The following is a 45,083-nucleotide window of genomic DNA, read 5'->3' on the forward strand; positions in this document are numbered from 1 at the left end:
GAATCAAGAAACGTCCTTTAAGAAAAGTACCCGTCAAAAACTAAAACGGGCGAGCATGGATGAAGCGTATATGCTCAAGGTTCTGGGCGCTTCTATTCCATTACAGTCTAGCCTTTCAGAGACGTAATTTTCTTGCGTTTACCCTGGGCAGACCTTCGAGGGGCAAAACTTGAAGGAGCCATCGGTTTGAAATTAGCAAATAATTAGATTTATAAGTTTCCGACAAATAGTTTGCCAGACAGTCCGTTCCACTACTTCCGCTTTCTAAAGGCCCAAGGTGTCTGGTGATTTCCTAGCCAAACACCAACTTTTTTCTGTTTGGCCTGCTGCTCTGCCAGCCGAACGATATCAGCGCTGGGGCAATCTGAAAGATACTTGTGATAGACGTAGGCCATACCATTAGAGACTTGCTGAGATTGCACCAACTGACCATTAACAAATACCTCAGCGACCTGGCGACCGTACCGATCGGTAGAAATAAGATTTAAGGCTACTCGGTTTCCACTGTTAGCGATGAGCTGTTTCAGATGGTCGCCACTGTCCCGGCCTAGCGGCTGCTTAAGTTCTGGTGCATCAATGCAAGCAAATCGAATGCGCTCAGTTCGATTACCCTGACGGACACGAATGGTATCGCCATCATGAACGCTAATCACCGACCAGTCGGCGTCAAATCCGCCAGACTGTTTGGCGGACGATTGGGCAGACGTATTTCGATCCAGATCGATGGCCAAGGATATCTCAGCGTTGAGTTTGTTATCGGTTTGTCCCACCCATCGGATCGATTTGATGGTGCCGCTATAGGGTGCCCGGACAATACCAGCATCGGCGAGTTGACTATCGATATCTTCAAACTTGGACTGATCGGCGTAGGCTTCAGCTGGAAATCCTTTTTGTTGCCCAGCCTGCCGTAGTTCTACATAGGCACACGCTTCTTAATTCTCTCGCTGAACCGTATTGCTAAAGCTCAACTACTGTTTCTGAGCAATCACGCCTACCGTCGCATAGTAAATGGCCCAAGAATTTGAATCTTCTGCAAATCGGCCATAATGATCGATATCCGCCTGGGTGACAGCACCCGTTGCAAGATATTTCTCCGCTAATTGTCTGGTAGACATGTTCATCATGGTCGCAATGCCTGAACCACCCTGAGAAAGGTGAGTATCCACCTCTACAGCGAATGACTGTAAACCATAGGATTGCAATAGAGCAGGCAACTTCGCACCGAGGCCATAATCCATTCCCCGTGCCGTAAACATCTGCTCAATCGCCCGATTCACATTATTCACAGCCTGACAAGCAAAATCCTCGCCTGCAAGCGCCCGAGCAGCCGCAAAATCAGGTTCTTCTAGGACGATCCATCCCCCCGGTTTCACCAACTCCAACAGCTTCGAGAGGACTTTATGCACATCGGGATTATGGATCAAAACATAGCGGGCGTGAACCAAATCAAAGGATTGTTTATCCAAAGGGAGGTGCTGGATATCGCCTTCCACAACCTCAACATTACTGGCCTCAAGGTTAGCCACAAATCGCGTATCTAAATCAACGGCAACGACCTGGCCCTTCTCTCCAACAATGTCTGCCATCCATTGCGTGATTGATCCTGCTCCCGCCCCAACTTCTAAGCATCTCCAGTTTGTGTTTATCCCTGTCGATTTCAGCCGTTGATGACTGGTTGGATCAAAGATCTTTTCAATGACCTGAAGGCGTTCCAGTTCCTGAACATATTGAGTTTCGGTGAAGATGTATTGTGCAGTAGACATTGATACCTCCGTCTTTTCCCATCGTCACCCATCACGCAGATCTTGCGCGCGGCTGCCAATATTGACTCATGTAGCTAGTTGGAAATAGCTGCGATCGCTTTGGGTACTGCTGCGGTTAAAACTTCATGCCCCGTTTCCGTCAGCAGCACATCATCTTCAATCCGAATGCCAATTCCTCGCCATTGCTCGGGGACTTCCGGCTGATCTTCGTCTAGCTGAATGTCTGGACCGATGTAGATTCCGGGTTCTACCGTGACCACATGCCCTGCCTGAAGCGGCTGCCAGGTTTCCTTATCCTTTTTGTAGACCCCGACATCATGGACATCCAGCCCTAGCCAATGGCCTGTGCGGTGCATATAAAAGGGCTTATATTTTTCTTCTTCAATCAGCGTATCGACTTCGCCTTTCAGCAAGCCCAGATCGACTAAGCCTTGCGTCAGTACCTGAACGGCTGTGTCATGGAAGGCATTGTAGGGGTTGCCGGGTTGCACTTGTGCGATCGCAGCTTCCTGGGCAGCCAAGACCAGCTCATATAAGGTCTTTTGCTCAGCCGTAAACGTCCCGCTCACGGGAAACGTGCGGGTAATATCAGCGTTGTAATACTCATAGCTACAGCCCGCATCAATCAGCAGCAAGTCCTGTTCCCGGAGCTGACAGGTATTTTCGGTGTAATGCAAAATGCAGGCATTCACCCCCGCTGCCACAATCGAAGGATAGGCCGGACCCACACCGCCTCGTAGTCTAAAGAGCCGTTCCATCTCAGCCTGGATTTCGTACTCATAGCGACCGGGCTGGGCCATCTCGCGGGCGATATTATGGGCCTCTACCGAAATATCTACGGCCTTCCGCATCAGCTCTAACTCGGCTTCGCTTTTGACCAACCGTTGGGGATGTAAGACCGTAATCGGATCTTCTAAAGCAATGGGGCCAATTCCCTCCTTGGGAATTTTCCTCAGGAGCCGTTGCCAGTGGTCCAGAATCGTTTGATTAAAGGTGCGATCGTGCCCCAAACGATAGTAAATTCGGTCAGCCCCGGCTAAATATTGGGGCAAATGCTCATCGAGTTCCGTAATAGGATAGACTTCATCCGCGCCATAGGTTTCTTTAGCCAAATCCACCCCAACTCGGTACCCTGTCCAGGTTTCCATTAGGGGATCTTTGGGTTGGACAAACAGCACAAACTGATGCTCCTCATGGTGAGGCGCAATCACGGCGACCGCATTGGGTTCGTTAAAGCCCGTCAGGTAGAAAAAGTCACTTTCTTGCCGGAAGTTATATTCCACATCACTATGCATCACCGCCATCGGGGCACTGCGGAAAATTCCGGTCCCCGAGCCAATGGTTTCCATTAGTTTTTGGCGGCGTTGGCGATATTCTGCTTGCATAGGACGTTCAATCAGGGTGACGATCTTCTCTACTTATTGTGCAGCAAATTGCCTGAGAGATCGCTGAGTTCCTGATTGTGGGTGGCCTAGTTTGTGTGATTTAGCGTTAGCGAGTAGTGCAAACCCAACGCGTAATTCTACAGTTAGGACCAAATTGGCTACAAGATTGCAAGGCAAAAGATTCAGCGGTGGATCGATCAACCCCCCAACCTGAACCCGCAGAATTATCTGGGGTCTGTGCTAGCGCTCCACAAGCATTCTTGAACACCACTAAAGACTCACAATCCCCTGTGCCGGAATAATTTTCACAGTACCTTAAGGCCGCATTCTTCGCGGCTTGAGGGGTGGCATAGTCATAGGAATAACCATGGCTTCCTGTTGCTGTAGAGTATGCGATCGCACCGTAGTTATTGCTATTGGCTGAGGCTTGTTGAACAGCGACAAAACTCACTGCAGGCATACTAAAGGCCGTTGCAATGAACAACTGAGTCAGCTTAGAACGAATCATCGATCCCCCAATATTAATCTAAACGAATAAAAACATAAATAAATCGCGCGCCGATTCAATCAACTTCTGACCAACCCGCGATTTTAGCCCATGATTAAATTGGGCTATACCTTCTAGGGTGCCCACTCCAGCGCCATGATCCAAAGTGCAAAGCAGTCCGTCTGCATTTGGGGATGGGCGAGTTGGCGTTTTATAGTGGGCAGGAGAGAATTGATGAGGGCAGAGAGTATAGAGGCACTCTTACCGATGCAGATATTCTCCAGTTTCCAGGGTCGTCAATGGTCAGCAAGAAATGAATCCACTCAGCTTAGGGTTATTTGCAATCTTGGGCATCGCTGCGGGAACCTTAGCCGGACTATTGGGAATCGGGGGCGGCATGTTGATTGTGCCCGGGTTGTTTTACCTCTTTGATTTGATTCAACTCCCTCAAGACACGCTGATGCATATGGCGGCAGGTAGCTCCATGTGCATTATGATTTGTACCGCCGCGTCTTCCACCTGGGCACATCACCGCCAAGATCATATTCAGTGGTCCATATTTCGCACCATTATTGCGGGGATTGCGGTGGGCGTGGTGAGCGGCAATTTGCTCGCCAATCGAATGCCAACCCAAATTCTAGAATTGATTTTTGGCATTTTTCTGCTGGTGGTTTCCACCAAAATATTTTTTGGGAAAAAGTCTGAGGAAGAAGAGCAAACAGTGGGGGCTCCTGGCATCGTGGCGACGAGCGCGGTAGGCATGGTGATTGGCTTCAAGTCAGGAGTTTTGGGGATTGGGGGCGGAGCCCTGAGTGTTCCGTTCTTACTCTATTGCGGCCTCCCCATGAAAAAAGCAAGCGGGACCTCTGCGTCCTTTACCTTACCGATCGCCATTGTGGGGACGCTGTCATTTTTGCTCTTAAGCGGGAATCAAACTTCGATTCCTTGGTCAACGGGATATGTCTATTGGCCTGCTGTGCTGTTGGTCGCCCCATTTACGATGCTAGGGGCACCCTTGGGCGCTAAATTTGCCGGTATCGTTGCTCCTGAAAAGCTGCGAACGATTTTTGCCGGATTATTGCTGGTGATTAGTATGCGGATGTTATCGGGGACAGGCTTGATTACCTGGGATTTTCCGCTGGTTTAGCCTGAAGGCTGAAGCGTTTTTGCACCTAATAAATTCATTGGAACTGACTTAAATTGAAATTTTAGGTAGAAAAAAAAGAGTGAATCGCAGCGATCGCATCGTTCAGCATGTAACCTGCAATTGATACGCTTGTGGATCTTCGCGAGCGCTGCGTAACACCCTTTAAAAGCAATTGGCTGAATAAGACGACTAGATTTAGGACAAACCTAGAACAGCATCAAAGGCAGACACAACCGCGTCATACTCTTTAGCAGCAGTCGTGGAATTACGCTTGGCAGCAGCAGCATCCAGCTTGTTGAGGTGATCGCTTAATAGTTTGATGGTGCGACGGCCACTCTTTTGAGTAGCAGCAGGCAATGAATCACCTAAACGACGAGAGAGGGGGCCAAGCTCACCGAGCGGACCTCGGATAAAGGTGCGAACGTTGTTCCAGTCGCCTTCAGAAACGTAGCCTTCTAACTCAGACAAACGTCCATACAAAGGCTGTAGTCCTTCTGTATATTTAGAGGCTTGAGCAATAACAATACCAGTATCAGACCCAGCTAAAGCAGTAGGGGCAATCGTGCTAAAACTTGTCAAAACAAGGGCGGTGGCGAAAGCAACGGCCAATAGGGATTTACAAAAACGTTTAAAATTTAAGATCATTGATTCACAGTCCTCTGCGCATCAGAAATGGGTTTGCCAAGATTTATTGTCGAATTTTCAGGGGCCTTTGTAAAGCTAATCACCTGTAAAGCCCTGCTTTAGGACTGTTGTTTGTAAAGGTTTGTATTTTTTGGCCCGTCTGCTCTTCTAAATGTCACTCTTCGTAAATTTGTCCATTTCAGCCCCAACCTTAGGGGGTTGACGGCTTGGATTTAGCTTCTAGATCGGCCAGCCGACTTTTCAGCTCTTGGTTCGCTTGTTGGAGTTGCTGCACTTCTTCCTGTAAGGAGGTTAGGGCTTGATTCGATTTCACCTGGGCCTGCACTTTTTTAATCGATTCTTCCGCCATTCGGCGCACCCGACCATCGGGGGTTTGGTTGGCTAAGGTTTTGAGCAGCGCGATCGCTTTGGGCGTTTCCATCTGTCCCAAGGCGGTCGATACAGACACCTGCGTTAAAAAGAAACTTTCGCCTACCAGTACCGATAATCGATCCAAAATACGCTGTAGTTGTTCAGGAGATTGACCCGTGGAAATACTGCCTAAAGCTCGAATGGCAGCGAGCCGCAACGGTTGCGGTGTTCCTGCTTCCGTGTAGGCCAAAATCAAATCGAGGGCGGCGGTGGAGGTTTTCATTTGGCTGAGGGCACCAATCGCACCAGAGCGCACCACTTCATTCCAACCGGCCCGGTCTTTGAGGACAGATTTGAAGAGTTTAATGACTTTGGTCTCTTTGGGCTTGGTGGTGAGGGTAGAGGCTGCGATCGCACCCACGGCTCGTAGCGCACTCGCTTCCACGTAATAACTAGGGTCACCCTTTTCGGCCAGGGGTTTGATGGCTTTGTAGCTCTCATCAGTTTTAAAGGTCGCCATCGCTTCCACCACCGCTCGGCGGACTCTAGCCTCTTTATCCTTAAGGCCAAGCTTAAGGGCGACCAGCACCTGATCAAGCTTGATTTGAGCAAGCTGCTTCGCCACTTCGACCCGTACGCCCCAAAAGCCATCGGTGGTCAATGCTTCGCCTAAACTCTTGACGGCTTCTAACCCGCCTTTTTTTGCCAACGCCTGAGCGGCGTATATCCGAGACAGAGGATCGGGGTCTTGCTTCAGCTGAGCCTTGAGTTCTGGCACTGGATATTCGAGAGTGACCTGCTTGAGATAGTGATTGCCCTGATCAAAGCTGATAAATAAGGGCTTTTCCGGTAGGCCAAAGTAAAAGCTCTGTTCCTGCTCATGGACTCGGACCGTAAAGGTTTGAAACTCTACGGGCTGCTTGCCCCGGTCATAGCCAAAGGCAATGGGCAGGTTCAAGTCAAATAGTCCCTTGGCGCTGTCCTTATCCTTCGGATCGGCCTGGGTCTGGGTCACCGTGACCTTGGCCATCTGATGATCGGTGTCCCAGCTATAAGCCAACTTATATTCGGGATGACCGCCGCGATAGACATACTGATCAAATAAGAAAAGCAGATTGCGACCTGTCGCTTTTTCGATTGCCCGCAGTAAATCGATGGTTTCTACGGTTTGATGGGCATTGTCTTGAACAAAGGTATGGATGGCCCGCCAAAACAACTCATCCCCCAATTCGGCCCGAATCATATGGTAGATACAGGCCCCTTTTTCATAGAGATGACGGTCATATAGCTCAATCGCTTCTCGATAGACGTGGGTGACCACGGGCCGACGATAGCGGGTACTGTCCTCGTTGAAATAGTTGCGTGCTTCTCGCAGCCGATAATAGGCGGCGTCCTCAGCGCCATACTCATGATTGGTCCACATCACCTCGGAGTAAGAAGCCATGCCTTCCTTAATCCAGGCATGGGACCAATGTTTGATCACGACTAAATCACCAAACCATTGGTGGGCCAACTCATGGGCCACCAGCATTTCTGAAAACCGATTATCAATCGCAGCTCGCTCATCTATTAGGCAGCGATCCGTTAATAAGGTGGTGGAAGTATTTTCCATACCCCCAAAGATAAAATCATCGATGCAGACCTGCGCATACTTGGGGTAAGCGTAGGGGTAGCCATAATATTCGCTAAAAAACTCGATCATGCGGGGCGTTTTGCCCATGGTGAGTTGGGCCTGATCTTCCCGCCCTTTCTCCACATAGTAGGTAACGGGTTTGCCTTGCCACTGATCGATAATTTCTGCAAACTGACCCACCGCTAGGGTCATCAGATAAGTAGGATGGACTTCCCGCTGCAGCCAATGATAGATCTTTTGCTTGCCATCGACTTCAGTTTCGATCAGTTCTCCATTGGAGACAGCCATATAGGCTTTGGGCACCCGCACCCGAATTTCTGAGGTGGCGAGCTGGCCGGGGTAATCAAAGCAGGGAAACCAAAACCGGGAGTCTTCATCTTCCCCTTGGGTCCACACCTGGGTGGGTTTATCGGGGTAATGTTCATCGGGCTGGACAAAATAGAGACCGCGTTGGGGTTGGTGAACGGCGTATGCGATCGCAACCGTAAATACTTTCCCAGCCTTCGTCGGTTGCTTCAAGTGGATCTGTAACTGCTCACCGTCATAGTCAAAGAGCTGTTTGGCACGACCCACCTTCACCCCTTCAATCTGTAGATCGACAGCATCCAACACTAGAGTCTCAATCCCGCTGCGGACTGGGTTTAACCGAATCTGGCAGGTCCCATTAAAGGACTGAGCGGCAAGATCCAGAGCTAAGTCCAAAAAGATATGCTCGACTTGACCAGGGCGATCGGGATTGTAGTGAGGCCGTGCCCCTGCCATTTCAAAAGATTTATGCTTCTTGGTTTCAGAATCAAAGAAAAAATGGGACATTACATTACCTTGCTGAAGATAGTGCTAGCTGAAGAGAGTGGTCAGCAATGATGGGCTCTCGATCCAGCGTAGCGCTTTATCCAGAACTTAAGGGTTGAAGGCCTCATAAAAAACGCCTGCAGTGCTACTCATCGGCTGTGGATGATCGACCTTCGGAGGACAAACTAGGGAAAATGGTTCAGCTAGTATCTCTCTGTATCGATTGCCAAAGTCGCATCAGTCCTAAATACTTCCGCATCGAACCCTTCACAACTGGGCATCCTGGGATTAGTGCGTCATTGATTTAAATTGAACTCATTAAATAACCGTTTTCAGTTCCAGACTCTCAATTACTGTCTGGCTTTAGGGGTAGCAACCATACTGGTCAGTTGTCACTCTACTTCACCAACCTTAACGAACTTCATCGAGAGTCCTGCTTTTTCCAAGCCCTCTGTTGCAGCCTCCACTCCTCAAGACCCAGAGTTGGTCCCGGAGCAGTATTTGCAACGGTACCAACATATTGCTGATGCCGATGCATGGCGGCATGAACTTTACGAACAAAAGAATTTCGCCAAAATTGAAACACGAGTCAATGAATATCTACGAGCAGAAAAACAAGATGAGCATAAGTCGAACTTTGTGACACGCCTGTATGGGACTCTTGGCACATTTCCCAATCCCAAAAATGAATATACGCCCCAGGACAAACAAGACTATCTGGCTCAAATAGCCATTTTGCAGGAATGGATGGACGCATACCCTCAATCCCATATTCCTTATGTCATCCGAGGGAAATTGAAGGTCAACTACGCCTGGAAATTCCGAACCGGGCAGGTCGCCCGTAAGGTCACTGAAGAAGGATGGCAGTTATTTCATTACTATCTGCAAGAAGCTGCAGGTGATTTCAGTACTGCTAGTCAGCTCAATCCAAATGATCCTAATATTTGGGATGAACTCCTTCACCTGGCTGCTAGAACCAACCTAGACCCTTATACTCCAGAATATTTCTTTGAACAGGGACTTAGCGTGAATCCTTACCATTCAGCGCTTCACACAACCTATCTGCAAACCCTATATCCTCAATGGGGAGGTAGCCAGAAGGAGATGCTGGCATTTGCTAGAGCGGTGCGAAAGAAGGGAAAGGCCGCCCAAAAGCCAATGCTAGGGAATGTTCTGCTCCTAGCAGCCCGAGAGATAGATCGGGATGATGCGGTTCATCCAATCGCCTGGCCAGAAATACAAACGGTCTATCAAGATATCTTTTCTCAATATCCTGATGCTTTACGCATGCGGTACTACTATGCCCACGATGCAGTCGGGAGAAGAAAATTTGATGAGGCCATCCAACAATTTGAAATCATTGGTGATCGCTGGACCACTAACACCTTGTGGGACGATCTCAATGAATTTCATCGTTCTCGCACTTTTGTTTATCTTGCAAAAGCTGCCCAACTGTATGATCAAGCTGCTCAGCAACATTATCAGGGCAATGAAATTAAAGAGCGCGAGCTAGGGGCTGCATCTGAGGAAATGGTGCTTAAATCTCAAGAGTTATGGCCTCACATCCAAGGCTATCTATTGCTTTGTGTCATTTATGGCAATATCTACAAGGATATCCCTCAAGCTATCAATTTCGCCCATCAAGCTTTGGAGCTAAACCCTACCCCAGCTACACGTGAGTATGCTGAGGGGTTTATCAAGAAAGCCCGAGATGTATTAGCAAGTCAGCGTCAATAAGGTTTGCACTTGATTTTTTCCGGTAAGTCTTCAATAGCTTATTCAGTAAGGACTATAGAATAAACAGAATATCGGGTTGCTGGCTACTTTTATCCCTGCCACACAACAAGCCGAATGGGGTCCGAATAGCAAATACAACGTGGGCAAGATTTCCGCTAAGACTCAGCGGTTGCCAAAAGGGCTTGCAAAATATCGGGGTCGACGGTAATTGGATCGTCTCCCTCCGTCAAGGGCTCATCGCATTCCTCAAACGCCGCTTCATTAATAAGCTCTAATGCGCCATCAAGCAACAGGCCTAACTCTGCAACGATCGAGTCTAAATCCTGTCGTGGCCATGTCAACTGTTGGCCGAGGTGTTGTAATAACCGCGAGTGAGGCTGATCAAGGCCCGCAATTCCTTGTATTACTTCCGGTTCCTCATTCGGAGGATCTTCAATAAACACGTCTGCAAGCAATGCAGAGACGGTTGCAGACTCAGATACTTTGGCATTAATTAAAGCTCGATCTAACTGGAGGGAGCTTGTGGAAGAGGGCACCGGGTTAGCCGCTGTAGGAATCGGTGTTTGAGGAGTTCCCTCTACCGTCATAGCATGGACATGGCTGAAGACCGCTTGGGTTTCCAGTCCCAAAAGCGGATAGAGTTTACTCAGAATAGAAATTTCCTTGGCGTTGATGTCACCATCTACGGCGGCTAAATGGATCAGGAACTTTGCGATCGCAAGTTTTCGTTCTGAAGTCAGTGTCTGTAATTTAGCTTTTAGCCCTCGCAACGACAGCTTATCCGCCAGCAAACCTTGCAAATGAGCATTTAGCCTAACTCGTTCACCATTGTGGAGGTGGGGCGTTGAGGCTAAATAGTTTTGCAAGCGCTGGGACTCTGCCACCGTCACTTCATCATCGGCAACCACCACCATCACCGCCAGATGGAGTAACAGCGTCGCTAATTGATATTTTTCAGACAGTTCTGAGAGGGGTATGTCCGGTAGGCGGAATAAAACACAGGGTTGGTTGGCCGTAGGGGGCTTACCGCCCAATTGAACATCGGGTTCAATCCCAATTCCTAGACGGGTTAAATAGTCTGATAAAACCGTTGCTTCTGATTTTGTCAGCTTGCCTGTGGGTGAGTCTTGCCACTGCTGCAACAGGTCTTGCCCCATAATAACGGCCATATCTTTTTCAGAGAGCCTGGTTTCCGTCCAGACTTGAAACGTTTGAACCTGTGCAGAGGCAAAGTCTGCCATTAATTCCTGCGGGAGCAATAAGAGCGCACTGTAACTACCTCGCCCCTCTGGATTACGGCCTAGCCAACGACTATAGGGATCAAGGGTTTGCATCCCTGCTTCTAGCAACGGCAGGATACGTCCTAGGATCTCCTCAGAATGGGTAATTTTGGGAAGTTCAGGAATGTCTAGCTTGATTGCTCCTCCAAAAGATACGCTCGTCGGCTGATAGGTAATTGTCTGGGCGGCTAACGTTTGTTCCTGATCCGGCTCTAGCAATAACCCTTCACCAAAAGTCTGATGATACTTGCGATTAAACCAAGCACATAATTCTGGAAAACAGCGTGATGCAGGCGTTCGCAACCTAGTAGGAAAAGCATGCATTGCCCAAGATAAAGCCCAATCTGCTGGCAACGGTGTTTGAGTAGCGGCTAAGGTTCCTAGACCAACCTCTAAACTCAGGGGCATCTCTACAGATTCAAAGGTCCAGGGTGGGTATAAATCCGTGATTTGTTTGGGTCCAAGAAAACGACATATCTCTAAAAATTGCCGGGTCTCTTCCCCAAACGCCGCTTGATCGCCATACAGATTTTGGAGACGTTCTGTCTCTACCATGATGGTATGTAATTCTGCAAGGATAGGCCGTTTCGCCCTTCGTAAATCTCTGAGGACTCGGCGTTCTAGACCATAGAAGAAAAGATACACATACCCAATCGGAATGTGGGGGTCACACCGCCCATCTGCTAGCCATTCTAAGTAGGCGGCTCGGCTGGCAGAAGGAATTTCACTATAGGACGGCCACTCGCTAATCCAATGGCCCTTGCGATCGGGTTTTGCTTCATCGAGTTTGAGTTGCGGTCGAATTAAAGCTGGCTCAGTGCTGACATGGGTGCTAATCCCTTTGAGATGGTCACCGACATAAACGAAGCCAGGTAGGGAGTAACTTCCCACTTGAACCGTTTCACCTCCGGGGACCCAGGTGGCTCGGGATGGAGCAGTAATCTGAATATCGGGTTGTGGAACTTCTCGAACTAAGGGGGCAGGTTCCGCCAATACTGCCGTCGGCCCCGTCGTTGACTGGGCGTCCAGAATGGGTTCAACGGGACTAGCTTGAGGCGATTTAGCAAAATTCTCTGGGGACGCGGATGTTGCTTCTGGGACTGGCGTTAAAGTCTGAGAAGACGAAGAAGGACTCGAACGAGGACGCTTTGGCTCTAGTACTCGCTTTAACCAGTTAACAATCCCCATAATGATCGTGTGTGAACTTCAGCTGGGGTGGATTCCAGCTCCGCTTTAATTTAGCGCCTTCAGGTATAAACTGCCTATATCCGCAACAGAACGGGAACATCCTGGGTATACTGCGGGTAAAGCATACGACGGATCCAGCAATAGGTAAGGGAAAATATTTTGGCTTGGCTCTGGTTAGCACTTGGATTAGCGTTTTGTGTGTTTGAGGTCATTACACCAACCGCTTTGGTTGAACTGATGATGGGTATTAGTGCCTTCATCGTCGCGGCTATTTCTTTGGTGGTGCCTCAGTTTTATCTTCAGGCTTTAATTTGGCTAATCTTGTCAGTTCTGTTAATCGGATTTGTACGCCGATTTGTACCGAAAAGAACCGCTAGAATTTTGCAAGCTGAAGTGGAAGCAGAGACGTTAACCCAAATTCCGGCAGGCCAAACGGGTCGAGTGATCTATGAAGGGAGTTCGTGGCAAGCCCGCTGCGAAGATGAAAACCTCACGATTGAAAGCAAGACCAAAGTGTACGTTGTGGGCCGGAAAGGAACGACCTTATTTGTCATTCCTACCGAATTTGGGGAAGGTCTGACCTTTCATCCAAAATCGTAAAACAATTGAAAACCAATAAAACAACTCATTGGGGGTATGGCTATGGAGCAATTTCTATTTTTCGTTTTTGTCGCATTGGGCGGTTCGGGCGTTGCCAGCTCTGTGCGTATTGTTAATCAGGGGAATGCGGCGCTCGTAGAAAACTTAGGGAGCTATAAGAAAAGGTTGGATCCTGGGCTGAACTTTATTGTGCCCCTACTCGACAAAGTCGTCTATAAAGACACCTTAAGGCTGAAAGTATTAGATATTGACCCTCAATCTTGTATTACGTGTGATAATGTCGCCATTACGGTAGATGCCGTGGTTTATTGGCAAATTATCGATATGGAGAAGGCCTATTACAAGGTTGAGAATCTTTCTTCTGCCATGGTTAATCTTGTCCAAACTCAAATTCGCGCGGAGATGGGGAAACTAGAGCTGGATGAAACCTTTACGGCTCGCACCCAAATCAGCGAAATCTTACTGCAAGAGCTGGATAGTGCAACCGATCCTTGGGGCGTTAAAGTCACACGGGTTGAGTTACGGGATATCACCCCTTCTCAAGCCGTTCAAGATTCGATGGAACTGCAAATGGCTGCCGAACGGAAGAAAAGGGCAGCGATCCTAACGTCTGAAGGGGAACGAGAAGCCGCTGTTAACTCCGCCCGAGGTTCTGCCGAAGCGCAAGTCTTAGCAGCTGAAGCCCGCAAAAAATCGGCTATTTTAGAAGCAGAAGCAGAGCAACAATCCATTGTCTTGCGGGCCCAAGGCGATCGCCAAGATCGTGTCCTCAGAGCCCATGCCACGTCCGAAGCCTTGCAGATTGTCACTCAAGCCCTGAAGCAAGATCCTAAAGCCCAGCAAGCGCTGCAATTTCTGTTGGCCCAGAACTATATGGATATGGGAGCCACGATCGGTGAAAGTGATAGCAGCAAGGTGATGTTTATGGATCCGCGTTCAGTTCCGGCCTCCATCGAAGGAATTCGTTCGATCATTGATGACTCAAGCCATGCTTAAAGTTAGGGTTGGCATTCTCGTCCAAATTGCCTAGGCTGAGGGCAATGCCAACTCCGACTAAATCAACCGATGAAACTGGATCAATTTTTGAAATACCAGGGAATAACCCTGACTGGAGGCCAAGCCAAGTCCCTGATTCAGTCGGGATTGGTTGCGGTCAATGGCGACACTGAAACTCGCCGGGGTCGGCAACTCAAAGTGGGTGATATTGTCACCGTTGAAGACGAGTCTTTTGAAGTGCAGCTAGCGCCAGATGCTACGCCTTAATTCCCTAAATCCGAGGTTGCTGGGTCACTGTAACCGTCTCCGTAAACTGAGAAGGAAGCGGCAATTGACGCATTGAGGAATAATAGGTCGTCACATAAAGCGGCATAGCCAAGGTCAGACATGCGATCGCAGTTCCAGCAATTTTTGATAAAACATCGAAGCTACGTTCAGGGGGTTCGTCAGCCTGATCATGCAATTCCATAGGATTTCTGAAAGAATAAACGAGAATATCTAAACTAGCATTACTAGCCTAGCATTCCCAGCTTAATTCGGTTGTCCGTCAAGAACTGTATTTGACAAAACATAATCATGACTACACCTACTCTCGCCCATAAAAAGATCCTAGTCACTGGTGGTGCAGGTTTCCTGGGCCGCCAAGTCATTGCCCAACTGCAAAAAGCTGGGGCTCAACTCGACAATATTTCCATCCCGCGCTCGTCCACCTGCGATCTGCGTATCTTAAGTGCTTGTCAAGACGTCGTCAAAGACCAAGATATCGTTATTCATTTAGCCGCCCATGTGGGCGGAATTGGATTGAATCAAATCAAGCCAGCAGAGCTGTTCTATGACAACTTAATGATGGGGGCTCAGCTGATTCATGCAGCCTATGAAGTCAAGGTCGAAAAGTTCGTTTGCGTTGGCACAATCTGCGCCTATCCCAAATTTACGCCCGTCCCCTTTCTAGAAGAAGCCTTATGGGACGGCTATCCCGAAGAGACGAATGCCCCCTACGGCGTCGCCAAGAAAGCCTTACTCGTTCAATTACAAGCTTACCGCCAACAGTATGGCTTTAATGGGGTTTATTTGTTGCCTGTAAACTTGTACGGTCCCGAGGACAATTTCAACCCCCAAAGTTCCCATGTCATCCCAGCTCTCATTCGTAAGGTGCACGAAGCCCAACAATCTGGGGCGACCCAAATAGAAGTATGGGGAGATGGGAAGCCCACTCGTGAATTTCTGTACTCTGAAGACGCTGCGCGGGGAATAATAATGGCAATGGAGCATTACAACGAATCTGACCCCATCAACTTGGGGACTGGATCCGAAGTTTCCATTCGCGATCTCGTCACTATCATTTGCCAGTTGATGGACTTTCAAGGTGAAGTGATCTGGTTAACCGATAAGCCAAATGGCCAGCCTCGGCGTTGTTTAGATACAACTAAAGCCAAGGAAAAGTTTGGCTTTACTGCCAACTTTAGTCTAAAGCAGGGATTACAGAACACCATTGATTGGTACCGACAACACCCCGAGTAACGCTAAGCAGAGACACCCTGCCAAGATTGGCAGGGAGGTTTCTGCACGTGAGACGATATCACTTCCCGATATTGGTGAGATATCGCCATCTTTTAATGCTCAAACTCTGACCGAATTCACTCGCGAGCAGCTCATTACGCTTATTCTTCAGCAGCAACAAGAGATAGCGCAGCTCCGAGATGGATTAGGCCATTCTTACTCCCAACTTGAGGGTTCGACGGAAGCATTATCCCGCCCCCTACTCTCCCCAACAAAGCGTGAAACCCACCATCCGTACCTAGAGGTTCAATGCGAATCAGGACGTTATCAAGTAGACCTGGTCGGGAATTTGTATTGGACCATTGGTCGAGGATCAGACAATGCCATTGTTCTGCCAGACCAATGGATGTCTCGTAACCATGCCATGCTGCAGTCCATGGGAACGGGGGAGCTATATCTCATTGATTTAGGCAGTCACAATGGTTCTTTTGTCAATGGTCGCCGAGTCAGTGTCCCCATTTCTTTGAAACATGGAGATAAGCTCACCTTCGGCCAAACAAACGTTGACTTTTACAACCCTGGTGCAGTTCGTCTATCTACGGCGACTCAAGGCTTGCCAGACGCCCCAGTTACAGCTTTGCTGCATGTCCGGCGGTTGATTTCAGTCTTGGTGGTTGATATTCGAAATTTTACGGGCCTGACCCGTAAGTTAGATGAACGTCTGCTCTCCGAAGTGGTGGGAACTTGGTTTCGTAAAGCCGGGGATATTATCCGAGCCCATGGCAGTTGGGTCGATAAGTATATTGGTGATGCCGTTATGGCGGTGTGGATGCATGGCACCCAAGAGGTGAGTCGTCAGGAACTTCAGCAACCCTTCCACGCCTTACATCAGCTCAATGAAATGACCCAAAAGCTCCACTTGGTCTATCCATTACCCTTCCCCTTAAAAATTGGGGCTGGAGTTAATACAGGATATGGCATGGTCGGCAATACGGGTAGTGGGGATCGCCCCGACTATACTGTCTTGGGAGATACCGTTAATGCCGCGTTTCGCTTGGAAACCAGTACCAAACAAATTGGTCTCGATATCGCGGTCGGAGCGACCACCTTTCAACATATGCAAGCGTGGCAGAGCGAGGATTTGCCCTTACGCCAATTTACAGTGCAATTAAAGGGATATGAAAACCCCAAGCCAGCATATGCTTGCTCTTTTCCTGAACTCAAAACATTTTTAGAGACCAACCAGTAGTAATATTGGTGTATTGAAAAGACAAATTTCAGAAAACGATACCCTAACAAAAAATTTTTGTGGGTTGGAGTCTGTAGTTGATGATAGGCTCTACTAAGAGCTGTGTTGAAATCTCTGAGACAGGGAGGTACTTAAGGAAATGCGTTCGTTTGTCCGTCGATTCGGTTTGATTGGTCTAGCTGTGGCCATTGGTCTCAGCTTCTTGGGTTGGTCTCAACCTGTAAATGCGTTGGGTTTACAAACTGGACCGACAGTTGTGCTTGCAGGTGCTTACCGCAACCCGATTGATGCAAAGCTAGAAACTGACTTTGGTCAGAAAATTGATGTCAACAACACCAATGTTCTGGCTTTCATGAAGTATAAGGGTTTATACCCCACTGTTGCTGGTAAAGTAGTCCAAAATGCCCCTTACAGCAGCGTAGAAGAAGTTCTACAAATCGATGGTTTAACTGACCAGCAGAAGAAAGCTTTGCAAGATAACCTTGGCAACTTTACCATTACCGATCCCGATCCTTCTCTGGTGGGTGGTCAGGATCGTTATAATCCTGGAGTTTACAAGCCTTTTCGTTAATTGTTTATTTTCGGTTGCTGATCGGTTGATGCAGGGTCAAACTGCTATCACTATCAGCGCTTAACATTCAGCTCTCTGCCTGAGCCGTTGTTGGATCAACGACTGTTGGGCAGAGAGCATTTTTTCAGAAACGATATTTGTTCTACTCACAACGAGTTATTTTGAACGTTGCCACAAGAGTTGCCTTCCCCTTTCTCGCAAAGATTTGATGTTTTGGTCGTGGGTGGCGGTGCTGCGGGCCTCTACACAGCCTTATCCTTACCCTCCCATTTTCGGGTGGGTTTAATCACCAAAGACACCTTGTCACGCTCCGCGAGTGATTGGGCACAAGGCGGCATTGCCGCTGCTTTTGATGATAACGATTCACCGGAACTCCATGCGCAGGATACCTTGCAGGCAGGGGTAGGCCTCTGTGAGCGCAGTGCAGTCAATTTTCTCGTTCATCAGGCCCCGGCTCAAGTCCAAGCCCTACTTAAGATGGGCATTGCTTTTGACCGTCGCCAAGATCAGCAGCTGGCAATGACCTTAGAGGCCGCCCATTCTCGTCCTCGCGTCCTCCATGCTGCAGATACAACGGGAAGAGCGTTAATTAAGACCTTGACCGCACAGGTGTGGCAGCGGTCAAATATTGAAGTCTTAGCAGATACATTTACGCTAGACCTCTGGCTGCATCCCCAAGCTGATCGCTGTCAAGGGGTCTGCTTGCTGTCTGCCGGTCGAATTTTTTGGGTCGCGGCCCCAGTCGTTATCTTAGCGACGGGCGGAGGGGGGCAGGTTTTCGCTCAAACGACCAATCCTGCCCTCAGCACTGGGGACGGCGTTGCCATGGGCTGGCGGGCTGGGGTCCAACTTCGAGATCTAGAGTTTTTCCAATTTCATCCGACTGCTTTGAAACTATCGGGTGCCCCTAGATTTTTAATTAGTGAAGCGGTCAGGGGGGAAGGGGCACATTTACTCGATAGCACAGGCTATCGGTTTATGTTTGACTATCACCCTCAGGGAGAGTTGGCACCTAGAGATGTCGTCAGTCGCTCAATTTTTACCCATTTACAATCTCAACCAGACGCAGGTGTGGAGCATGTGTTGTTAGATTTGCGCCCGATTCCGCCTGAGCAGATTCAAAGACGATTTCCCAAAATTATTCAAGTCTGCCGGAAGTGGAGAGTGGATGTTTTTCAAGACCCTATTCCTGTATCCCCGGCGGCTCACTACTGGATGGGCGGGATTACAACGGATTTACACAGCCAAACCTCTGTCCCTGGTTTGTATGCAGTGGGTGAGGTCGCCAGTACGGGCGTACATGGCGCCAACCGACTAGCCAGCAATTCCTTACTGGAATGTCTCGTTTTCGCCGCCCAATTTGCGGATCTGCAACTGCCTAATCCCTCGGTAGAACCCCCACCATCGCTGCAGGACATCAATCGCGACTCACGGGACTGGCAGCAGCAAGAATTGGCTTGTGATCAACTGCGGCATCAACTACCGGAGTTACTTTGGAAATGTGCAGGCATCTCTCGCACTGGAGACCAGATGCAAATGGCACTGAATCAAGTCGTCAGTTGGCGACAGGACTTTCTGGAGCTGCCGTTGTCGCAGCATCTGGTGAACCTAAAACCTGGCCAGGGAATGGACTTGGCGAAGGTTGATGTTTCTGATGTTATGGTTCGCAAGTGGGCTGAGACCCAAAATCTACTTGATATTGGTTATTTAATCTTAAAAAGCTCCGAATTCCGTACGGAAAGTCGGGGAGGACACTACCGAGCCGACTTTCCTGACGCTGATCCTGCATGGCAAACCCATACGGTGATAGAAGGGGAAAACTGTATTCAGCGCCCCCTTGACTCATCCGTTAGCTAAACCGCTTGAGCTGAATCCGATACCGTTCTTTTTTGGTGATCTGCACCTCACCTAGTTCTAGACGGCCTTTGCCTCGGATCGTGACGAGGTCGCCGGTTTTGAGGGCATAACTGGCTTGGGAAATTTCTTTCCAATTGACCCGGACGTCTCCGGTGTTGATCAGATTCACCATTTTGTTGCGAGAGAGCCCGAAACCCGCCGATGAGATCGCATCCAGCCTCATAGAGGCCTCTACCGTTGTCATCTCCTTACAGCGGGGTTCTCGTACCTTAAGCTGTTCAAAGGGAATGGGTTCTACTTGCACAGGGACAGTGCGCACTTGGGTGAGGTGGGTTTCTAAAAATGGCACGAGTTGCGGGGCTGCGATCGCTTGGGCTCCTCGTTCCCCCAGCACCAAAATATCACCCACCTGATCTCGGACAATCCCCGTTCCTAAAATCGCGCCCAAGAAATCTCGATGGGTCGCTGGATCGAACAGAAAATTACCTGAAATACTGAGGGCCGCAAGCTCAACCTGAGGGCGATCCAGCGGGAGATCAGAGCGTGCGATCGCTAGTCGTTTTCGCTCCGCTTGCGGATATCCCCCCCAAGCCAGGACAGATAATTCCGTCAAGGAACCCAGAAGGTGTTCAGCTTCCGCTAATTCTGGCGGTGAGAGGAAACTAGAAATCACAACCTCCCATGTTTTTAGGGCCTGGGTTGCCTGATCCAGAAGACGAGACATGCAGTCTGTATATTCCGTTCCTTGTAATAATTTTGCTTTGGGTAGCATTCGTAAAAAATTGACTTAGAAATGGAAATGTCAAGAAAAGAACACGGTATTGTTATCCTAACAAGCCTGAACTTTAAGATTCCTCTAAAGGAAACTGCCGAAATCTCGCCAGACCTGCTAAGCTTTGAAAAAATATTTCAAACGTTTAGTTTACAAATAGACCTCATCTCTACCTTGTTGACGGGAGAGAATCGCTAGAATTGCAGAATTACGACACTTTGGGAGTTAGCAAATGCGGCAGGTCAACTTTACTCTGATCTTTGTGATTTGTCTGGCAGTGGTCTTATTTGCCATCGAAAATACTCAGCTAGTCAGTATCAAAGTCGTCAAGGGGGTCCAACTGACAGCTCCTTTATCAATTGAGCTGATCATTACCTTAGGTATTGGCGCTGTCTTGGCTTGGGTGTTTAGTGTGTGGACAACAGTGCAAGAACTTTTTGTCACCCGCCAAGCTTTACAGGCGAGAGAGGTAGAAATTGAATCCTTACAAACAGACCTCGAGCGCTATAAAGCTGAACTGGAAGAACAACGTTTACTCCTGCCAAGCCAGTCAACCAGAGTTCCCTCGACCGATTCCGTAGCAGTCCTATCTGAACCACAAATCGCCTCTGTGGTCACCCCTTCAGCCCCTCAGACTGCTGTGATTACCCCCCCGCCATCCGATCTCGTTACAGACTAAATCACCGATGAGCCATTCCTTCGCCCATAACGCCATTTCCATGTTGATCGATCTCGCCCAACGGGGTGAAATTGATCCGTGGGATGTGCAGGTGATCGATGTCTTTGATCGATTCTTGAGTCAGCTGTCCTACCAAGACTCGCAGGAACTGTCAGATTCAGGGCAAGCCTTTCTCTATGCCTCGATGTTGGTGTTGCTCAAGGCTGAAACCCTAGGTGACTTGATTGAAGAGCCCGAAGAACCCGACGAGATGGAGCTGTTTTTGTTTGACAATTCACAAGCTGAGGGAAATGGACTGCCCTCTCCTTTGGAGGGATGCTTGCTGCGTCGTCCAGTCGCTCGCCCACCCCAGCGACGGCGGGTAACCCTGACGGAGCTGATTAACCAACTAGAACTTATGGCGGTGGCGGTTGAGCGCCAAGCCCAGCGGCCTCGGGTACGCAAGGTGCGGCGAGTGTCTAAGGCGAAGTCCATGAAAGCCATTTCCCAACTTGCGCACCAAGAAAATTTATCTGAAGTTGCAGAACAGCTAGAAGAAATTTTTGCTCGCTTAGATCCCCATCAAGATTGGCTAGATTTTGAAGAGCTACTGTCCTTTATGAATGATCGGGTTGGCGTATTCTGGGCATTGCTCTTGCTTTGCGCTCAATCCAAAGTAGAGTTAGAACAAAATGAATTCTATGTGGATCTGAGGCTCAAACCCTTAAAGTCTTCGCCTGCTCCGGTAGAACTCTTGCCTAATCTCAAGTCTGCTGCTTCTTGAAGTACAAACCCATTGGCAAGCACTCTTGTCATAAGCCATAAACCGCTTATGGATGTTAAAGATTTAGCAATTTGGCTCATCGCTTTCGCCATCATTATCCATACCTTTGAAGAAGGTTGGCTACCCGAATACCAAAAGGCAACCTCGAAGCTACAAGTAGTGCAATCGACTCGCTTTTTTATTCTGGAAAATTTCATTATCTTTGTCTTCGTTGTGGGCTTAGCCATTGTCGGCTGGCGATGGCCAATTCTGAGCGGTATCTTGCCTGCCATAGGGTTGACCCATCCATTCCTAGATCATGTGGGATTGAGTTGGAAAAACCATAAGCTGCGACCTGGGATTTGGACAGGACTGTTCCTGATGGTACCTTTTAGCATCTGGGCCTACAGTCTAGCCAACACCCATCACCTCTTCAAGTTATATGAGTTAGTCATTAGCGGGGCAATCGGATTATTGATCTCGATAGGGTTGTATTGGATGGTTGTGCAAGAGATGAACCGTCTATCAAAGTGATCCATCTCTATTCATCGGCGGTACCCAATAACGGCAAATACATCAAGCTTCCACCTCCTGCTCCTGCCAAGCACATCTGAGTAGAACGGTAGAGCGTTCAGCAGTGCCTATCTTTAGCTGATCAATAGCCTCTATTTCTTGAGGGCTTGTAAATCTAGCGCCAAAAAGCGGTCTAGGGGACGGTACATCCAATACATTGAGCTGGTGGCATCTAGGCTTGTTTTTTGAAAGCCCAACATCGCCCCCATTTTCTCGTAGATGGGGTGAATAACTAAAGTGTGTAAATCACAGAGATTGGGAAAATCCTGCTGCATCCGCCGCAACGTTTCCTGCGTATCCAGTAGCAACGGAACTTGATATACGTCCCAGTAGAGGGGATCAATCATCCAACTCCGCACGTAAACCGACACACAGTTTGGATCACCTGGTGTTGCCATTTGAAATGGATCCACCTCCGTCAAGGTACTCAAATGCAGACCCTTACTCGGTGCCGAGAAGAAATTTACGTCGGAGCCACTGTCCGTCGGATAGAGCAAATAAAAGCCTACAGGATTCAGGGTAGTGACCTGTCGCAACACTCTCATCCCTGAGCCATACTGCCTAGCCCACTGCCGGAGTTTTAACGTAATGCAGTGCGGAGCCGTCTCAGAATTTTGGTTCATCCAGTTATAGTTGCGGGCTAACAAGTTAGCCACTGGAATAGCGTCGCAGCGAGGGTCAAAGTCATCGGTTTTTAACTCTACCATCTCCTCAGAGGCGTCCCACCCTTCCGGCATCGGCTGAATTTCGATCCAGGTGGTATTGCCGTCAAACTGCTTCTGGATCAGACCCAGGGCGGCTAGCTTATCTAGCATCATCCCGGCGGCGCGATCGCTGCCTTGATCCTTATCAAAGTAGAACAGATCTGCCGCTTGCCGATGGGTACAGATGACTGTTTGGGTGGGCAAGACCAGGGCCTCAAGGGGAGGCCGCAAACGAGGATTATTGGCTAGCTGCTCTGTTACAAGAGCGTAAATCCATAGACGCACAAAGCTCTCCGCTCGAATCCGAGTTAGCCCGACCCGCTGAATCAATTTCCCCACGGTTTGCTGCTGCCATTCAGGAGGCCACCATTGATCCAGCTCTTCAGTATTCAATTACTTCACCTCACTTCACCCTCTTTCAGTATAGTTCTTGGCCCTGATATTGCTTCAAAGCCTTACGGTGAAATCATTGTGGCCTCACCCGGACAGAAGCCAGAATGCAATTAATCTAATCAAGCCCTTCGGAGGCCATTATGAGCGACAAACAAATCACTACCCCCACGGTTCATACCAGCGCTTGGATTGCCCAAACCTGGATTTCCTTCACTGTTTCCATTGCCGCCACCGCTATTGGCATCGTCTATCTGCCCGTCAACCCTTGGATGAAGGGTTACTTGGGCATGGGAACCTTATTTTCCATCGGCTCCACGATCAGCTTGTCCAAGACCATCCGCGACGTTGAAGAGTCGAAGCGGGTGCTCAGCCGCCTGGATGAAGCCAAGTTAGAAAAACTGCTAGCCGAACATGACCCTTTCAACTCATGACCCTTTCAACTGAGGACAAAATTATGCATCTGCAAACTAAACAGCTATCACCTCCTAAATTTTGGCTATATATGACAGCGTATATGCTGATCAGTTGTCTAGCTTTTGGGTTCTCTTCCGGTGGCTATTCAGCTCTATTGATCCTTTTTGTAGTAACTCATTTTTATCTCGTCGTCTGGATAATATTAACGATTATCTGCATCAAGGCACAACGGATGAAGTATTCTGCCAGATTGATGTATCCCGTCTTCAGTATTCAAACGCTTGCCATTCTTTTAAGCCCTGAAGATTCTGGATATTACGGCATCACTCAGTGCAGCAAGAACTTTATTCAAAGATTTCTCCAGCCTGAGAATTGCAATGGCTTGTGGTTACATTGGGATACTTATCCATTCATTCTCGGCTTATACGGCTTACTGGTAACCCTTTTTCTGATTGATGTTCTCCGACTGCAATTCCAATCAGCAGCACAATAATGTCCCTAAAGACTTCTTCTGAAGCCACCCAACTCTATCTAGCTCAACGATTTATCAGATCTGTTTTCGTTGAATAGCGGTATATCTACCCACTCAGTGCCAAAAATAATCTCAATCACAAAGTGATGATCCGCCAGCTTTCGAAATATATATCACCCAAACGCTTACAAGGTTTGTGATTGAGTTCGACTGAGATGACAGAGCTGCCAACACCAAAATGAGGGATCACTGGCCCAAAAAACAGGCTTTTCGAGTGTCCCTCGCGACTGAACCTTCTATACAAACCAGGACTTAGATCATGCTTCTGACTCACCCTCTTACGACTTCCCGCAATGCCCTCAGCATTGGTAAAGGTGTTATTTCACTCCTCCGCAATCCCAGCAATACCGAATCGGTCTATGACATTGAAGATGGGCTCTACGGAACCCAAGCTATGCAACTCGCGGTGGACTTTATTAATACCGATGTTGATACTGCTCAGCTGGTGCAAGATCGCTATATTGCCCCTTCACCCAATCTTGAAGCACTGCTGCAGTATCCCCAAGACTCATTGGGCTATTGCTACGCCGCCTCATTGACGGAGGCGGGGTTTGACCCAGAGTTTTACCGTGCGATCTCAGTTCAAGACGATGCCAGCTACATCCTCCTCCGACTCCGCCAAACCCACGATATTTGGCATCTGATTACCGGATTTAGCACCGATGTGGCTGGAGAATTGGGCCTCAAAGCCTTTGAACTTGCCCAAACCCGCCGCCCAATGGCCTTGGTTTTGCTCACCTTTGGCTTACTCAAGGCCCTGTTAAAAACACCTGATACCCTTGCCACTCTGCTGCCAACGATTTCCCAGGGGTACCAGTTGGGACTGCGAACCCAGCCTTTACTGTCCCAAAAGTGGGAAGAGCAATGGGAAAAGCCATTGCAGCAATGGCAGCAAGAGCTGGGTTTCACAAGTTGAGATCTGAGGCAGTCCACCCCCGATCCTGGACTGCCCTTTTCATTCAATCAAGACATAAGGAGCACAAGACGATGAGATATATCGCCCTTGGATTATTAGCCTTTCTAGCATTGATCGTTCTAGCCAGTTATGGCGTGGTGAGCTGGGCTGATATTGCCACCATTCAGTTTGTGGATTGGATAATGGGTCTCGCCATCTTTGGATGGTTAGTCACCATTACCACGGTTCCCTGGAACGTCCATTTCCAAGCCCGAGAAGTGGTGGCAGAGATTAACCTGTCCCTAGAAAAAGGGATTCAAGTTGATTCAGAGCAACGGCAGTATGCCGTGATGGTAGGCCGAAGAAGTTTATGGGTCGCATTAGCATTACATGGCACGTCCGCAGCAGGTCTTTTTGGTCTTGCTTGGTGGCATATTAGCGCTATTGGCTATTTTGGTTCCCTCGCTGCACTCCTGTTAACTGTATTGCGCCCTAGTATTCGCGCCTACTATTTTCTGGCCAAGCGCCTATCAATGATTCAACGCCAATGTAAGTATCCTCGTGAGGATATGCTGGAGTTAAGAGGCCGAGTAGCCATGCAGGAAAAGCTAACGGAGAGCCTGATCCAGCGCTTAAATCTAGAGGATCCAACCTCCTGGATAAGTGGACAACAGCGACAATGGGCGTCTGTTCGTCAAGATCTTAATCGCGTGATGACGGCTCTCGAAACCCTCACAGTAAATAACCAGGTCGAGCATGATCAGATAGTGAAGGATGCGGAGAATGCGATCTCACAGCTTAGCGAAGATGCTCAATTCTTAAATCAAGTGCGTGAGTTGCTCCGCTTTGTTAAAGCCGCTTAGTCCAAACCAACACGCTATCCTAAACACCAATCCCCTAACAATCACAATTTGTTCTTTAGTGTCATCATCCCCACCTACAATCGGCTGCCGATTTTGCAAAAATGCTTGGCAGCACTCTTTTCTCAGGACCTAATATCCCCACATATCTACGAAGTCATCGTGGTGGATGATGGCTCTACGGACGATACGATGCCCTGGTTACGAACTCAGTCAGTTCCTTATCTACGCCATAGCAACCAAGCCCACCAAGGTCCGGCGACAGCCCGCAATCTCGGTCTCCAAATGGCTCAAGGCGATACCATCGTCTTTATCGATAGCGATTTAGTCGTCACAGCCCAATTCCTCCAAGCCCATGCCCAAGCACTCCAACAAGCCCAGCAGCGGTTAAAGCATGATCGCTTATTTACCTATGGCCGCGTGATTCAAACCCATAACTTTGCCGATCCAACCTCTGAACCCTATAAACTTTCAGACTATTCAGCCGCCTATTTCGCCACTGGAAATGTCGCCATTTCCCGTCGTTGGCTAGAGAAGGCTGGCGGATTTGACCCCAGTTTTCAGCAATATGGCTGGGAAGATTTAGAGTTAGGCGTAAGACTTCAACAGCTCGGCCTCAAGCTGATCAAGGCGCCGAACGCCATCGGCTATCACTGGCATCCCCCCTTTAGCCTGGATCAACTGCCCCACTTGATTCAACAGGAACAGCAACGAGGGCGAACGGGCGCTCAATTTTATCTCAAGCACCCTACGGTTAAAGTCAAAATGATGGTTCAACTGACGATTTGGCATTGGAGCCTCTGGGGACTGCTCACCCTCAATGGCAGGTTAAACGAACGGTCACTATTGCCTTTGCTGCGTTTTTGGGTGGACCATAATCGTCCACCCGTTGCCTTGGCAATTTCTCGCATCTTCCTCAACTGGTATCAGGTGCAAAGCACGCGCAGCGCCTTTACCCAGCTTATGCAAACAGGGGCTAGCCCCCATGACTGATTTCAACTGTAGGACTAAACAAGAGCGAGCACCAAGGAGTGGCTTGCCGTGATCAGAACAATTTGCGAGAGACAGATTTACGAGAAGCGGACCTTACCGGGGCTGACTTAATCAGACGCACAAGTCAAAATCCAGGCCCTAGAAGAGGCCATTTTAAACAAAACGGTCTTCCCCGGTGGACGCATCGTCAGTCAGGAACAAGCCTAGGGGGTGTGGGTTAGGACGCTGGCAAAAGGTGCATTCGCTGCTCCCTTAGCAAAAAACCAGGAAGCTTCTACCGCAGAAAGCTATCCACCAGCCACAGCATCACAAAGATCACACAACTCAAAATGGCTTGCGGCTGAACCGGATCGGTTTGTAAGCCTGTTTGCAAGAGGGCAGAGCCGATCAGGGCACCTAAGCCAATCGCAACTAAGGTTAACAGTAATGCGCGTCCTAATTTTTGTTCTTTTCGGTTGAGCCAGTAAAGACTAAATCCAACACCCAGTGCTAACAGAAAGGCTAATGTATCTACAGTTTGAGACAGGAGGGCAAACCCAGCCAAAGCCGTATAGCAGGCCCCGACAATGACCACTTCCTGCCTCTCTGGCTGATCGATGGATTGCTGGAGCCAGCTGGGAGATGGGTTGATTTGCGGCATACTGAGCTTGGGAGGCTTCTTCTCAGCCAATCGCTCGGCAAAGCGAATACCTTCGGGAACCTTGATTTTTCCTTCTTGCCGCTTCCGCAAGCGGTCCATCAAGACAGAGTCATAGGCCGCTTCCACCATTTGTCGGCATTTCTCATCTTCTTGATTCTTAGCAATGATGCGGTCTCGAGCATTTTGGATATCTTCGAAAGATGCGTTTTCAGCAACTTCCAGGATTTCATAAGGATTTTGCTCGCTCATGCGTTTTTCTTCCATTGCCCTAAACTCTTCTGCCAACTCACATTCTGGGTTAGATTCGGAACGTTCAATGACGCTCTCCCTTTAGAATCTAACAATAAAGATTCACCTTTACACCCTAATATGCATAATTTACTCTTGCACATAACTTTCAGAATCTTTTCTAACTCCAGGGGTGAAAGCTGGCAATTTCATGTTAAAACTTAACATTTTAGGTTAGAACGGGGCTTCATCGATATTGGCTTGTGATTGCAAAAAATCGAGAAATTCCTGCAATTCTTGATCCGTGAGATGCTGGCGGGAACGCTTGTTATAGGTTTGTTGCAAATGCCGCCGTCCCTCGGTGCTTGTCCATCCCAAACGCTTCAATTCAACATCGGTTTGGGCAATAATATCCGACAGATCCAGGGGCGAGTCTAGGGCTGTAACCTCAGGTGAGGAGGCCCGAGAAGACTTACGTTTTGACGTAGCAGGTTTGGTTTTCGGTCGACGGCCCCCATTGCTAGAGCGCCGGGGTGGCGCAGCTTCTTCCACGAAATCAGATACGGGCATTTCTGACATTGGCAAGCTGGGATCATCCCACTCTGCCGCATCAAGGGCCCGATTAGCGATAGTCTGTAGGTCTTCGGATAAGGATGCGGGCTGTAAACGAGCGGGATTCTGATCACCCATCAAGTGAGCTTGAGTTTCAAAGGGAGCAGCATCTATTCCCAAAACCACTAGGGCTCGAGCACGGGCATGGTCTTCTGCTTCCTCCACCGTGGGAGCAGCGGAGAGCCCAGTTGCTAGGATGGTTCCCCCCACCTGAATAAGTGCCCGCACAACATAGTGGTCTGGCTCCGCTTTTAGTAATTCAGAGATAAGACTCCCGGTGGGATATTGAGACCGAAACTGCGAATACATAAACTGCCTTCCAGCAACTCTCTCGATCGAATCGATTGCACGTCAGTCAGCATAGTCCTCCAACGGGCTTATCTAGATGGCTCAGACAAACTGCTAAAGGCGGAATTTCTGTTCAGAGTGTGTTTTGAACTACTAACCAATACTCTGATTTTGCTTAGACTCGTGAGGAAGATGATCCGTTTACAATCCATTGATTATATCTTTCTTGTGGTTAATCGCGAGGGTTCTTTATTGGCCGGTTTCTTCCTACTTTTTGATGAAAAAATCACCCGAATGCTGACCGTCTGAGGGCCATTCCAATCCGCTAAGATTTTCCCCAATTGGGGGTCGATTATTTCCAAGCATCGGATGTTGGTTTAGATAGAATGAGTCGTCTAAATCCATAAAATATAAAGCACAAGATTCCTGAAGAAGTTTTAAACTAGAAGTAATTAAAGAAATGTTAATCCAATCCACTTTACCCCGCGTGACCAAACCCATTAGAAGTCAGTTTGAGCGACAGGTACAAGCTATTCAAGGGGATGTCCTCCGTATGGGAGCTTTGGTTGAACAGTCCTGCCGTTATGCGCATGCAGCGTTGTTCAATCGTGATTTGTCGGTTGTTGATACCCTCTCGCGCCAAGATAAGCAAATCGATCAATTTTATAAGCAAATTGAGGTGCAATGCCTGCAATTGATTGCCCTACAATCCCCAGTTGCAGGTGATTTGAGATTGATTGGTACATTGATGCAGCTGATTCGCGATTTAGAGCGAATCGGAGATTATGCCGAGGACATTGGTGAAGTAGCCGTCAAGCTGTTTCCATATCCGGTTGCATCCTATATGCCTAAAATCGAGCATATGTCGGAACTCTGTCAGAGTATGTTGGCTTTGAGTTTGTCCGCCTTAACTCAACTGGATGCAAAGGTGGGTCTACAGGTCAAAGTGGAGGATGATGCGGTCGATGATTGCTACGAAAACCTATATGGGGTGCTAGCCAGTCAGTCTGCTACTGGTTCTACTGAGCCTTTATTGTTGTCAATGTTAGTGATTCGTTCTTTAGAACGAATGGCGGATCATGCCACTAATATTGGTCAACGGGTCGCGTTTATTGTAACGGGACAACGTTAGTGGCACTCCAAGGTTTTGCTGATGGGATGGGCCCCAGGAAAAAGATTGGCAATCAGCTATTTTGGTTAGAATCAGTTTTAGTTTGACAGTATGACCACTGTGAGAAACGATTAAGAGGTCATACAATACTTATAGGGTGTCCCAGGTTCCCACACTCAAGCATTTGATGCTAACACTGTACTTTCTTTCAGTACCCCTTATCCTTTGGTCTTAGTGCTGCGATCGCAAACCTCTTCTCGAGGTCCATTGAAACCCTCGGCACTTTGCGAACCAGTATCGCCCACCCGCATAAGCTTGATAGTTTATATGCTTATGGGACTGAGCAGCTAAGATCTTGTAGATGGATATGAGTGTGAGTAACCATGACGGTTTGTTTCATGCTTAATCTCAAAGCGCAGGTCATACCAGACATACTGATGTCTCTAACGTTATGACCAGACCCCTGTCGCGAGATGAGCATCGTTACAGAATCGAGCCCTAGCCATCATGAAGGACAAAAAATTGCATGGAATTCTCGATTAGTGCTCTGTTGAACAACTTTGCAGATGATAAATTACTTGCTCCCAAGGCCTTAGAAAAAAAATTAGATTGTCAAGCCTCTGACAATAGTAGACAACTCCAGATTACATTGGATGCTCTGGAGAAAGTCGGTATCCTGACCAAAGAGCGGGGAAAATACAAGCGCCTTTCGGAAGATGGGGTTATAGAAGGAAAGCTGCGATGTTCAAGCAAGGGGTTTTGCTTCGCCATCCAAGATGAAGACGATACCGAAGATATCTACATTCGAGAAAGTCAACTCAATACCGCCTGGAATGGTGACCGGGTGTTAGTCAAGGTGACGAAAGAGGGCCGTCGTCGTCGGAGTCCAGAAGGAGAAGTTCGACTGATCCTCGAGCGTTCAAATCCCTCCGTTATCGCTCGAGTCAAAAAGACAGACGAGAGCGAATTCCGGGCCGTTCCCCTTGATGATCGACTCCTCTTTGAATTGGTTTTGCATCAAGAAGAAGATGGACCTGAACTGGAAGCAGCCATCGATCAGCTCGTTCACGTTGAAATAGTTCGCTACCCCTTAGGTCAACGGTCACCTTTAGGGCGGGTCACACAAGTCCTTGGCAGTGATGCCCAATCGGCAGCAGATACTGAACTGGTCTTTTGCAAATATGATTTGCCTCGCCGCTTCCCCGATCCTGTGATAGAAGCAGCTGAAGCCCTTCCCAAAAAACTACGCAAGACCGATCAAAAGAAACGATTAGCCCTTCAGAAAGTGCCCACCCATACCATTGGCGATGCGGATTCCCATCCCACCCAACTGGACCATGCGTTTTCTGTAGAAAAACTAAAAGGCAATCAGTGGCGGCTGGGAGTGCATGTGACCGACTTAGTATACTATTTCGACACCGATTCCCCCATCGACCGCCAGGCCAGACAGCGCAGCGCCGCCATGTTCTTGGGAGATACTGTCCTGCCTCTATTTCCAGAGATTTGTGTCGATCGCATAGGTGCCCTCACCCCTGGGAAAGAACATCTGACATTTTCAATCTTAATCACCCTGAGTGATGAAGGAGAGGTGTTAGAGTTTGAAATTCAACCATCCGTTATCCATGTCGATGGGCATATCTCCTATCAGCAAGTGCAGGAGATTCTGGAGGGTGATAATGCGCCTGGGAAGGACGTGATAACAGCTATCAGCCATCTCCAAACGGTTAGCGATAAAGTTCGTCACCACCGCTTTAGTCGTGGCAGTTTCGATTTGTGCTTACCGACCAAACCGGCTCAAATGATTGGCGATGAAGGCGATTTAGGCACGGTTATCTTATCTCCCCCTGCTCAAGCTCACAGCATTGCGACCGAGTGTTTAGTCCTGGCGAATCAGCTGGTTATCTCGCATCTGCAAGCCCTGGCCATCCCCGCAATTTACCAAATTCAAGCGCCTCCTGATGCCCAGGATTTGCAAGATTTAATCAAGCTAGCCGATAATATTCAACTCTCCCTGAGCCTACAACAGGAAGAAACGGTCCAACCTCAAGATTTCCAGACTTTTAGCCAGACGATCCAATCGTCAGAAATGGCTCCGATTCTGTTCGAACTCCTACAGACAACCCTCAAACCGGTCCAATACAGTGCGGTCTCCGGGCCTCATTTTGGGCTGGCGCTGGTCAATAATTATGGGCACTTTACTGCCCCGCTGAATCGCTACAGTGATTTACTGAATCAGCGTATTCTCCAGGCTGTTTTAACTGAAGGTCGAGATCGGCGGACCTCACGAGCCAAGGAAAAAGTAAACCTGCGACATAGTTCTTGCCATGGCCAAATTAGCTGGAATGTTCTCCCACCTGAAACACAGCGTCATCTTGAAGCGTTAATCACAGATGCCATCTCCTACCTAAATGAGCAAGCAAACTTGGCACGGCAGGCCTCTCAAGATTTAGCAGGCTTGCAGAAAACGAAGCAGATGCAAACCCATACTGGGGAAGTCTTACAGGGCATTATTACGGGTATCCAGTCCTATGGTTTCTTTGTTCGTATCGAAACGCTGATGGTGGAAGGACTCGTCCACGTTAGCTCCCTTAAAGATGATTGGTACGAATATCGCTCCCGCCAGCAAACCTTAGTGGGTCGCAAGAATCGATGCCAGTATCGTCTTGGCGATCGCGTAGATGTTGAAGTCAAGAGCGTAGATTATTATCGACAGCAAATTGACTTAATTGTTGTGGGAGGAGGCAGTGAAGCCTCAGAAGAGGATACAATTGAGCCCCCAGTAAAGATTGGGGACGAGGTTGAAGCTGAGATTGCCGAGGGGGCAGCAGAAGAATAGCCTATCCTGCCTCTCTCAAAAGCAAAAGGAGTCACTCATGGATGTTTTAGAATTTTTTCAAATGAGTGCAGGGATTTGGCACTCCCATCGAATTACCCACCATCTATTACTCAGACGGTCTGAGTCGGGCAACACCCAGATCGAAGTCAAGGTGTTAGGCCCAGCGGATCCTCAAGTCATTGAGATTTGCCAATTACACCAAGTTCCTGCTGATCAGGCCATCGGCGGCTGTTTTGTGCAATGGCAAGGAGCCATGGCCTGGGATCGAGACGAAGAGGGGGATCACCGTGGATCGACCGTATTTGTCTTAGTCCCCCATCCTGACCATCCAGATTCAGGACAACTCTTAAGAGAACGGGGTTATGCAGAAAATGTGCCAGTGGTGGGGCACTATCAAGTCGATCCCCAAAAGGGTTTAGTCTTAACCACTGAATACAACACCATCAGTTCTCAAGAATGCTTTAGGTTCGTGACCCCTAACCTGCGACTGCGGACCACTACCGTTAAGCGCTTTGGCGGATTCAATACAACATCCCTGTGCGCAGAAACCAAACTCATGGGCGATGCCTTGCCCCTGAATCCCAAATCCGTTGTCAACTCAACTCCTTCTGAGCCCAGATCTGCACGCGCCCCATCTTGGTTAGGGTGGTAACCCTCCCTAGGAAGCAGGTATTTCTTGTGATTCTTCGATGCTCAGATCGGTGGCACTCGAGACTAAATCTTCACGGTAAATATTGAGATCGAACCAAAATGTTGTCCCGACCCCTGATTCGCTGACCAGGTTCACACTGGAATGGTGCTTATCCAAAATGTTTCTAACGATGGATAACCCTAAACCTGTTCCTTCTAAGGTATGGACTCGATTTTCGACGCGGTAGAAGCGATCAAAAATCGCGGCTTGATCGTCCGGTTCAATCCCGATTCCTGTATCAGCAACCTCTATACGAATCCGATGAAGCTGTTCATCTGCTAGTGGGTAAGCGCGAATCACAACTTTACCCCCCTTTAAGGTAAATTTCAGGGCATTTCCGATCAAATTGGTCAGAACTTGCAGCAGTAAATCATAATTCCCCCAAATGGGCGGTAGATTCGCCTGAATTTTATGACTGAGCTCAATCCCTTGATCACGAGCCGTAAGCTGATAAGTTCGGAGGGTTTGTTCAACGGGCTGAAGCAAATCGACCGCCTCAAAGCGATATTGCTTGCCAGATTCAAGCCTTGAAAGATCGAGGACGTCATTCACAAGCCGGGTCAGCCGATCCGTTTCCCGATTGGCAGTATCTAAGAATTCTTGGCGATCCTCTATGCTGAGATCCTCTCCATAGTCGTGCAAGGTTTCAATAAACGATTTGATATTGAAAAGGGGGGTCCTGAGTTCATGGGAAATATTGCTAATAAACTGACTCTTAGCTTCATTCAACTCCACTTCACGGGTAATATCTTGCACCGTCATCGCAATTCCCTTGACCTTATCTCGCTGTTGGTCCAAAACGGTGGTCAACAAAATTCTGACCGTGCGAGGTGTGGGGCCAGTTAAGGTAATTCGAAACTCGCTCCCTTCCTGACCTGCAGCACTTTGGTAGAGGGGGCGGGTTAACTCGATTTGAACCGGTTCAGGCAGATGACCCAAGACCTTTTGACCCACCACTTCACTATCCCAATTAAATAGGCGTCGTGCGGTCGGATTAGCCAGGATCACCGCTAAGTCCGTATCCAGTAACACGGCTCCATCCGCAATGGTGGAGACTAAGGTTTCTAACTTAGCTTTTTGGGCGGTCAGCTCTTCAATGTTTTGCTCTTGATAGCGTTCCAAACGCTTGGCCATGTCATTGAAGCTGAAAATGAGTTCACCCAATTCCCCGCCAAAGGGTAAATCGACGCGTTTCTTGAAATTCCCCGAAGCAATGGTTTTTACACCAACCACCAGCTCCTTAATCGGATTGGTGATGATCAGAGCGTTAAAGACTGCGCCTAAAATAACCATGACCCAGATGGTGATAAAGACAGCAATGGTGACATCTCGCGTTAAGTGAGAGGAGGTGACAACAGCGGGATTGGGATTAATACCAATTGCTAGGACGCCAAGATACTGATCTTCTTGCAAAAGGGGGATAAAGACATCGGTTACCTCTCCATCCGGTGTTGAATGCTCCCGCACCGTCACCGAGCCTGAAGTCGGCAAGAAATTATCAGGGAGTTGCATGAGCCGCCTCAGGGTTAAGGAGCTATTCACTTGAGTCTCGGAATAGGGAATCCCATAATAGATACTGCCCTCTTCATCTGCATAGATCATGTAGCGAATACTAGAGGTGCGGCTATAGAATTCACGGGAGAGTTTTGCTAAATCTCCATAGTTATGATCGGCCACTAAAGGGGCAACATTGGCGGACAACAGCAATCCTAAATCTCGTCCAAATCGGTTGTCTTGTAGGCGAGCATCTTGTTGAATACTGTTAACTGCCCAGAAGGTCAAGCCACTCATCAGTAGGGACACCACCAATGTGGCTGCCACCATTAGCCGAGTTTGAATATTGGAATCGGCCCACCAACTGATAATAATTTTTCTGAATTTTTCAAACAAGAGCTGAATCAAAACAGAACCTAAATGGACTTAAACTCTTAAAGCAAGGGGCATAAAAAATCAATTCATTTTTGGAGACATTGATTCTTGGGGACATTAATCATAATCAAGTGAATTAAGCTGGCACTGATCCCACTCATTATTTTGGCATGATCTGTGTTGGCAGATCATGAGCTGGTAGCGTCAACACCCGTTATTGAGAGAATGGAGGCTTTTTACCAGGTGAGTCTTTCTCTATTCAATCCATTCTATTTCTGTCTAACGGCGATTACAGGGCATCATTACCATTGAGATGAAGTTTTCACCCTCTCGGCAACAGCTCTATCATTTACTCCGGCACTCAACAGAGCCCGATTTGGCGCTGGCAGCACTGTATATTGCCCAAGAAGAATATCCAACCTTGGATATTTCCGCTTATCTCAATAAGCTGAATACCATGGCAATGGCAGTGGAGGAGCAGCTCGCCGCTGAGGCCTATCCACTCAAGGTTTTACAAACGATTAACCGATATCTTTACGAGGATCTGGGCTTTACAGGAAATACTCAATGTTATTACGATCCCCGCAATAGTTTTCTCAATGATGTAATGGATCGAAGGCTGGGTATACCGATTACCTTATCTCTGGTGTACATGGAGGTTGCCCGTCGGGTCGGTTTCCCAATGGTCGGGATTAACTTTCCAGGACATTTCCTCATTCGACCGGATCGGGGCGACATGAGCATTCATGTCGATCCTTTCTTTCAGGGGGAACTGCTATTTGAGCAAGACTGTTGCGATCGCATCACCCAAGTCTTCGGTCAACCCATGGACCTCAGACCTGAATTCTTTGCTGTTGTGAGTCCCCAACAGTTTTTGATTCGGCTGCTGACCAATCTTAAGCAGATATATCTCAATGAGAACCAATTGGAAAAATGTCTGGGGGCTTCTGAGCAAATCCTTCTCGTTGATCCGAAGTATTATCGCGAGCTGCGAGATCGGGGTATCTTGTACTATCATGTAGGCCGTTGGTCCGAAGCCCAACAAGATTTACAAGAATATTTAGCCCAACACCCTTCCCCTGAGCACATTCCATTGGTTCGAAAGTTACTTAATCAAATGAATGATTTTTCCTAACATGGCGAAGTGTATTTTACAATAGGTATTGTTTCTTACTTTATGAATCGGTTCCCCTTCCTTTGGTTTTCAACGATTCACCTAACCTCTGACCTCCTCTGATGCAACACGTTTGTTCTACCTCTCCCGAATTAGTTTTTGCTGGTTTTCATGCCCTCGCTGACCCTCTCCGTACCCACGTTTTAGAGCTCTTACGCCATCGAGAGCTTTGTGTTGGTGAGTTATGTGAGTCTTTGGACATTAATCAGTCTAAGTTGTCATTCCACTTAAAAGTTCTCAAAGATGCCGAATTAGTCCATACGCGCCATGAAGGCCGATGGATTTACTACAGTCTCAACCTGCCGCAGTTCGTGGTCCTGGAGCAATATCTAGCAGAATACCGTCGCAATTCGGAAATTATGCCTCCCCGGATGTATGCTTCCCCCACGACTCCGTGAGGATTTGCCCGGAGCTTAGAGTAGTCAAGCGCAGGCAGCCATAAAGCTGAGTCAGCCCATCCAGGCTAGAAACAGAATTGGCTGGCCTTAATCACGCTCTCCGTTTAGGCCTTTATTCAAAACGATGGTTAATCAGTGGACGACGGCTGATCACGCATTGGATTATCTCGCGAGAGCGGATCAAATTCCTCACCGCACAGAGGGGGAAGCAGTTTTACTTGCCCATGTCCCTAAAACGGCGCGACGACTGTTGGATTTGGGGACTGGCGATGGGCGCTTGTTGGCCCTGCTCAAACTTGATCGCCCTGAGGTTGAGAGCCTTGCCGTTGACTTTTCTCCAACCATGCTAGCAGCTGTCCGGCAGCGTTTTGCGGATGATCTGCGAGTCACCATTCTGGCGCATAATCTGGACAATCCACTGCCACCTGTCGGAACATTCGATGGGATTGTCTCCAGTTTTGCGATTCATCATCTCTCCCATCCCCGTAAGCAGTCGCTTTATCAAGAAGTCTTTGATCGCCTAGAGCCAGGTGGAATTTTTTGTAATTTGGAGCATGTCGCTTCGCCCACCCTGAGACTACATCAACAGTTTTTACAGGCGATTGGCTACACTCTGGCAGAAGAAGATCCGTCTAACCAGCTCTTAGACGTTGAAACTCAACTCGGATGGCTCAGGAGTATTGGCTTTGAGGATGTGGACTGCTACTGGAAATGGCTGGAGATGGCTTTGTTAATTGGGGTAAAACCTCTATGAAGCTGCCTGCCCAGCGAGTTAGGTCTGGGGCTCCATGGGAGGCACAGGTGGGATATTGTCGTGCGATTCGAGTTGGTAACCAGATTTATCTTTCAGGGACAGCTCCTGTGGATGCTCAGGGACAGGTCGTTTCTACGGATGGTTATGCTCAAGCTAAACGGTGCCTAGAGATCATCCAAACAGCATTGCAGGAGTTAAAAACAGATACTCATGCGATTGTGCGAACTCGCATGTTTGTCACCGATATTTCTCAATGGGAGGCATTTGCGCAGGCGCATCAAGAATTTTTTGGGGCCCATCCTCCAGCAACCACGATGGTTCAGGTTAGTGCGTTGATTGATCCAGCCATGCTGATTGAAATTGAAGCAGATGCAATTTTCCCTGAAGATAGGTCTGCGTCAATGGTTACGGCCCAAGCGTGTCAGAACATGGCCGATATTCGAGCTGCCATTGATCAGCTTGATGCCCAGGTGATTAAGCTGCTGGGGCAGCGGTTCGAGTATGTGAAAGCAGCGACCCAGTTCAAAAGCAATGCCCAAAGTGTCCGAGCGCCTGAGCGTCTGCAGGCAATGATGCAACAGCGACGGCAATGGGCTGAGGCTGTTGGATTAGATCCAGATGTTATTGAAAAGCTTTATCGAGATTTAGTGCAATATTTTATTGAGCTTGAATTAGCCGATTGGCATTCGTCTCAGTAGTACTTTTATTCAAAAGTGAAGATGTTTGAAAATGTTATGGGTATTATCCTGTGATGACAGGTTGGGCATGAGACTTGGATAGATTTCGGAGGTGAGTTTGGAACTGCCATACCAATAGGACGATCACACAAAGTTGGGCAACCAATCCAACCAGAGCACTGCTCACTAACATGGGTTTAGAAAAATCACTAAAGGGATAGCCCAAAAAAGTCCAAATCATCATGGAAGCAGGCATCTCATCGGGTAGGATTTGCAAAATTGCCAACATAATGGGTGGAACCAGCATCCAAATCCCCAGCCCCCCCATGGTCCAGGTATAAGGGTTGCGTATTTTGAGGGCAAAAATTTGTTGGACGACGGTTGTATAGATCAGCAATACCCCGGTCAGGGATAGAACCACAATCGCAGCGATCGTTGGGTTTTCTTTGCCAATCCCGACTAAAAAGAGCCAGGGAACATACAGCGCATTGATAATCAACAGATTAATTGCGATCGCAACGATGGCTGGACTCTTATCTGCCCAAACTAAATCTCGGAGAATCCCTTGGGGGTTCTGTTGAAACCGTAACCAATCTAGAAGAGACGCTCGCTGTGGACAGAGGGCTAACATAATCACTAGGGTCATCCCGAAATTAAAGGCATAAAGCAGCCATGTTCCAGCCGCTTCAGAAAAATCTGCGACACCAACATTGTCAGATGTAACCACGAAAAAGCCAATGACTAGGGCTTCTAGAAACGCCACAATTGCGTAACTTTGCCATTTACTCATCACCGTCGTGTTGGGATTGCGGAATAGGCGGGCTAGCATTAACCAAATCAGACCGGTAGCGATAGCCAAAGCCAATAACGTAAACCCGTGAGAAAACCCTGCAGACTGGTTGATCGTTTGCCCAAACCATTGAATGGGATTGTTTGCATAGGTATAGGGGTAATCCTTCCATTGGGCAGACCAAGCTTCAAATCCTAATGGATTCCAGGTAACCGCAAAATTCCAGGCAAAGTAAAGGGGGGAGAGGAAGAAGAGGGTTAAGCCCGCAAAAGCAACAGCAACAACCGATTGCTGGCCGACAGCAAGGGTCCGTGAACTACTCAATAACCCGTACAAGATTGCTAAGCTAAATAGGGCAAAACATCCAGCGATTAACATCAAGTAGTAGCTGATTAAAAACAAGAATGGCATCTCCGAATTTAGCCCTGCAATAACGTGCAAGGGAATGGCGAGCCCAATCGCCATGTAGGGCAAGATCGGTACTCCCAACATTTTTCCGAGTAAAATACCTCGACTGGGGCGGGGGCTAAGCCGAATAAAATTGAGCGTGCCTCGTTTCTCTTCTTGATTCAAATCACTGACTAGATAGTAGCTCCCTGCAGTAAACAGTGCATAGGGCAAGATCCAGGTCATTGTTTCCGCTAAACCGGCCCAACGTTCTATCACAGGGTTATAGGTTTGCTGAGAAAAACTCAGTCCTAGTAAGGTTTGACCGACGAGCGAGATCACAATCGTTGCCGTAATACTTCGAGGTTTTAAACGACCTCGAAATTCTCGCAACAACTGGGGATTCCAATTGCCCAATCGATTAATAAAAGTGGATGTCATAATGCGACCCGAGGATTATGAGGTTTGCCGATAGCCCATTTTGATAAAGATATCTTCTAGGCTTTCTTGGGTACGGTGGAAATCAATGATGGGGAAATTATGGGAGACGAGCGATCGCAACAACGCCACAATCTCGTCATCAGTGCCAGTGAAGGTGACGGCAATTTGATGTTTATCCGGTAACACTTTGCATTCATGGACTAACCCATGGTCCTGTAGAAAGGCTTCAACCGGGGCTAACTCTGCCACGGTAGAAATGATCAGCTGTTGCGTCTGATCGCGATTGTATAAAGCGCGCAACTCTGAACTCTCAACCAGCTGGCCCGTCTGCATAATGCCGATGGAAGTACAGAAATCTTCCAAATCGCTGAGGATATGGGATGAGATAAGAATGGTCAAGCCTTGCTGCTGCAAGATTTTTAAGGTTTGACGAAACTGTACCCTAGCCACTGGATCTAAGCCCGAAACGGGCTCATCCAGCAACAACAATGTCGGTTTATGAATGATGGTTCGGGCCAAACTGAGCCGCTGCTTCATCCCCCGTGATAGGGTGCTAATTGGGCTATAGCGCTTATTCTCCAGATCCACCAAAGCCAACACTTCATTCAATCGCTGACTCAGGTCTGGCTCTTGCAGATAATACAATCGGGCAAAATAATCCAGATAATCCCAGACCAATAAATCATCGTATAGGGGAAAATCATCCGGCAAAAAGCCAATGCGTCGCTTGATGTCAGGGTTGGGTTGATTCTGAATAAGAGTCTGTCCACCGATGGAGATGCTGCCTAGCGTGGGTTCTTCCGCCGTCGCCAACATGCGGATCAGTGTTGTTTTGCCTGCTCCGTTGGGGCCAATCAAACCATAAATTTCACCTTGCTGGACTTGCAAATCCACTTGGCTAACGGCAATGCTGTCACCAAACTGTTTTGTCAGTTGCTGCGTGGCAATGACTGGGAGACGAGCCATTTATTCACTGACCTTTACGAGTACGAGAACGATGCCATTATGACATCATCTTTGTCGGTCAAGACGCAACCGAAGGGGATATTGGCGATGATTCTCGATCTGAGGCCAAGCTGGACCATAAGGGGAGGGGGCTGGAAGATCAGACCTGTGATCGTAAACGGCATAGCTATTTACATCATCAAAATAAAAATACTAAGCGCCAAGGAAAGGAGATTCAAATTAGGAGAAACCTCGATATGACTAGCAATTGTATTCACTCTATCTTCACTGGGGGAGTGTTAGCATCGCTCCCGATGAAATAAGAGAAGATAGCTAATATGGCAATCCTTGAACAGGATCGTTTTGATCAACAACTCCTAGACCTTGTAAACCAGGAACGCGAATCTCGCGGGCTGAGACCCTTACAACTCAGCCAGAATCTTGATCAAGCTGCTGATCAGTATTCAGCTCGCATGGCGACGGGTGACTTTTTTGCTCATAGAGATCCAGAAACGGGGACTAGCGCTGGAGATCGCATTGAAGCGGCAGGGTATACTGGCTGGTCCACATGGGGGGAGAATATTGCTGCAGGGCAGACAACCCCAGAGGAAGTTTTCAATGCTTGGATGGGCAGCTCTGGGCATCGGGCCAATATTCTAAATCCTAATTTCACGCACATGGGCATTGGCTATGATTTGCTTGAAAACGATACTGGCAATCAGCGCTACTCCCACTACTGGACTCAAGTGTTTGGTGCCGGGGGGGTAACAGGTACCTATGTTGCTCAGACCGATGGCAATACGACCGCAGATAACCCCTCCAATCCGAATACCCCGCCTGCCCCTGTTAATCCCCCACCGACCGAACCCGTTGATGAACCGCTGGTGGGGACTCCGGGCAACGACCGACTCACGGGTACAGGCAGCAATGACAACATGTTTGGTCGTGACGGGAATGATATCCTGCGGGGACAATCAGGCGGCGATATGCTTTACGGAGAAGCTGGACGGGATAGGCTCTATGGGGATGCTGGTGCCGATCAGCTATATGGCGGACTTGATAATGACACCCTTTGGGGTGGTGCCGGAAAAGATACCTTGACGGGCGTAGATACAAATTCACCCAATTCAGCTTCCCAGGTAGATGTGCTAGTGGGTGGACAGAATGCAGATACGTTTGTCTTGGGAGATGCATCAACAGTTTTCTACGACGATGGCATCGACAACACCTATGGTACAGATGGTTATGCTTACATCTATGACTTTCAGGGTGCCCAAGGGGATCAAATTCAATTGTCAGGGGGTGTGGGTGACTATCGTCTCCAATCCTACGGCTCAGGCCAGATCCTGTTTCTCAATACGCCGGGACTGGATGAAGTCATTGCTTTTATTGCTAATACCGATAGTCTGAGCTTGACCGATTCAGCAGCATTCACGTTTGTGTAGGCTAACGTCGCCCTGACTGAGCTGAGAAGCGCGATATCAATACGTTTCAACCCGAATGTTGTTTAACGCTCTAACCCATGTCTGCTTCGGTGGACATGGGTTGCCCATTCCGAACTCCCCATAAACTCCCGTCACCACCCTTCCCAGACCCGGATGGATGGCAAGCTCAAGCCAGCATCGAGTCAGTTGTGATCGCTTGTTGCTTAGTGATATACAGGCCCGTATGGAGCTGTACGTCTTTTTTCTATAGCCAGGCCCCTTGGTGTAACATCTCAGGGATGCTGTCAATGCTGTTGTGATGTCCGCTCCACAGAGAGAACGGTTGATCACGCTGAGGGAAAGGGAAGACTTTTACTAGAGTTCGTAAATTGTGCGTCAGGAGAGGTGGGCAATCATGGCTAGAAATTGGAAGTACATTATTCCAGGGGTGATTGCAGGTGCACTGACGCTAGGGGGTGTTGCGGCCTATCTGTATCTAAAAATGATTCCAGCACAGCAGGGGACGAGCACAATAGCGATCGCAAAAATAGTACCCGATGAAGCATGGATGGCGGCCTCCATTAATCTCGATTTCGACGCCTGGAAAAAGCTAGAGCAATTTGGGACACCAGAGGCTCAGAAACTCTATGCTGAGGGCTTAGACGCCTTAATCAAGGCCATTGATCAGGAATTAGCTGAAGAAAAACTGAGCTATAGCCAAGATCTAAAACCCTGGCTGGGGAATGCAATGATGGCATTTTTACCAGCGGAAAAGCCTGAAGGAACGCCTGGGATTGTGGTGGTGATTGGTATTAAGGACAAACTCGCGGCTTCAGATTTCTATAACAAGGTTAAAAAGCAGGATGGCTTAAAAATCCAAGAAACCAAGCAGTATAAAGGGGTGGAGATTGTCAAAATAGGGGCTGATCAAGCGGGCAAACCTGGATATGTCGCGATCCTGGACAATCACCTAGCGGCATCGGATCAGGTCGATACCGTCAAAAAAGCCATTGACGCCTCTCAAGGGGCTCCTTCTTTAGCAACAACTGGAGAGTCGGCTAAAGCCTTTCAATCTCTCAAGTTAGAAAATTCAGTCGCCCAGTTCCATCTGCTGGACTATGCCAAAGCCATTGAGCAACTGGATATTTTGGATGAAGCAGATGCGCCTGAGATCCCGCCAGAATTGGAAGATCAGCTCAAACAGGTGAAATCAATTTCCATGGGCATGGGGATTGACGAGCAGGGGATTCGCTTCAGGAGCGTGACTCAATTCGATCCGAAACTGTGGAAAGGACAATTTGACCCGATTCCCGGCAAGATTATCTCGCGCTTCCCTGCCAACACGGTACTGTCGGTCAATGGGGCAAACATCAAGAAACGGTGGCCGCTTTTTGTGGAACAGTTTTCGGGCATTCCTGAATTTGCCTCTGCCATCGATGCGATGCGTATCTATGTGCGTCAAACGACTCGGCTGGATGTGGATCGAGACATTATTAGCTGGATGGATGGTGAGGTGGGTTTTGCCCTGATTCCTAGTAAGGAAGGTATTCTTGCACCCGTAGGCTTTGGGGGGGCGCTGGTGTTGGATACCAGCGATCGCAAAAAAGCGACCGCCACGTTTGCCAAGCTGGATACCTTTGCCCAGCAAAATAAGATCAAGATCGCCAACAGTAAAATAGGCGACGTGCAGGTAACCCATTGGCAACTCCCCTCCTTAGGACAAAACATTATTGGGCGGGGATGGTTGGATAACAACACGGTGTTTGTGACCGTTGGTCAACCCATGACTCAACTTATGGCGAACCGTCCCAAAAAGACCCTTGATAAGAGCGATAATTTCCAATCTGTGACGCAATCTTTACCCCGAGACTCGGGTTATTTCTACGTCAATATGGAAGAGGTGAATCGCCTTTTGTTTAGTTATCCAGATGTGGCGAAGAGTGAGTTTAATACGCCTGAGGTGAAGGCTGTTATGAACTCGATCCGAGGTATTGGCATAGCGAATGCCCAAACCGATTCATCCACTTTGACCAGCGAGTTTTTATTAGCCCTAAAGCCAAAGAAATAGCCGGAGTACTCAATCTTTGTATCCAGTAGTTCAACCTGGAATTAAGCCTAAGAAGCTGTTTGCAAAGTCTTGGAAAACTCTTATCAAATCTGGCTTTCAGCGATTTCAACTATTTTGACTGAAATCTTTGCCAGATAAGGCTTCCTTAGACCTCTTGCATAATTGAATTTGCGATATGGTATTGAGCCTAATGTTCTTTCTCTTCAGTACCATACCCAATGAAATACGAAACAGCCCAACAGCTGAGTGCCAAGGACTTCAAGCGACGAACTGGAGTCTACAAGCAAACCTTCAAGCGCATGCTCCACGCATGACATACCTATCATCTGGGTCGCTCCAATGCAGGGCGACCTCCAAAGTTGTGTCGCCCTGATCAACTATTGGTGGCCCTTCAATATTGGCGAGAATATCGGACCTATTTCCACATTGCAGGAGATTGGGAGGTCTCTGAATCAACCGTCTGCCGTATTGTCCACCAGGTCGAGAGTGCTCTGATAAACTCAGGACTCTTTCGCTTACCCGGTCAGAAATCTCTGCTACAAGGGTTGGAGCGACCGGATGTCGTTGTGATGGATGTGACTGAAATGCCCATTGAACGTCCCCAGAAAGGCCAAAAAGCGTATTATTCAGGAAAAAAAAGAGACATACCCTCAAATGCCAGATTATCGCTGAGCGCAGCACTTTAGAGATTATCTGCCTTAGCTTTGGCCCAGGTCGTCGGCATGATTTTCAGATATTCAAGGTTTCAGGTATCCATATCCATCCACATAACGAGAGTCTGCAAGATAGCGGATATCAAGGGATTGCAGCCTACCATGCCAACAGCTATGTTCCCCTCAAGAAGCCACAACAAGGTGAACTGACTTCCCTGCAGCGAGAGTATAACCGTGCTCTGAGTCCAGAACGAATGGGCATTGAACACATTAATCGCAGCCTGAAGATTTTCAGAATTCTGTCGGAGCGCTATCGCAATCGTCGTCGCCGTTACGCGCTGCGGTGTAACTTGATTTCA

General features: G+C 48.3%; 42 protein-coding genes and 1 pseudogene. 28 read left to right on the forward strand and 15 right to left on the reverse strand.

Annotated features, from left to right (window positions below; all coding sequences use genetic code 11):
• Positions 1-251: 251 nt before the first annotated feature.
• The 4 genes from Q0991_RS17675 to Q0991_RS17690 form a co-directional block, all read right to left on the reverse strand.
• Positions 252-770 (reverse strand): thermonuclease family protein, encoded by a 519-nt coding sequence (locus Q0991_RS17675; RefSeq protein ID WP_299490773.1) that lies wholly within the window; start codon positions 768-770, stop codon positions 252-254.
• 198 nt (positions 771-968) lie between these two features.
• Entirely contained in the window at positions 969-1,763 is a 795-nt protein-coding gene (locus tag Q0991_RS17680; RefSeq protein ID WP_299490775.1) for a methyltransferase domain-containing protein, read from the reverse strand.
• Positions 1,764-1,837: 74 nt separating this feature from the next.
• Positions 1,838-3,148: an aminopeptidase P N-terminal domain-containing protein gene (locus tag Q0991_RS17685; protein WP_299490777.1), complete on the reverse strand. Its 1,311-nt coding sequence runs from the start codon at positions 3,146-3,148 to the stop codon at positions 1,838-1,840.
• A gap of 106 nt (positions 3,149-3,254) precedes the next feature.
• Complete coding sequence (locus tag Q0991_RS17690) at positions 3,255-3,656, reverse strand: DUF4189 domain-containing protein (protein WP_299490780.1); 402 nt, start codon at positions 3,654-3,656, stop codon at positions 3,255-3,257.
• A 292-nt stretch (positions 3,657-3,948) separates the two neighbouring features.
• Here Q0991_RS17690 and Q0991_RS17695 point away from each other — a divergent pair, with 292 nt between their 5' ends.
• A complete protein-coding gene (locus Q0991_RS17695; RefSeq protein WP_299490782.1) occupies positions 3,949-4,782 on the forward strand; it encodes a sulfite exporter TauE/SafE family protein in 834 nt (277 codons plus the stop codon).
• Between the two features lie 195 nt (positions 4,783-4,977).
• On the opposite strand, the gene Q0991_RS17700 is transcribed toward Q0991_RS17695, so the two are convergent.
• On the reverse strand, positions 4,978-5,427 hold the full coding sequence (locus Q0991_RS17700; protein WP_299490784.1) for a photosystem II protein PsbQ: 450 nt from the start codon (positions 5,425-5,427) through the stop codon (positions 4,978-4,980).
• A gap of 190 nt (positions 5,428-5,617) precedes the next feature.
• Positions 5,618-8,224 (reverse strand): M1 family metallopeptidase, encoded by a 2,607-nt coding sequence (locus Q0991_RS17705; protein WP_299490786.1) that lies wholly within the window; start codon positions 8,222-8,224, stop codon positions 5,618-5,620.
• A gap of 288 nt (positions 8,225-8,512) precedes the next feature.
• Between Q0991_RS17705 and Q0991_RS17710 the strand changes: the two genes are divergently transcribed.
• A complete protein-coding gene (locus Q0991_RS17710) occupies positions 8,513-9,940 on the forward strand; it encodes a DUF4034 domain-containing protein (RefSeq protein ID WP_299490787.1) in 1,428 nt (475 codons plus the stop codon).
• Between the two features lie 155 nt (positions 9,941-10,095).
• Here Q0991_RS17710 and Q0991_RS17715 read toward each other — a convergent pair whose 3' ends face one another.
• Positions 10,096-12,408: a TerB N-terminal domain-containing protein gene (locus tag Q0991_RS17715; protein ID WP_299490789.1), complete on the reverse strand. Its 2,313-nt coding sequence runs from the start codon at positions 12,406-12,408 to the stop codon at positions 10,096-10,098.
• Positions 12,409-12,567: 159 nt separating this feature from the next.
• Here Q0991_RS17715 and Q0991_RS17720 point away from each other — a divergent pair, with 159 nt between their 5' ends.
• The 3 genes from Q0991_RS17720 (at position 12,568) to Q0991_RS17730 (ending at position 14,271) form a co-directional block, all read left to right on the forward strand.
• Positions 12,568-13,008: an NfeD family protein gene (locus Q0991_RS17720; protein WP_299490792.1), complete on the forward strand. Its 441-nt coding sequence runs from the start codon at positions 12,568-12,570 to the stop codon at positions 13,006-13,008.
• A gap of 42 nt (positions 13,009-13,050) precedes the next feature.
• Positions 13,051-14,004, forward strand: coding sequence for an SPFH domain-containing protein (locus Q0991_RS17725; protein ID WP_299490795.1), 954 nt, complete (start codon positions 13,051-13,053; stop codon positions 14,002-14,004).
• Positions 14,005-14,073: 69 nt separating this feature from the next.
• Positions 14,074-14,271, forward strand: coding sequence for an RNA-binding S4 domain-containing protein (locus Q0991_RS17730; RefSeq protein ID WP_299490797.1), 198 nt, complete (start codon positions 14,074-14,076; stop codon positions 14,269-14,271).
• Positions 14,272-14,275: 4 nt separating this feature from the next.
• On the opposite strand, the gene Q0991_RS17735 is transcribed toward Q0991_RS17730, so the two are convergent.
• Entirely contained in the window at positions 14,276-14,473 is a 198-nt protein-coding gene (locus Q0991_RS17735) for a hypothetical protein (RefSeq protein WP_299490800.1), read from the reverse strand.
• Positions 14,474-14,580: 107 nt separating this feature from the next.
• On the opposite strand from Q0991_RS17735, the gene Q0991_RS17740 reads away from it, so the two are divergent.
• The 4 genes from Q0991_RS17740 to nadB all read left to right on the forward strand — a co-directional run bounded on the left by Q0991_RS17740 (position 14,581) and on the right by nadB (position 19,181).
• On the forward strand, positions 14,581-15,525 hold the full coding sequence (locus Q0991_RS17740) for a GDP-L-fucose synthase (protein ID WP_299490802.1): 945 nt from the start codon (positions 14,581-14,583) through the stop codon (positions 15,523-15,525).
• A gap of 70 nt (positions 15,526-15,595) precedes the next feature.
• Positions 15,596-16,753 carry an adenylate/guanylate cyclase domain-containing protein gene (locus Q0991_RS17745; protein ID WP_366525000.1) on the forward strand — a complete coding sequence of 386 codons (1,158 nt, stop codon included), beginning with the start codon at positions 15,596-15,598 and terminating at the stop codon, positions 16,751-16,753.
• A gap of 139 nt (positions 16,754-16,892) precedes the next feature.
• Complete coding sequence (psbU, locus tag Q0991_RS17750) at positions 16,893-17,324, forward strand: photosystem II complex extrinsic protein PsbU (RefSeq protein ID WP_299490805.1); 432 nt, start codon at positions 16,893-16,895, stop codon at positions 17,322-17,324.
• Between the two features lie 168 nt (positions 17,325-17,492).
• Entirely contained in the window at positions 17,493-19,181 is a 1,689-nt protein-coding gene (nadB, locus tag Q0991_RS17755; RefSeq protein ID WP_299490807.1) for an L-aspartate oxidase, read from the forward strand.
• On the opposite strand, the gene Q0991_RS17760 is transcribed toward nadB, so the two are convergent.
• Entirely contained in the window at positions 19,174-19,953 is a 780-nt protein-coding gene (locus Q0991_RS17760; RefSeq protein WP_299490810.1) for a photosystem II S4 domain protein, read from the reverse strand. The genes nadB and Q0991_RS17760 overlap by 8 nt on opposite strands.
• Before the next feature lie 232 nt (positions 19,954-20,185).
• Here Q0991_RS17760 and Q0991_RS17765 point away from each other — a divergent pair, with 232 nt between their 5' ends.
• Genes Q0991_RS17765 through Q0991_RS17775 form a run of 3 tightly spaced genes read left to right on the forward strand, consistent with a single transcriptional unit; the run spans position 20,186 to position 21,908 of the window.
• The gene (locus Q0991_RS17765) at positions 20,186-20,632 is read left to right on the forward strand and encodes a lipopolysaccharide assembly protein LapA domain-containing protein (RefSeq protein ID WP_299490812.1); all 447 of its coding nucleotides are present in this window, start codon (positions 20,186-20,188) and stop codon (positions 20,630-20,632) included.
• 7 nt (positions 20,633-20,639) lie between these two features.
• Positions 20,640-21,395: a segregation/condensation protein A gene (locus Q0991_RS17770; protein WP_299490816.1), complete on the forward strand. Its 756-nt coding sequence runs from the start codon at positions 20,640-20,642 to the stop codon at positions 21,393-21,395.
• Between the two features lie 48 nt (positions 21,396-21,443).
• Positions 21,444-21,908, forward strand: coding sequence for an HXXEE domain-containing protein (locus tag Q0991_RS17775; protein ID WP_299490818.1), 465 nt, complete (start codon positions 21,444-21,446; stop codon positions 21,906-21,908).
• 131 nt (positions 21,909-22,039) lie between these two features.
• Here Q0991_RS17775 and Q0991_RS17780 read toward each other — a convergent pair whose 3' ends face one another.
• Positions 22,040-23,044: a hypothetical protein gene (locus Q0991_RS17780; protein WP_299490820.1), complete on the reverse strand. Its 1,005-nt coding sequence runs from the start codon at positions 23,042-23,044 to the stop codon at positions 22,040-22,042.
• A 140-nt stretch (positions 23,045-23,184) separates the two neighbouring features.
• On the opposite strand from Q0991_RS17780, the gene Q0991_RS17785 reads away from it, so the two are divergent.
• From Q0991_RS17785 to Q0991_RS25245, 6 genes are all read left to right on the forward strand, one after another.
• Positions 23,185-23,475: a YiaA/YiaB family inner membrane protein gene (locus Q0991_RS17785; protein ID WP_299490822.1), complete on the forward strand. Its 291-nt coding sequence runs from the start codon at positions 23,185-23,187 to the stop codon at positions 23,473-23,475.
• Positions 23,476-23,690: 215 nt separating this feature from the next.
• Positions 23,691-23,951 carry a hypothetical protein gene (locus Q0991_RS17790; protein WP_299490824.1) on the forward strand — a complete coding sequence of 87 codons (261 nt, stop codon included), beginning with the start codon at positions 23,691-23,693 and terminating at the stop codon, positions 23,949-23,951.
• 298 nt (positions 23,952-24,249) lie between these two features.
• Positions 24,250-24,906, forward strand: a complete 657-nt coding sequence (locus tag Q0991_RS17795; RefSeq protein WP_299490826.1) for a Coq4 family protein — start codon at positions 24,250-24,252, stop codon at positions 24,904-24,906.
• Between the two features lie 71 nt (positions 24,907-24,977).
• Positions 24,978-25,748, forward strand: coding sequence for a hypothetical protein (locus tag Q0991_RS17800; protein WP_299490828.1), 771 nt, complete (start codon positions 24,978-24,980; stop codon positions 25,746-25,748).
• Between the two features lie 48 nt (positions 25,749-25,796).
• A complete protein-coding gene (locus Q0991_RS17805; protein ID WP_299490830.1) occupies positions 25,797-26,738 on the forward strand; it encodes a glycosyltransferase in 942 nt (313 codons plus the stop codon).
• A gap of 38 nt (positions 26,739-26,776) precedes the next feature.
• Positions 26,777-26,959, forward strand: coding sequence for a pentapeptide repeat-containing protein (locus Q0991_RS25245; RefSeq protein ID WP_366524999.1), 183 nt, complete (start codon positions 26,777-26,779; stop codon positions 26,957-26,959).
• A 53-nt stretch (positions 26,960-27,012) separates the two neighbouring features.
• Here the strand turns inward: Q0991_RS25245 and Q0991_RS17810 are convergent, their stop codons facing one another.
• Entirely contained in the window at positions 27,013-27,642 is a 630-nt protein-coding gene (locus Q0991_RS17810) for a CPP1-like family protein (protein WP_299490832.1), read from the reverse strand.
• A 198-nt stretch (positions 27,643-27,840) separates the two neighbouring features.
• Positions 27,841-28,527 (reverse strand): hypothetical protein, encoded by a 687-nt coding sequence (locus Q0991_RS17815; RefSeq protein ID WP_299490834.1) that lies wholly within the window; start codon positions 28,525-28,527, stop codon positions 27,841-27,843.
• A gap of 439 nt (positions 28,528-28,966) precedes the next feature.
• Between Q0991_RS17815 and phoU the strand changes: the two genes are divergently transcribed.
• The 3 genes from phoU to Q0991_RS17830 all read left to right on the forward strand — a co-directional run bounded on the left by phoU (position 28,967) and on the right by Q0991_RS17830 (position 33,105).
• Positions 28,967-29,638, forward strand: a complete 672-nt coding sequence (gene phoU / locus Q0991_RS17820; RefSeq protein ID WP_299490836.1) for a phosphate signaling complex protein PhoU — start codon at positions 28,967-28,969, stop codon at positions 29,636-29,638.
• A gap of 505 nt (positions 29,639-30,143) precedes the next feature.
• A complete protein-coding gene (locus Q0991_RS17825; protein ID WP_299490838.1) occupies positions 30,144-32,453 on the forward strand; it encodes a ribonuclease R family protein in 2,310 nt (769 codons plus the stop codon).
• A 37-nt stretch (positions 32,454-32,490) separates the two neighbouring features.
• The gene (locus tag Q0991_RS17830; protein WP_299490840.1) at positions 32,491-33,105 is read left to right on the forward strand and encodes a phycobiliprotein lyase; all 615 of its coding nucleotides are present in this window, start codon (positions 32,491-32,493) and stop codon (positions 33,103-33,105) included.
• 6 nt (positions 33,106-33,111) lie between these two features.
• Here the strand turns inward: Q0991_RS17830 and nblS are convergent, their stop codons facing one another.
• Positions 33,112-35,043, reverse strand: a complete 1,932-nt coding sequence (nblS, locus tag Q0991_RS17835; RefSeq protein WP_366525001.1) for a two-component system sensor histidine kinase NblS — start codon at positions 35,041-35,043, stop codon at positions 33,112-33,114.
• 283 nt (positions 35,044-35,326) lie between these two features.
• Here nblS and Q0991_RS17840 point away from each other — a divergent pair, with 283 nt between their 5' ends.
• The 4 genes from Q0991_RS17840 to Q0991_RS17855 all read left to right on the forward strand — a co-directional run bounded on the left by Q0991_RS17840 (position 35,327) and on the right by Q0991_RS17855 (position 38,037).
• Positions 35,327-36,148: a tetratricopeptide repeat protein gene (locus Q0991_RS17840; protein WP_299490842.1), complete on the forward strand. Its 822-nt coding sequence runs from the start codon at positions 35,327-35,329 to the stop codon at positions 36,146-36,148.
• A 101-nt stretch (positions 36,149-36,249) separates the two neighbouring features.
• Positions 36,250-36,585, forward strand: a complete 336-nt coding sequence (locus tag Q0991_RS17845) for a metalloregulator ArsR/SmtB family transcription factor (protein WP_299490844.1) — start codon at positions 36,250-36,252, stop codon at positions 36,583-36,585.
• A 124-nt stretch (positions 36,586-36,709) separates the two neighbouring features.
• A complete protein-coding gene (locus Q0991_RS17850; protein WP_299490846.1) occupies positions 36,710-37,339 on the forward strand; it encodes a class I SAM-dependent methyltransferase in 630 nt (209 codons plus the stop codon).
• Positions 37,336-38,037: an isochorismate lyase gene (locus tag Q0991_RS17855; RefSeq protein WP_299490848.1), complete on the forward strand. Its 702-nt coding sequence runs from the start codon at positions 37,336-37,338 to the stop codon at positions 38,035-38,037. Before Q0991_RS17850 ends, Q0991_RS17855 begins: the two co-directional genes overlap by 4 nt.
• A 43-nt stretch (positions 38,038-38,080) precedes the next feature.
• Here Q0991_RS17855 and Q0991_RS17860 read toward each other — a convergent pair whose 3' ends face one another.
• Together Q0991_RS17860 and Q0991_RS17865 are read right to left on the reverse strand one after the other, a co-directional pair.
• Complete coding sequence (locus Q0991_RS17860) at positions 38,081-39,634, reverse strand: hypothetical protein (protein WP_299490850.1); 1,554 nt, start codon at positions 39,632-39,634, stop codon at positions 38,081-38,083.
• A gap of 15 nt (positions 39,635-39,649) precedes the next feature.
• Entirely contained in the window at positions 39,650-40,600 is a 951-nt protein-coding gene (locus Q0991_RS17865; RefSeq protein ID WP_299490852.1) for an ABC transporter ATP-binding protein, read from the reverse strand.
• 317 nt (positions 40,601-40,917) lie between these two features.
• Here Q0991_RS17865 and Q0991_RS17870 point away from each other — a divergent pair, with 317 nt between their 5' ends.
• From Q0991_RS17870 to Q0991_RS17880, 3 genes and pseudogenes are all read left to right on the forward strand, one after another.
• A complete protein-coding gene (locus tag Q0991_RS17870; protein ID WP_299490854.1) occupies positions 40,918-42,024 on the forward strand; it encodes a CAP domain-containing protein in 1,107 nt (368 codons plus the stop codon).
• A 394-nt stretch (positions 42,025-42,418) separates the two neighbouring features.
• Positions 42,419-44,071: a DUF3352 domain-containing protein gene (locus Q0991_RS17875; RefSeq protein WP_299490856.1), complete on the forward strand. Its 1,653-nt coding sequence runs from the start codon at positions 42,419-42,421 to the stop codon at positions 44,069-44,071.
• Positions 44,072-44,289: 218 nt separating this feature from the next.
• Positions 44,290-45,083: pseudogene (locus tag Q0991_RS17880) on the forward strand (IS5 family transposase); the annotation flags it as partial.

It is taken from the genome of Acaryochloris sp. IP29b_bin.137, assembly GCF_028285745.1.
Taxonomy (GTDB): Bacteria; Cyanobacteriota; Cyanobacteriia; order Thermosynechococcales; family Thermosynechococcaceae; genus Acaryochloris.

What these genes read in the sequence shown, in the direction of transcription:
- Q0991_RS17850 (WP_299490846.1), top strand. Translation starts at nt 36,710, where the DNA reads ATGGTTAATCAGTGGACGACGGCTGATCACGCATTGGATTATCTCGCG.
- Q0991_RS17740 (WP_299490802.1), top strand. Translation starts at nt 14,581, where the DNA reads ATGACTACACCTACTCTCGCCCATAAAAAGATCCTAGTCACTGGTGGT.
- Q0991_RS17785 (WP_299490822.1), top strand. Translation starts at nt 23,185, where the DNA reads ATGAGCGACAAACAAATCACTACCCCCACGGTTCATACCAGCGCTTGG.
- Q0991_RS17870 (WP_299490854.1), top strand. Translation starts at nt 40,918, where the DNA reads ATGGCAATCCTTGAACAGGATCGTTTTGATCAACAACTCCTAGACCTT.
- Q0991_RS17830 (WP_299490840.1), top strand. Translation starts at nt 32,491, where the DNA reads ATGGATGTTTTAGAATTTTTTCAAATGAGTGCAGGGATTTGGCACTCC.
- Q0991_RS17760 (WP_299490810.1), bottom strand. Translation starts at nt 19,953, where the DNA reads ATGCTACCCAAAGCAAAATTATTACAAGGAACGGAATATACAGACTGC.
- Q0991_RS17730 (WP_299490797.1), top strand. Translation starts at nt 14,074, where the DNA reads ATGAAACTGGATCAATTTTTGAAATACCAGGGAATAACCCTGACTGGA.
- Q0991_RS17705 (WP_299490786.1), bottom strand. Translation starts at nt 8,224, where the DNA reads ATGTCCCATTTTTTCTTTGATTCTGAAACCAAGAAGCATAAATCTTTT.
- Q0991_RS17790 (WP_299490824.1), top strand. Translation starts at nt 23,691, where the DNA reads ATGAAGTATTCTGCCAGATTGATGTATCCCGTCTTCAGTATTCAAACG.
- Q0991_RS17765 (WP_299490812.1), top strand. Translation starts at nt 20,186, where the DNA reads ATGCGGCAGGTCAACTTTACTCTGATCTTTGTGATTTGTCTGGCAGTG.
- Q0991_RS17810 (WP_299490832.1), bottom strand. Translation starts at nt 27,642, where the DNA reads ATGGAAGAAAAACGCATGAGCGAGCAAAATCCTTATGAAATCCTGGAA.
- Q0991_RS17860 (WP_299490850.1), bottom strand. Translation starts at nt 39,634, where the DNA reads ATGACATCCACTTTTATTAATCGATTGGGCAATTGGAATCCCCAGTTG.
- Q0991_RS17770 (WP_299490816.1), top strand. Translation starts at nt 20,640, where the DNA reads ATGAGCCATTCCTTCGCCCATAACGCCATTTCCATGTTGATCGATCTC.
- Q0991_RS17875 (WP_299490856.1), top strand. Translation starts at nt 42,419, where the DNA reads ATGGCTAGAAATTGGAAGTACATTATTCCAGGGGTGATTGCAGGTGCA.
- Q0991_RS17825 (WP_299490838.1), top strand. Translation starts at nt 30,144, where the DNA reads ATGGAATTCTCGATTAGTGCTCTGTTGAACAACTTTGCAGATGATAAA.
- Q0991_RS17690 (WP_299490780.1), bottom strand. Translation starts at nt 3,656, where the DNA reads ATGATTCGTTCTAAGCTGACTCAGTTGTTCATTGCAACGGCCTTTAGT.
- Q0991_RS17855 (WP_299490848.1), top strand. Translation starts at nt 37,336, where the DNA reads ATGAAGCTGCCTGCCCAGCGAGTTAGGTCTGGGGCTCCATGGGAGGCA.
- Q0991_RS17775 (WP_299490818.1), top strand. Translation starts at nt 21,444, where the DNA reads ATGGATGTTAAAGATTTAGCAATTTGGCTCATCGCTTTCGCCATCATT.
- Q0991_RS17735 (WP_299490800.1), bottom strand. Translation starts at nt 14,473, where the DNA reads ATGGAATTGCATGATCAGGCTGACGAACCCCCTGAACGTAGCTTCGAT.
- Q0991_RS17725 (WP_299490795.1), top strand. Translation starts at nt 13,051, where the DNA reads ATGGAGCAATTTCTATTTTTCGTTTTTGTCGCATTGGGCGGTTCGGGC.
- Q0991_RS17715 (WP_299490789.1), bottom strand. Translation starts at nt 12,408, where the DNA reads ATGGGGATTGTTAACTGGTTAAAGCGAGTACTAGAGCCAAAGCGTCCT.
- Q0991_RS17695 (WP_299490782.1), top strand. Translation starts at nt 3,949, where the DNA reads ATGAATCCACTCAGCTTAGGGTTATTTGCAATCTTGGGCATCGCTGCG.
- Q0991_RS17700 (WP_299490784.1), bottom strand. Translation starts at nt 5,427, where the DNA reads ATGATCTTAAATTTTAAACGTTTTTGTAAATCCCTATTGGCCGTTGCT.
- Q0991_RS17865 (WP_299490852.1), bottom strand. Translation starts at nt 40,600, where the DNA reads ATGGCTCGTCTCCCAGTCATTGCCACGCAGCAACTGACAAAACAGTTT.
- phoU (WP_299490836.1), top strand. Translation starts at nt 28,967, where the DNA reads ATGTTAATCCAATCCACTTTACCCCGCGTGACCAAACCCATTAGAAGT.
- Q0991_RS17815 (WP_299490834.1), bottom strand. Translation starts at nt 28,527, where the DNA reads ATGTATTCGCAGTTTCGGTCTCAATATCCCACCGGGAGTCTTATCTCT.
- Q0991_RS17840 (WP_299490842.1), top strand. Translation starts at nt 35,327, where the DNA reads ATGAAGTTTTCACCCTCTCGGCAACAGCTCTATCATTTACTCCGGCAC.
- Q0991_RS17795 (WP_299490826.1), top strand. Translation starts at nt 24,250, where the DNA reads ATGCTTCTGACTCACCCTCTTACGACTTCCCGCAATGCCCTCAGCATT.
- Q0991_RS17685 (WP_299490777.1), bottom strand. Translation starts at nt 3,148, where the DNA reads ATGCAAGCAGAATATCGCCAACGCCGCCAAAAACTAATGGAAACCATT.
- Q0991_RS17680 (WP_299490775.1), bottom strand. Translation starts at nt 1,763, where the DNA reads ATGTCTACTGCACAATACATCTTCACCGAAACTCAATATGTTCAGGAA.
- Q0991_RS17845 (WP_299490844.1), top strand. Translation starts at nt 36,250, where the DNA reads ATGCAACACGTTTGTTCTACCTCTCCCGAATTAGTTTTTGCTGGTTTT.
- Q0991_RS17800 (WP_299490828.1), top strand. Translation starts at nt 24,978, where the DNA reads ATGAGATATATCGCCCTTGGATTATTAGCCTTTCTAGCATTGATCGTT.
- psbU (WP_299490805.1), top strand. Translation starts at nt 16,893, where the DNA reads ATGCGTTCGTTTGTCCGTCGATTCGGTTTGATTGGTCTAGCTGTGGCC.